At 70.8% G+C, this 57,305-nt stretch carries 50 protein-coding genes and 1 tRNA gene (2 of these 51 only partly in view); 31 read left to right on the top strand and 20 right to left on the bottom strand.

All coding sequences use genetic code 11. The annotated features are described in order from the left end of the window. Together ABD331_RS33640 and ABD331_RS33635 are read right to left on the bottom strand one after the other, a co-directional pair. Positions 1-261 carry the 5' portion of a hypothetical protein gene (locus tag ABD331_RS33640; RefSeq protein WP_344483716.1) on the bottom strand. 954 nt of this gene lie to the left of the window's left edge, so 261 of the gene's 1,215 nt are visible here — the first part of the coding sequence; the start codon lies at positions 259-261; its stop codon lies beyond the left edge, outside the window. Positions 262-373: 112 nt separating this feature from the next. Then, on the bottom strand, positions 374-2,008 hold the full coding sequence (locus ABD331_RS33635) for a dolichyl-phosphate-mannose--protein mannosyltransferase (RefSeq protein ID WP_344483713.1): 1,635 nt from the start codon (positions 2,006-2,008) through the stop codon (positions 374-376). Between the two features lie 57 nt (positions 2,009-2,065). Here ABD331_RS33635 and rsmI point away from each other — a divergent pair, with 57 nt between their 5' ends. Then, complete coding sequence (rsmI, locus tag ABD331_RS33630; protein WP_425566094.1) at positions 2,066-2,935, top strand: 16S rRNA (cytidine(1402)-2'-O)-methyltransferase; 870 nt, start codon at positions 2,066-2,068, stop codon at positions 2,933-2,935. A gap of 10 nt (positions 2,936-2,945) precedes the next feature. Beyond that, positions 2,946-4,532, top strand: a complete 1,587-nt coding sequence (locus ABD331_RS33625; protein ID WP_344483707.1) for a dolichyl-phosphate-mannose--protein mannosyltransferase — start codon at positions 2,946-2,948, stop codon at positions 4,530-4,532. Here the strand turns inward: ABD331_RS33625 and ABD331_RS33620 are convergent. Next, positions 4,468-6,015: a hypothetical protein gene (locus ABD331_RS33620; protein WP_344483704.1), complete on the bottom strand. Its 1,548-nt coding sequence runs from the start codon at positions 6,013-6,015 to the stop codon at positions 4,468-4,470. The two genes, ABD331_RS33625 and ABD331_RS33620, sit on opposite strands and share 65 nt — an antisense overlap. 99 nt (positions 6,016-6,114) lie before the next feature. On the opposite strand from ABD331_RS33620, the gene ABD331_RS33615 reads away from it, so the two are divergent. The 4 genes from ABD331_RS33615 to ABD331_RS33600 all read left to right on the top strand — a co-directional run bounded on the left by ABD331_RS33615 (position 6,115) and on the right by ABD331_RS33600 (position 11,163). Beyond that, positions 6,115-7,335 carry a glycosyltransferase family 2 protein gene (locus tag ABD331_RS33615; protein WP_148437178.1) on the top strand — a complete coding sequence of 407 codons (1,221 nt, stop codon included), beginning with the start codon at positions 6,115-6,117 and terminating at the stop codon, positions 7,333-7,335. Positions 7,336-7,427: 92 nt separating this feature from the next. After that, positions 7,428-9,212: a methionine--tRNA ligase gene (metG, locus tag ABD331_RS33610; RefSeq protein WP_344483701.1), complete on the top strand. Its 1,785-nt coding sequence runs from the start codon at positions 7,428-7,430 to the stop codon at positions 9,210-9,212. 91 nt (positions 9,213-9,303) lie between these two features. Further along, on the top strand, positions 9,304-10,161 hold the full coding sequence (locus ABD331_RS33605) for a TatD family hydrolase (protein ID WP_344483698.1): 858 nt from the start codon (positions 9,304-9,306) through the stop codon (positions 10,159-10,161). 150 nt (positions 10,162-10,311) lie between these two features. Then, positions 10,312-11,163 (top strand): resuscitation-promoting factor, encoded by an 852-nt coding sequence (locus ABD331_RS33600; RefSeq protein WP_344483695.1) that lies wholly within the window; start codon positions 10,312-10,314, stop codon positions 11,161-11,163. 32 nt (positions 11,164-11,195) lie between these two features. Here ABD331_RS33600 and ABD331_RS33595 read toward each other — a convergent pair whose 3' ends face one another. Both ABD331_RS33595 and ABD331_RS33590 read right to left on the bottom strand, forming a co-directional pair. Beyond that, a complete protein-coding gene (locus tag ABD331_RS33595; protein WP_344483692.1) occupies positions 11,196-12,413 on the bottom strand; it encodes a hypothetical protein in 1,218 nt (405 codons plus the stop codon). Beyond that, positions 12,413-14,788, bottom strand: a complete 2,376-nt coding sequence (locus ABD331_RS33590) for a serine/threonine protein kinase (protein WP_425566093.1) — start codon at positions 14,786-14,788, stop codon at positions 12,413-12,415. Before ABD331_RS33590 ends, ABD331_RS33595 begins: the two co-directional genes overlap by 1 nt. 46 nt (positions 14,789-14,834) lie before the next feature. Here ABD331_RS33590 and rsmA point away from each other — a divergent pair, with 46 nt between their 5' ends. Continuing rightward, positions 14,835-15,695, top strand: coding sequence for a 16S rRNA (adenine(1518)-N(6)/adenine(1519)-N(6))-dimethyltransferase RsmA (gene rsmA / locus ABD331_RS33585; RefSeq protein WP_344483689.1), 861 nt, complete (start codon positions 14,835-14,837; stop codon positions 15,693-15,695). 95 nt (positions 15,696-15,790) lie between these two features. Here rsmA and ABD331_RS33580 read toward each other — a convergent pair whose 3' ends face one another. Continuing rightward, on the bottom strand, positions 15,791-16,531 hold the full coding sequence (locus tag ABD331_RS33580; RefSeq protein ID WP_344483686.1) for an SDR family NAD(P)-dependent oxidoreductase: 741 nt from the start codon (positions 16,529-16,531) through the stop codon (positions 15,791-15,793). A gap of 88 nt (positions 16,532-16,619) precedes the next feature. Here ABD331_RS33580 and ABD331_RS33575 point away from each other — a divergent pair, with 88 nt between their 5' ends. The 3 genes from ABD331_RS33575 (at position 16,620) to ABD331_RS33565 (ending at position 20,455) form a co-directional block, all read left to right on the top strand. Further along, positions 16,620-17,270: a TetR/AcrR family transcriptional regulator gene (locus ABD331_RS33575; RefSeq protein ID WP_344483683.1), complete on the top strand. Its 651-nt coding sequence runs from the start codon at positions 16,620-16,622 to the stop codon at positions 17,268-17,270. Positions 17,271-17,425: 155 nt separating this feature from the next. Next, positions 17,426-18,328, top strand: a complete 903-nt coding sequence (locus ABD331_RS33570) for a 4-(cytidine 5'-diphospho)-2-C-methyl-D-erythritol kinase (RefSeq protein ID WP_344483680.1) — start codon at positions 17,426-17,428, stop codon at positions 18,326-18,328. Positions 18,329-18,646: 318 nt separating this feature from the next. Continuing rightward, positions 18,647-20,455 carry an ABC-F family ATP-binding cassette domain-containing protein gene (locus ABD331_RS33565; protein ID WP_344483677.1) on the top strand — a complete coding sequence of 603 codons (1,809 nt, stop codon included), beginning with the start codon at positions 18,647-18,649 and terminating at the stop codon, positions 20,453-20,455. Positions 20,456-20,471: 16 nt separating this feature from the next. On the opposite strand, the gene ABD331_RS33560 is transcribed toward ABD331_RS33565, so the two are convergent. Further along, positions 20,472-20,978 carry a MarR family winged helix-turn-helix transcriptional regulator gene (locus ABD331_RS33560; RefSeq protein WP_344483674.1) on the bottom strand — a complete coding sequence of 169 codons (507 nt, stop codon included), beginning with the start codon at positions 20,976-20,978 and terminating at the stop codon, positions 20,472-20,474. Between the two features lie 57 nt (positions 20,979-21,035). On the opposite strand from ABD331_RS33560, the gene ABD331_RS33555 reads away from it, so the two are divergent. Genes ABD331_RS33555 through ABD331_RS33540 form a run of 4 tightly spaced genes read left to right on the top strand, consistent with a single transcriptional unit; the run spans position 21,036 to position 24,856 of the window. Then, positions 21,036-21,806, top strand: coding sequence for a trans-aconitate 2-methyltransferase (locus tag ABD331_RS33555; protein WP_344483671.1), 771 nt, complete (start codon positions 21,036-21,038; stop codon positions 21,804-21,806). Continuing rightward, positions 21,803-22,153, top strand: coding sequence for a VOC family protein (locus ABD331_RS33550; RefSeq protein ID WP_344483668.1), 351 nt, complete (start codon positions 21,803-21,805; stop codon positions 22,151-22,153). The genes ABD331_RS33555 and ABD331_RS33550 overlap by 4 nt, the downstream gene beginning before the upstream one ends. Positions 22,154-22,205: 52 nt before the next feature. Next, positions 22,206-23,684, top strand: coding sequence for a CYTH and CHAD domain-containing protein (locus tag ABD331_RS33545; protein ID WP_344483665.1), 1,479 nt, complete (start codon positions 22,206-22,208; stop codon positions 23,682-23,684). Then, on the top strand, positions 23,681-24,856 hold the full coding sequence (locus ABD331_RS33540) for a cytochrome P450 (RefSeq protein WP_344483663.1): 1,176 nt from the start codon (positions 23,681-23,683) through the stop codon (positions 24,854-24,856). The genes ABD331_RS33545 and ABD331_RS33540 overlap by 4 nt, the downstream gene beginning before the upstream one ends. Positions 24,857-24,862: 6 nt before the next feature. Here ABD331_RS33540 and ABD331_RS33535 read toward each other — a convergent pair whose 3' ends face one another. The 4 genes from ABD331_RS33535 to ABD331_RS33520 form a co-directional block, all read right to left on the bottom strand. Further along, complete coding sequence (locus ABD331_RS33535; RefSeq protein WP_344483660.1) at positions 24,863-25,705, bottom strand: NUDIX hydrolase; 843 nt, start codon at positions 25,703-25,705, stop codon at positions 24,863-24,865. Beyond that, positions 25,698-27,758, bottom strand: coding sequence for an RNA degradosome polyphosphate kinase (locus ABD331_RS33530; protein ID WP_344483658.1), 2,061 nt, complete (start codon positions 27,756-27,758; stop codon positions 25,698-25,700). The genes ABD331_RS33535 and ABD331_RS33530 overlap by 8 nt, the downstream gene beginning before the upstream one ends. A 118-nt stretch (positions 27,759-27,876) precedes the next feature. Beyond that, on the bottom strand, positions 27,877-28,791 hold the full coding sequence (locus ABD331_RS33525) for a TetR/AcrR family transcriptional regulator (RefSeq protein WP_425566092.1): 915 nt from the start codon (positions 28,789-28,791) through the stop codon (positions 27,877-27,879). 106 nt (positions 28,792-28,897) lie between these two features. Beyond that, entirely contained in the window at positions 28,898-29,836 is a 939-nt protein-coding gene (locus ABD331_RS33520; protein ID WP_344483655.1) for an acyl-CoA desaturase, read from the bottom strand. A gap of 267 nt (positions 29,837-30,103) precedes the next feature. On the opposite strand from ABD331_RS33520, the gene ABD331_RS33515 reads away from it, so the two are divergent. The 12 genes from ABD331_RS33515 to ABD331_RS33460 all read left to right on the top strand — a co-directional run bounded on the left by ABD331_RS33515 (position 30,104) and on the right by ABD331_RS33460 (position 41,690). Next, positions 30,104-30,178, top strand: a tRNA-Gln gene (locus ABD331_RS33515). A gap of 145 nt (positions 30,179-30,323) precedes the next feature. Then, positions 30,324-31,772, top strand: coding sequence for a bifunctional UDP-N-acetylglucosamine diphosphorylase/glucosamine-1-phosphate N-acetyltransferase GlmU (glmU, locus tag ABD331_RS33510; protein ID WP_344483652.1), 1,449 nt, complete (start codon positions 30,324-30,326; stop codon positions 31,770-31,772). Continuing rightward, positions 31,769-32,746: a ribose-phosphate diphosphokinase gene (locus ABD331_RS33505; protein WP_344483649.1), complete on the top strand. Its 978-nt coding sequence runs from the start codon at positions 31,769-31,771 to the stop codon at positions 32,744-32,746. Before glmU ends, ABD331_RS33505 begins: the two co-directional genes overlap by 4 nt. A gap of 97 nt (positions 32,747-32,843) precedes the next feature. Continuing rightward, the gene (locus ABD331_RS33500) at positions 32,844-33,476 is read left to right on the top strand and encodes a 50S ribosomal protein L25/general stress protein Ctc (protein ID WP_344483647.1); all 633 of its coding nucleotides are present in this window, start codon (positions 32,844-32,846) and stop codon (positions 33,474-33,476) included. 108 nt (positions 33,477-33,584) lie between these two features. Next, positions 33,585-34,169: an aminoacyl-tRNA hydrolase gene (pth, locus tag ABD331_RS33495; RefSeq protein ID WP_148437160.1), complete on the top strand. Its 585-nt coding sequence runs from the start codon at positions 33,585-33,587 to the stop codon at positions 34,167-34,169. Between the two features lie 198 nt (positions 34,170-34,367). After that, entirely contained in the window at positions 34,368-35,720 is a 1,353-nt protein-coding gene (locus ABD331_RS33490) for a sugar transferase (protein WP_344483644.1), read from the top strand. Further along, positions 35,720-36,484: a 3'(2'),5'-bisphosphate nucleotidase CysQ gene (locus tag ABD331_RS33485; protein WP_344483642.1), complete on the top strand. Its 765-nt coding sequence runs from the start codon at positions 35,720-35,722 to the stop codon at positions 36,482-36,484. Before ABD331_RS33490 ends, ABD331_RS33485 begins: the two co-directional genes overlap by 1 nt. 19 nt (positions 36,485-36,503) lie before the next feature. Further along, positions 36,504-37,418: a sulfate adenylyltransferase subunit CysD gene (gene cysD, locus ABD331_RS33480; RefSeq protein WP_344483640.1), complete on the top strand. Its 915-nt coding sequence runs from the start codon at positions 36,504-36,506 to the stop codon at positions 37,416-37,418. A gap of 2 nt (positions 37,419-37,420) precedes the next feature. Further along, on the top strand, positions 37,421-38,683 hold the full coding sequence (gene cysN / locus ABD331_RS33475) for a sulfate adenylyltransferase subunit CysN (RefSeq protein ID WP_148437156.1): 1,263 nt from the start codon (positions 37,421-37,423) through the stop codon (positions 38,681-38,683). An 86-nt stretch (positions 38,684-38,769) separates the two neighbouring features. Beyond that, positions 38,770-39,666, top strand: coding sequence for a sulfotransferase (locus ABD331_RS33470; RefSeq protein ID WP_344483635.1), 897 nt, complete (start codon positions 38,770-38,772; stop codon positions 39,664-39,666). Between the two features lie 43 nt (positions 39,667-39,709). Continuing rightward, the gene (locus ABD331_RS33465) at positions 39,710-40,588 is read left to right on the top strand and encodes a glycosyltransferase family 2 protein (RefSeq protein WP_344483632.1); all 879 of its coding nucleotides are present in this window, start codon (positions 39,710-39,712) and stop codon (positions 40,586-40,588) included. Between the two features lie 232 nt (positions 40,589-40,820). Next, positions 40,821-41,690, top strand: coding sequence for a WecB/TagA/CpsF family glycosyltransferase (locus ABD331_RS33460; protein ID WP_344483629.1), 870 nt, complete (start codon positions 40,821-40,823; stop codon positions 41,688-41,690). Here ABD331_RS33460 and ABD331_RS33455 read toward each other — a convergent pair. From ABD331_RS33455 to ABD331_RS33430, 6 genes are all read right to left on the bottom strand, one after another. After that, complete coding sequence (locus ABD331_RS33455) at positions 41,644-42,585, bottom strand: sulfotransferase (RefSeq protein ID WP_344483626.1); 942 nt, start codon at positions 42,583-42,585, stop codon at positions 41,644-41,646. The genes ABD331_RS33460 and ABD331_RS33455 overlap by 47 nt on opposite strands. After that, on the bottom strand, positions 42,582-43,829 hold the full coding sequence (locus ABD331_RS33450; protein WP_344483623.1) for a lipopolysaccharide biosynthesis protein: 1,248 nt from the start codon (positions 43,827-43,829) through the stop codon (positions 42,582-42,584). Before ABD331_RS33450 ends, ABD331_RS33455 begins: the two co-directional genes overlap by 4 nt. Next, positions 43,817-44,662 (bottom strand): sulfotransferase domain-containing protein, encoded by an 846-nt coding sequence (locus ABD331_RS33445; RefSeq protein WP_344483620.1) that lies wholly within the window; start codon positions 44,660-44,662, stop codon positions 43,817-43,819. The genes ABD331_RS33450 and ABD331_RS33445 overlap by 13 nt, the downstream gene beginning before the upstream one ends. A gap of 5 nt (positions 44,663-44,667) precedes the next feature. After that, positions 44,668-45,576 (bottom strand): hypothetical protein, encoded by a 909-nt coding sequence (locus ABD331_RS33440; RefSeq protein ID WP_344483617.1) that lies wholly within the window; start codon positions 45,574-45,576, stop codon positions 44,668-44,670. Next, on the bottom strand, positions 45,573-46,850 hold the full coding sequence (locus tag ABD331_RS33435; RefSeq protein ID WP_344483615.1) for a hypothetical protein: 1,278 nt from the start codon (positions 46,848-46,850) through the stop codon (positions 45,573-45,575). Before ABD331_RS33435 ends, ABD331_RS33440 begins: the two co-directional genes overlap by 4 nt. 175 nt (positions 46,851-47,025) lie before the next feature. Continuing rightward, positions 47,026-48,321: a Wzz/FepE/Etk N-terminal domain-containing protein gene (locus ABD331_RS33430; protein ID WP_344483612.1), complete on the bottom strand. Its 1,296-nt coding sequence runs from the start codon at positions 48,319-48,321 to the stop codon at positions 47,026-47,028. A gap of 280 nt (positions 48,322-48,601) precedes the next feature. Between ABD331_RS33430 and ABD331_RS33425 the strand changes: the two genes are divergently transcribed. Further along, a complete protein-coding gene (locus ABD331_RS33425; RefSeq protein ID WP_344483609.1) occupies positions 48,602-49,630 on the top strand; it encodes a glycoside hydrolase family 26 protein in 1,029 nt (342 codons plus the stop codon). Here the strand turns inward: ABD331_RS33425 and ABD331_RS33420 are convergent. The 3 genes from ABD331_RS33420 to ABD331_RS33410 all read right to left on the bottom strand — a co-directional run bounded on the left by ABD331_RS33420 (position 49,575) and on the right by ABD331_RS33410 (position 52,495). After that, a complete protein-coding gene (locus ABD331_RS33420) occupies positions 49,575-50,465 on the bottom strand; it encodes a sulfite exporter TauE/SafE family protein (protein ID WP_344483606.1) in 891 nt (296 codons plus the stop codon). The genes ABD331_RS33425 and ABD331_RS33420 overlap by 56 nt on opposite strands. After that, entirely contained in the window at positions 50,453-51,667 is a 1,215-nt protein-coding gene (gene cysC, locus ABD331_RS33415) for an adenylyl-sulfate kinase (RefSeq protein ID WP_344483603.1), read from the bottom strand. Before cysC ends, ABD331_RS33420 begins: the two co-directional genes overlap by 13 nt. 108 nt (positions 51,668-51,775) lie before the next feature. Then, on the bottom strand, positions 51,776-52,495 hold the full coding sequence (locus ABD331_RS33410; protein ID WP_344483600.1) for a methyltransferase domain-containing protein: 720 nt from the start codon (positions 52,493-52,495) through the stop codon (positions 51,776-51,778). A 62-nt stretch (positions 52,496-52,557) separates the two neighbouring features. On the opposite strand from ABD331_RS33410, the gene ABD331_RS33405 reads away from it, so the two are divergent. From ABD331_RS33405 to ABD331_RS33390, 4 genes are all read left to right on the top strand, one after another. Beyond that, positions 52,558-52,920: a cupin domain-containing protein gene (locus tag ABD331_RS33405; RefSeq protein ID WP_148437146.1), complete on the top strand. Its 363-nt coding sequence runs from the start codon at positions 52,558-52,560 to the stop codon at positions 52,918-52,920. 92 nt (positions 52,921-53,012) lie between these two features. Beyond that, complete coding sequence (gene mfd / locus ABD331_RS33400; protein WP_344483596.1) at positions 53,013-56,501, top strand: transcription-repair coupling factor; 3,489 nt, start codon at positions 53,013-53,015, stop codon at positions 56,499-56,501. Between the two features lie 30 nt (positions 56,502-56,531). Continuing rightward, complete coding sequence (locus ABD331_RS33395; RefSeq protein ID WP_344483593.1) at positions 56,532-57,143, top strand: SurA N-terminal domain-containing protein; 612 nt, start codon at positions 56,532-56,534, stop codon at positions 57,141-57,143. 3 nt (positions 57,144-57,146) lie between these two features. Then, on the top strand, positions 57,147-57,305 hold the start of the coding sequence (locus ABD331_RS33390; RefSeq protein WP_344483590.1) for a nucleoside triphosphate pyrophosphohydrolase. The gene runs 777 nt beyond the window's last position; only the first 159 of its 936 coding nucleotides appear in the window; it begins with the start codon at positions 57,147-57,149; the stop codon falls past the right edge of the window.

Below are 57,305 nucleotides of genomic sequence, written 5' to 3'. Positions count from 1 at the left end.
CATGCCGCCGAGCTGGAGCAGCCGCCCCAGGGAACGAGCCAGCCGCTCCATGTCGCCGCTGCCCTTGGGCTGTCCGGCGTTGGGCGGCGCGACCTTGAGCGGCAACGTGTACCAGAGGAACTCGCAGACGTCGAGCTGGGTCACCGTCTCCAGCGGCTCCCCACCCGTCAACCATTCGACGGCGGTCCTGGCCTCCTCGGCCAGATCCGGGTGAGATCGCTCCAACTCGGCGAGAAGGGCGGTGACATCCGGTGCACTCATGCCTCGAAGTTTGCCGTATCGACCCCGGGCCTGACGATGACCGAATCCGGTGCGTATTGGGTCTTGCACAGCGACTACCTAAAAAACCCCTATTGAGCCGACTGTAACGTGATCATATCCACCGTTTCTCAAACAACATGCGGGCCTTCCAGTCCACGTACGGGATCAGCTCGGCGGAGAGAATGGGGTGCAGCCACCAGAAGTTGATGAGCGCGAGCAGGGCGAACGCCCCGACGACGGCGGCGCCGAGGGTACGCCGCATCGGCATGGCCCCCTTCACCGACGACGCGGACGGACCGATCAGCAACCCGGCGCACAACGTGATGGCCAGCACCATGAACGGCACCATCGGAATGGCGTAGAACAAGAACATCGTGCGGTTGTCGGCGATGGCGAAGTAGAACCACGGCAGCCAGCCCATCGCGTACGCCAGCAGCACCGCCCCGGCCCGCCAGTCGCGCGTCGAGAAGTACCACGCCACCAGCGCCACGAGCGCGGCCACCGCGCCGAACCAGATCACCGGCGTGCCCACGCCGAGCACGGCCTGAGAGCAGTCCTTGACGCCGCACGTGTTCTGCTTGCCCTCGTAGAAGAAGGCGACGGGGCGCAGCAGCAGCGGCCAGGACCACGGCTCCGACATGTACGGGTGCGAGGTCTCCAGGCCGCTGTGGAAGGTGAAGACCTGCCACTGGTACTGCACCCACGACCGCATCGAGTCGAAGACGAAGAAGATCGGGTTGCCCGGCTCCGTCGCCCGGTCCCAGTTGCGGCCGTAGCCGCCCGCGCTGAGGAACCAGCCCGCCCAGGTGGCCATGTACGCCACGAACGGCACGACGCCGAACGCCAGGACGCCCTGCGGCACGTCCTTGTTGAACGCCCCCAGGTAGGGCCGGCGCAGCCCCACGGCGCGGCGGGCGCCGAAGTCCCACAGCAGCGACATGATCGCGAACCCGACGGCGAACGCCAGGCCCGACCACTTGACCGACATCGAGAAGGCCAGGCACACCCCGGCCGCGATCCGCCACCACCTGATGCCCAGCGACGGGCCCTGCGGTGACAGGGGCGAGGTCTCGTACCAGGTGACGAGCTTCTCGCGGGCCTGGTCACGGTCGACCACCAGGCAGGCGAACGCGGCCAGGACCCAGAACATCAGGAAGATGTCCAGCAGGGCCGTCCGGGAGAGCACGTAGTGCAGGCCGTCGAGCGCCAGCAGCAGGCCCGCGAAGCAGCCGAGCAGCGTCGAGCGGGTCATCCGGCGGGCCACCCTGGCCAGGATGAGGATGGACAGCGTGCCGACGACCGCGGCGGCGAAGCGCCAGCCGAACGGGTTGAGCCCGAAGATCCACTCGCCGAGGCCGATCATCCACTTGCCCAGCGGCGGGTGCACCACGTAGGAGGCGCACTTGTCGAGGTCGGCGGCCGTGCACGACTGCCAGATGTCGGTGTTCCCCGCGATGATCGCCTTGTCGGCGTCCTTGATCGTGACCTTCTCGACCCAGTGGGTGATCAGCGAGAAGGCGTCCTTCATGTAGTACGTCTCGTCGAACACCACGGACCTGGGATGACCGAGGTCGAGGAAGCGGAGTATCCCGCCGAACAGGGTGACGAGCAGTGGCCCCACCCATCCCCACAACACGCTGCCGCGCATGGGGGGCACGACCCGGTCACGTACGGACCGTGTCCTGGGATGGCTCTCGCCGACCTCCGAGCTCTCGTAGGCCTGGTACGGGGAATCGGTCACCGCCATTCGGACATCGTACGGGCCCCAGAGCGGTGGTTACCAAGGAAACACGGTGTATTTGGGATGCCCTGCAACAATGGTCAGGTGACTGGGAACGGCAGGTTGGTGCTGGCAGGAGCCCCTATTGGCCAGGTCGGAGACGTCTCCCCGCGGCTGCGCGAGCTGCTCGGCGAGGCGGACGTGGTGGCCGCCGAGGACACCAGGCGGCTGCGCAGGCTCGCGGCCGACCTCGGCGTCGAGCTCACCGGCAGGGTGGTGTCCTACTACGACCAGAACGAGGTGGCCCGCGCCCAGGAGCTGGTCGAGACGCTGAAACAGGGCCGCACGGTCGTGGTGATCACGGACGCGGGCATGCCGGGCGTGTCCGACCCCGGCTACCGCCTGACGCAGCTCGCGGTCGAGGCGGGCATCACCGTCACCGCGCTGCCCGGCCCGAGCGCCGTCACCACCGCGCTGGCCGTGTCGGGTCTGGCCAGCGACCGGTTCTGCTTCGAGGGCTTCCCGCCGCGCAAGGGCGGCGACCGGGGCCGCCGCCTGGGCGCGCTGGCCGCCGAGGAGCGCACGATGGTCTTCTTCGAGTCGCCGCACCGGCTGGCGGAGTCGCTGCGGGCGATGGCCGAGGCGTTCGGCGCCGAGCGGCGGGCCGCCGTGTGCAGGGAGCTGACCAAGACCTACGAGGAGGTGCGCAGGGGCGGGCTCGCCGAGCTGGCCGAGTGGGCGGCGCCGGGCGTCAAGGGCGAGATCACGATCGTCGTCGCCGGCCACGCGCCGGGCGACGACGAGCCCGACCTCGACGCGCTGGCGGCCGAGGTCGACCGCAGGGTCGCGGCGGGGGAGCGGCGCAGCCTGGCCGTGGCCGAGGTGGCCAAGGGTGCCGGCGTGCCCAGGCGAGAGCTGTATGACCTGGTTCACAGGAGAACCGCCACGCCATAGGGTGCGCATCGTGAGGAACTGGGGGGCGCCGGCACGACGGCTCATTCCGCCGATGCAGGAAGGCGCCCTTCTGGGCTGGCTGGCGCCGCTGGCGGTGGCGCTGTTCGGCGGTGTCCTGCGCTTCGCCCGGCTGGGCGAGCCCAAGGCCGTCGTCTTCGACGAGACGTTCTACATCAAGGACGCCTACTCGCTGCTGATGCACGGCGTCGAGATGGCCACGCTCGGCGACGCCAAGAACCCCATCGCCGACCGCCGCCTCATCGCCGGGAACCTGGACATCTTCAAGCAGTGCGGCCAGCCGTCCGAGTGCGCCTCCTTCGTGGCCCACCCGCCGCTCGGCAAGTGGATGATCGGCCTCGGCGAGTGGCTGTTCGGGATGGACCCGTTCGGCTGGCGCTTCGCCGCCGCGCTGGCCGGCACGCTGTCCATCCTGGTCCTGGCCAGGGTGGCGCGCAGGATGACCCGCTCGACGCTGCTCGGCTGCCTGGCCGGGCTGCTGCTGGCGCTCGACGGGCTGCACCTGGTGCTGTCCCGCACGGCGCTGCTCGACATCTTCCTGATGTTCTGGGTGCTGTGCGGGTTCGCCTGCCTGGTGGCCGACCGCGATCGGGTCCGCGAGAAACTCGTCGCCTGGTACGAGAGCGCGCCCGTCACCGAGCTGGGCCCCCGGCTCGGGCTGCGGCCCTGGCGGCTGGCGGCGGGCGCCTGCCTGGGCGCCGCGTGCGCGGTCAAGTGGTCGGGGATCTTCTTCCTCATCGGGTTCGCCGTGCTGTCGATCGTCTGGGACCTGGGGGCGCGGCGCGCGCTCGGCCTGCGCGAGCCGTACCGGGGGGCGCTGACGTACGACCTGCCCGGCGCGTCCGGCGCCATGGCGCTGGCGCCCGCGCTGGTCTTCACCGCGTCGTGGGCCGGCTGGTTCGCCTCCGCCGACGGCTGGGGACGCAACTGGGACCGCGCCACCTCCGCCGGGCCCGGGTTCTTCGTGCTCGACTCGGTGCGGTCGTGGGTGCAGTACCAGACGCAGGTGCTCGGCTTCCACAGCGGCCTGGAGGACTACCACCCCTACATGTCGGAGCCCTGGCAGTGGCCGCTGCTGTTACGGCCCGTCTCCTTCCACTACCCCACCGGCCTGCCGCCGTCCGCCTGCGGCGCCGACGAGTGCTCACAGGCCGTGCTCGGGGTCGGCACCCCCGCACTCTGGTACGCCGCCGCGCTCGCCCTGCTCGGCCTCGTCGCCTGGTACGTCTCCTCCCGCGACTGGCGGGCCGGGGCGACGCTGCTCGGCTTCGCGGTGGGCTGGCTGCCGTGGTTCTACTACGCCATCGCCGACAACCGCACGATGTACCTGTTCTACATGATCCCCGTCGTGCCGTTCATGGTGCTGGCGCTCGTGCTCATGGCCGGGCTCATCCTCGGCAGGCAGGACGCCCCCGCCGTCCGGAGGGCGACGGGGGCCGCGGTCGTGGGCGCGTTCACACTCGTCGTGCTGATCAACTTCTGGTGGCTCCAGCCGGTGCTGACCGCCGAGACGATCACGCACGCACAGTGGTGGGCTCGGATGCTGATGAGCTCCTGGGTGACCGCCGCGCCCAAGTGACACCGCGGCGCAGCGTGATCGCCGCCGCGATGCAGGCCAGCGGGACGGCGGGGAGCACGTACCGGTAGTCGAACTCCGCCGTCGCCGCCGGGGCCAGCAGCAGCCCGACCGCGCCCAGCCACGGCAGCACCACCGCCCCGCCGAACTTGCGCCAGCGCACGAAGACGCCGTACAGGCCGATCAGCAGGATGCCGCCGAGCATGATGCCGCGCAGGTAGAAGACCTTCTGGTAGTTGCTCATGATGGTCGCCCACGGCTGCACGATCCGGGTCTCCGGCGGGCCCTGCTCGTAGCTGAAGGCGTCGGTGTCGGTGCGGCCTCCCGCGTACGACGACCACTTCGGCAGCCGCTTGGGCTGGCCGGTGTCGTCCAGCTCCACGTACGGCTTGAACTGGTACATGTTGTAGGTCGACTCGTCGGGGAAGCGTGGACGTGCCCAGTGGAAGGAGCGGAAGAAATCGCGCGCCACGACCTGCAGATAGTCACCGGGCTGCGACAGGATCGCCCGGGTGGCGAACTTGCTGGCCGCGTCGTTGGTGATCTCGCTCCACTTCTTGTTGATGCCCCACCGGTGCAGCACCTCGCCGGTGCCGGTGCCGTCGCCGTTGCCCTGGCCCCACAGGTACCACTGCGCGTAGTCCTTGCGCTGGCTCACCGGGTCGTTGATGCACAGCAGCAGGAGCTGCACCTCTTTGTACTTGTCGATGTCCATCTTGTTGCAGTCGGCGAAGATGGCGGTGCGCATGTAGAGGATGAGCCCGTCGCTGTTGGTCATCGCGAACTTGCCGTACGCCGAGGCGAACCACCCCATGTACGCCATCACCGGGATCGCGCAGGCCGTGAGCACCGCCACGATCGGCCGCCAGCCGGTGCGCTTGACCAGCAGGTAGAGCACCACCAGCGCCAGGATCGGCAGCCCGATCGAGCGGGTCAGCCAGGTCAGCGCCAGCAGCAGGCCGATGACCGCGCCCGCCTTCCAGGTCAGCCGCCGCTTCCACAGCACCAGCGTGATCACGCCCACCACGAGCAGCAGGAACAGGGTGTCGGACATCACCAGTTGCTCGAGCTGGATCTGGTACGCGTCGAACAGCACCGGCGCCGCGGCCAGCGTGGCCCCCCACTTCGGCAGCCGGAACTTGATCCGTAGCAACGCGTAGATCAGGCAGGCCGTGGCCAGGCCCATCAGGTGCTGGGTGAAGGTCACCAGGGTGAAGCTGTGGAACGGCTGGAGCAGCATCAGCCAGAAGCTGTAGCCGTCGGGCCTGATCGGGTGCGGCCGCGGGTGCAGCGCCACCGAGACGTACTCGTAGGAGTCGTTGAACCACATGGCCGGGCCGTAGCCGAGCATGGCGATGAGCCGCAGCACGGCGCCTGCGCCGAAGGCTGCGGCGAACACCCGGTGCCTGCGCACCATGGCCAGCAAACGGGCCGTCCTGCCAGGGGCGGAGGGGTCCACAGGGGTAATCTCCGCGACGCTCACCATGCTGTAAAGAATGCCAGTCGTTTTCGGGTCTGTGCCCGAGCACGGGCGCGTTCAGGGCATGATGGTTCACTGGAAGAGCCTTAACTGAAGGGTAGACACGTGGAACTGACGGTGGTCATGCCCTGCCTCAACGAGGCGGAGACCGTGGAAGTCTGTGTACGCAAAGCCTTGGCGTGCATGGAGGAGCACGGCATCGAGGGCGAAGTGCTGATCGCCGACAACGGCAGCACCGACGGCTCGCAACAGCTCGCCCGAGACGCCGGGGCCCGCGTGGTCCATGTGGACGAGAAGGGATACGGAAACGCCCTCATGGGCGGCATCAGGGCGGCGCGCGGCAAGTACGTCATCATGGGCGACGCCGACGACTCCTACGACTTCACCGCGCTGCTGCCGTTCGTCGAGCAGCTCCGCGAAGGCGCCGACCTGGTGATGGGCAACCGCTTCAGGGGCGGCATCTCGCCGGGCGCCATGCCGCCGCTGCACCGCTACCTGGGCAACCCGGTGCTGTCGTTCATCGGGCGGCTGTTCTTCCCCTCCGCGATCAAGGACTTCCACTGCGGCCTGCGTGGCTTCCGTCGCGACTCGATCCTGCGCCTGCAGCTCCAGACGGGCGGCATGGAGTTCGCCTCCGAGATGGTGGTCCGCTCCACCCTGGCCGGCCTCGACGTGCGCGAGGTGCCGACCACGCTCTCGCCCGACGGCCGCTCCCGCCCGCCGCACCTGCGCTCCTGGCGCGACGGCTGGCGTCACCTGCGCTTCCTGCTCCTCTACAGCCCGAAGTGGCTGTTCTTCTACCCCGGCGTGCTGATGATGATCATCGGGCTCGTCGCGGGCACCGCGCTGGTGTTCGGCCCCGTCGAGATCGGTGAGCTGGCCTTCGACGTCGACACCCTGGTCGGCTCCGCGGCCCTGGTGGTGATCGGCTTCCAGGCGGCGCTGTTCGCCGTCTTCACCAAGGTGTACGCGGCCGAGGAGGGCTTCCTGCCCGAGTCGCCGCGCATCCGGCGGCTGATCGACATCGTGAGCCTGGAGAAGGGGCTCGTCGTCGGCGGGCTGCTGGCCCTGGCCGGCCTCGTCGGCCTGGTCATGTCGCTGGTGCACTGGCAGGTGCGCGACTTCGGCGAGCTGGACCCGCGCGAGTCGCTGCGCATCGTGGTGCCGTCCGCGACCGCGCTCATCATGAGCTTCCAGACGATCTTCGCGGCGCTGTTCATCAGCATCCTCGGCATCCGCCGCACCCGCGAGACGCCGATCGACAACGCCGCCGCCGCGGCCGAGGAAGCCGCCGCCGCCATCACCCTCGAAGACTCCAAGCACTGACGTCCCGTACGCGCCGCCGCAGCCCCGTAAGGCCCGTGGGGACGGCGGCGGCGCGTAACAGATGAATCTCAGCAACCCGTAGGCTGGGACGCATGACCCAGCACATTCTCACCGCCGTGGCGTGGCCGTATGCGAACGGGCCTCGTCATATCGGGCACGTCTCGGGCTTCGGCGTGCCGTCCGACGTCTTCAGTCGTTACCAGCGCATGGCGGGCAACAATGTGCTGATGGTCTCCGGCACCGACGAGCACGGCACCCCCATCCAGGTGCAGGCCGACAAGGAGGGCGTGAGCGCCAGAGACCTGGCCGACCGCTACAACCGCGTCATCGCGGAAGACCTCACCGGCCTCGGCCTGTCCTACGACCTGTTCACCAGGACCACCACCAAGAACCACTACGCCGTCACGCAGCAGATCTTCAAGGGCCTCTACGACAACGGCTACATCTTCCCCAAGACCACGATGGGCGCCATCTCGCCCTCCACCGGCCGCACCCTGCCCGACCGCTACATCGAGGGCACCTGCCCCATCTGCGGCTACGACGGCGCGCGCGGCGACCAGTGCGACAACTGCGGCAACCAGCTCGACCCGATCCAGCTCCTCAACCCCAAGAGCCGCATCAACGGCGAGACGCCCGTCTTCGTCGAGACCGAGCACTTCATGCTCGACCTGCCCGCCTTCGCCGAGGTGCTCGGCACCTACCTGCAGTCCAAGCAGGGCGAGTGGCGGCCCAACGTGCTCAAGTTCGCCCTCAACCTGCTCGGCGACCTGCAGCCGCGCGCGATCAGCCGCGACCTCGACTGGGGCGTGCCCATCCCGCTCGACGGCTGGCGCGACCAGCCCAACAAGCGGCTGTACGTGTGGTTCGACGCCGTCATCGGCTACCTGTCGGCCTCCATCGAATGGGCCAGGCGCTCCGGCGACCCCGACGCGTGGCGCCAGTGGTGGCAGAACCCCGACGCCCGCGGCTACTACTTCATGGGCAAGGACAACATCGTCTTCCACGCCGAGATCTGGCCCGCCATGCTGTTCGGCTACAGCGGCATCGGCGCGCGCGGCGGCACCCCCGGCGCGCTGGGCGCGCTCGACGTGCCGTCCGAGGTGGTCTCCAGCGAGTTCCTGACCATGGAGGGCAAGAAGTTCTCCTCCTCGCGGCAGGTCGTCATCTACGTGCGCGACTTCCTGGCCCGCTACGACGCCGACGCGCTGCGCTACTACATCGCCGTGGCCGGCCCCGAGAACCAGGACACCGACTTCACCTGGCAGGAGTTCGTCAACCGCAACAACGGCGAGCTGGTCGCCGCCTGGGGCAACCTGGTCAACCGCTCGATCTCGATGGCGGCCAAGAACTTCGGCGCCGTGCCCGAGCCGGGCGACCTCACCGACGCCGACAGGGCCCTGCTGCAGCGCTCGCGCGACGCCTTCGCACCCGTGGGGGCGGAGCTGGGGCGCTCGCGCTTCAAGAACGCCATCACCGAGGCGTTCGACGTGGTCCGCGAGGCCAACAAGTACCTCGCCGACCAGGAGCCGTGGAAGCTCAAGGACGACCCCGAGCGGCAGAAGTCCATCCTGCACGTCGCGCTGCAGGTCGTCGATGACGCCAAGACGATGCTCACGCCGTTCCTGCCCGGCTCCTCCAACAAGGTCTTCGCCATGCTGGGCGGGGAGGGGGTGTGGTCGGGCATGCCGGAGATCCGCGAGGTCGACGAGGACGGCGGCGCGCCGTACCCGGTGATCACCGGCGACTACGCCGAGGGGGCCGCTCGGTGGGAGCACCGGCCGATCCGGCCGGGCACGCCGCTGGCGCCGCCCGTGCCGCTGTTCAAGAAGCTCGACCCCAAGGTCATCGACGAGGAGCTGGCCCGGCTGGGCGAGTGACGGCCCCGGCCCCGGGCACGGCGGGCTGGCTTTTTGGCGGAGGCTCCCGTACGGCGGGCCGGCTCCCGGGCGGCGGCTAGGCTTTGATGGCGTGACCACCAAGCTTCCCGCCGCGCCGGAGGCGCTCGCCGCGCCCGTGTTCGACAGCCACTGCCACCTCGACATCATGGTCGGCAACAGGCAGGCGTCGTCGGGCGACCCGGTGGCGCAGGCCGCCCAGGCGGCCTCGGCGACCGTACGCGGCATCCTCGACGACGCCAGGGCCGTGAACGTCACCAGGCTCGTCACGATTGGCTACGACCTGACGTCCTCCCGCTGGAACGCCGACATGGCGGCCCAGCAGGAGGGCGTGTACGCAGGCGTGGCCATCCACCCGAACGAGGCGCACGAGGCCACCCCGGAGGTCCTGGCGGAGATCGAGGAGCTGGCCGGCCGTCCGGAGGTGCGGGCGGTGGGGGAGACGGGCCTCGACTACTACCGCGACTGGGCGAGCAAGGACGACCAGCACGCCAGCTTCCGGGCGCACATCGAGATCGCCAAGCGCACCGGCAAGGCGCTGGTCATCCACGACCGCGAGGCGCACGACGACGTGCTGAAGGTGCTGGCCGCCGAGGGCGCCCCGGACAAGGTGGTCTTCCACAGCTTCTCCGGCGACGCCGAAATGGCCAAGAAGTGCACCGACGCCGGATATTTCATGTCATTCTCCGGGCCGGTGACGTACAAGAACGCCGGCTACCTGCGAGAGGCCGCCGAGGTCGCCCCCGCCGAGCTCATGCTGGTCGAGACCGACGCCCCCTACCTGCCGCCCGTCCCGCACCGCGGCAAGCCGAACGCCCCGTACCTCATCCCTCTCACTCTTCGTTGCCTGGCCGAGGTCAAGAACGTCCACCCGGATGAGCTGTGCGAGGCGATCAGCGCCAACGGAGTCACAGTTTTCGGCGAGTGGTGACCAACTTTTGGTGAACCTGTGGATACGGGAACAGAACCAGCGTAACGTTCGGGCCGTCCTGCCCCACACCGGAGGTGGCCCGTGCGAGGAAAGAGGCGTGCGCCGCGCCCGCCCATACCCTGGCGTTCCCCGTGGACGCCGGTGGTGTGCGTGGCCGGGGCGGTGGCCGTCGGCGCGCTCGTGGTGGTCTCGTTCCTCGTCAAAGAGGTCATCGTGGTGGTCGACGGCGAGCGCACGCACGTCCGCGCGTTCGGTGGAACGGTCCAGGAGGTGCTCGCCGACGCGGAGGTCTCCGTGGGGTACGGCGACGTCGTCCGTCCGTCCACGCAGAACGTGGTCGAGGACGGCGCCACCATCGAGGTGCGGCGCGCCCGCCCCCTCACCCTGACCCTCGACGGCCACACCAGCACCCACCTCGTCACCGCCACGAACGTCCACGACGCCCTCACCGAACTCGACATCGCCCCTGCCGCCAGCAAGCTCTCCGCCCCGCCCGGCCACAGAGTCCCGCTGGAGGGCATGGAACTGACCGTCTACACCCGGCGCAAGGTCTACGTGGTGGCCGGCACCACCCGGGTCACCTCCCGCACGACGGCCCGGACGGTGCGCGAGGTGCTCAAGCAGAAGCGCATCGCCCTGCGGCGCGGCTACCTGGTCAACCCGCCGCTCGGCAGCTTCCCCAAGGACGGCACCGTCATCACGGTCACCCCGCCCCGCACCGTCCAGATCCAGCCCGAGATCCTTCAGCTCGACTGGGAGGCCCTGGCGGAGTGCGAGTCGCGGGGCAACCCCGAGGCTTTCAACGCGAACGGGCCCTACTACGGGCTCTACCAGTTCAGCCTGCCGATGTGGCAGGCGGTGGGGGGCATGGACACACCGACATCCTGGCCGGAGGAGGAGCAGACCTACCGGGCCCAGCTCCTCTACCAGCAGGTGGGCGGACGCTGGCAGGGCCAATGGCCCCACTGCGGCGACCGCCTGTTCACCATGACCACCCACTGACCCACCGCGCCGCCTGCCGGGCGGTTGGGTGGTCAGCCGGCCAGGGAGACCCCGAAGTCGGCACCCTGAGGGGGCTGCAGCGGCTGCTGTGCCGTTTCGTCGTTGCGGGCGGCCACCGCGACCTTCCCGGACGGCGCCGCATCCGGCTGCCCGACGTACAGCTTGTTCCCGCTGAAGGTCAGCGACCATCCGAACAGCCCTTCGGCGGTGGACAGCTTCCGCTCCTCGTCCGTGCTCTTCCACGAGACGATCCGGACACCACCCCCGTAAGGAGCGCCGATCGCCAGCCGCCCATCCGTCGAGACGGCCATCGAGAAGCCGAACGCCTGCTTGCCTCCCTGCGTCACCCTCCTCAGAGGTTTGCGCGCGGGATCGAGAAGCTGCACGTAACCAGGCCCAGGCGAGCCGACGGCGTACCCGGACCCCTCGGCATAGGCGACCGCGTACCCGAACCGGTCGCCGGAGGCGTTCGTCGGCGAGTCCAGCTTGAACGAGGTGATCCGCGGCGCCAGCACGTCGTCGATGAACACGACCGAGCCGGAGTCGATCTTGCCCGCCTCGACCTGACGGCCCGCCCCGTCGTCGTTCTCGTACGGGACGCCGACGACCAGCCCGTTCTTCGGCCCGAACGCCATCGACCAGCCGAACTGGTCGCCCACCTCGCTGTTGCCGCGCACGTCCACGGTCTCCTGGCTGATCCTGCGCAGCTCGCCCGCGCCCTGGCGCACGTAGACGGCGCCCACGTCGAGAAGCTGGGCCTCGTCCTCGTACGGCGCGCCGATCGCCACCAGGTCGCCGCGCGCGGCGATCGACCAGCCGAAGTGCGCGAACCGCTGGGGCTGCGGCGCGGTCAGGCGCTGCGGGGGCGCCGCGTTGCCGCCGTAGACGACGTACGCGGCGCCGGCGTCCTCGGTGCCGTCCACATCCGTGTACGGGGCGCCGATCACCAGGTCGGCGCAGGCGTCGCCGTTCACCTTCGCGAGCCGGACGGACCAGCCGAGACCGTCGCCCCTGGCCGGCCCTGGAACGCTGACCGGCACCACCTTGCCGGCGGACAGCACGTGCACCGCGCCCTTCTGGTCGTCCGCGAACGGGTCGCCCACCGCGACGTCGTCCACCCCGTCACCGTCGAAGTCGGCGGCCCCACCGCAGGCCGCAACGCTACTGGAAGCCCCGGCGATCGCTGAGGCTGCGGTGGCTGTGATCGTTCCCGCCACGAGGGCGAGGGTCGTGAGGGCCGCTCTGATCATCACAGCGCCACCTCGATCAGCTTGCCGTTCTCCAGCAGGGTCGCCGTCATCTTCATGGGTTTGCGGTACATGGCCAGGTCGAACACGAAGGCGCTGTCCACCCGCCCGCCGGGCAGGATCGCCGGGGGCAGCGTGACGGGGGACGGATCGTGCTCGCCGCCCCGATCGTCCACCATGGTCACCACCGGCTGGACCAGCACTCTGCGCTCGCCGCCCGGGTTGAGCATCGTCCAGCGGATCACGCAGAGCTGGCCCTTGGCGGACGTGATGCCCTCGTACTCCTTCAGCCCGCACTCCGGCGTTCCCGTCACGATCGCGACGGGGTCGTCGAAGTTCGCGCCGAGGGTGAAGCGGCGGCCCACGTCGTTCGGGCTGGGGCGGCCCGTGGCCTGGGTCGGGGTGTTCTGGGTCGCGATGGTGGTCGTGTCGCGGGCCGAGGTGGCGATCAGCACGGCCACGGTCACCACGATGGCCAGCACGGCGGCACCGGCGGCGATGAGCCATCGGGTGCCGGTTGTGCGGGTGCCGCCGATGGTGTCGGAGTCGGCGTCGCGTTCGGCGGGGGAGCCGATCGTGCCGGGATGCGTGTCGGCGCCTAAGCCGCCCCGCTGCGGCCCCGGCCCCGAGCCGCCCAGTTGCGGTACGGGCCCTGCGCCGCCTCGCTGAGGCACCGGCCCCGAGCCGCCGCCCTGAGGCCGCGACCCGCCGCCCAGAGGTGCCGACCCGCCGCCCTGAGGTCCCGGGCCGCTGGTCAGAGATCCCGAGCCGCCGCCCAGAGTCCCTGTGCCGCCTCCTTTGGTCGCGGGTCCCGAGCTGCTCTCCTGCGGCGTCCGCCCCGAGCCGGCGCCCGGCCCGGTGTCCTGCCGTGACTGCGCACTCTCCGTCCGCGAGGGCCCAGGCGCCTGCTTCGAGGCCTTGCCCCCGAACAGCCCGAACCTCCGCTTCGGCGCCTCCACCTGCCCAGGCACCTGCCAGCGGGCCAGCTCCTCCTTGGCGGCCTCCTCCTCCCAGCGAGCCCGCTCCTCCAGGGACGGCGCCCCGCTACCGGCTCCGGCAGAGCCAGGCGCGCTCGCCGGCCCGGCCGCACCGGTGAAGCCCGGCGCGCTCGCACCCCCGGCGGTACGAGCAGCGCCGAAGGAGCCGGCGGCCCCGACCGTGCCAGCGGCCCCGACCGTGCCAGCAGTCCCGGAAGGGCCCGCAGCCCCAGAGGTGCCCGCAACCCCGGAGGTGCCCGCAACGCCAGGCGGGCTCGCGACCCCGGACGTGCCCGCAGCCCCCGCAGTACCGGGCGCGGTCGCGGAGCCGGGAGCCCCGGAAGCACCCGGCGCACCGGTCGGAGCGCCAGGGTTCGAAGCACCGGAGGGCGACGCGGTGACAACACCCCTCCGCCCGGTGGCGTCACTGGGCGGCGGAGTCGTGAAGGTGGCAGTGATGTCCGGCTCGTCCACCACGTTCTGCGGCGGCTGCCAGTCACTGAGCATCTCGGTGGCCACCAGCGTGGGCGGATCGGCCAACGCCGGCATCGGCGCGCTCCCCCCGACCAGCGCGATCAGCAGATCCTGCGCGGTCGGCCGCAGCGCCGGGTCCATGGACGTGGCCCGCCGCACCAGCTCGTTCAACGGTGCGGGCAGTGCCCCAAGGTCGGGCGGCGTGTTGAGGACGCGGGAGGCCATCGTGATGGGGTCGCCACGCCCGAACGGATGCCGCCCGTTCCCCGCGTAGGCGATCAGGCAGCCCCAGGCGAAGATGTCGACCGCAGGGCTGATCAGCTCGCCCCGCACCTGCTCGGGCGCCCACCAGCCGGGGCTGCCCAGCAGCTCGCCGGAGAGCGTGAAGCCGGTCTCGCGGTCGAGCGCCCTGGCGATCCCGAAGTCGATCACGCGGGGCCCGGACAGCGACAGGATCACGTTCGCCGGTTTGAGGTCGCGGTGCACCAGCTCCGCGACGTGGATGGCGGCCAGTGCCGCCGCGACGCCGAGCGCGACGCCGTGCAGCGGGCCCGGCTCCAGCGCGCCGTACTTCGAGATCTGGTCCGACAGGGGAGTGCCGGCGATGTACTCGGTCACCATGTAGGGGCGGCCGTCGCCGGTGTTGCCGTTGTCCAGCACCTGGGCCGTGCAGAACGACGCCACGCGGCGCGCGTTCTCGACCTCCACGTGGAAGCGCGCGGCGAACCCCTCCTGATTGGCGAACTCCGCCTTGACCACTTTGAGCGCGACGAACCGTCCCGTCGGCGCCCGCGCGAGGAACACGGTCCCCATGCCGCCCTCGCCCAATCGGCCCAGCAGCCGGTACGGCCCGATCGCGCGCAGGTCGGTCGGCCGGAGCGGCGCGGCGCCCGTTGGTTCCATGAGCGACGTCCCTTCCTGTTCCACGCCATCCTCTCCTTTGGTCTCCCCATCCGCCATCGCACGTTCTTCGATGCGGGAGACTGGTTGGATGATGAGGCTGTTGGGCCCTGCAGAAATACGTATTTTGGCGGACAAGCTAGATCTGCGTCCGACAAAAAAATTGGGCCAGAACTTCGTGATCGACGCGGGGACCGTCCGGCGCATCGTCCGCGTGGCCGACCTCTCGCCCGATGACGTGGTCATCGAGGTGGGCCCCGGCCTCGGCTCGCTGACCCTCGCGCTGCTGGAGCCGGCCGCGCACGTGGTGGCCGTCGAGATCGACCCGGTGCTGGCCCGGCAGCTTCCGATCACGGTGGCCGAGCGCGAGGCGGCCGACAAGCTCACGGTCGTCAACGCCGACGCCATGAAGATCACTCTCGACGACCTGTCCGGTCACACCCCCACGGCTCTGGTGGCGAACCTGCCGTACAACGTGGCCGTCCCGGTGGTGCTGCACGTCCTGGAGGTCCTGCCCTCGCTGCGCAAGGGCCTGGTCATGGTGCAGTCGGAGGTGGCCGACCGGCTGGCGGCGGGTCCTGGCTCGAAGGTGTACGGGGTGCCGTCGGTCAAGGCCGCCTGGTACGCCGACGTGCGCAGGGCGGGGCCCGTGGGCCGTACCGTCTTCTGGCCCGCCCCCAACGTGGACTCCGGCCTCGTCTCGATGGTCCGCCGTGACCCGCCGGTCACGTCGGCGTCCCGCCAGGAGGTTTTCGAGGTGGTGGACGCGGCCTTCGCGCAACGCCGCAAGACGCTGCGGGCGGCGCTCGCGTCCTGGGCGGGGACGGCCGCCGACGCCGAGCGCACGCTGCGCGCGGCCGGGGTGGACCCGTCGGCGCGAGGCGAGCAACTCGACGTGACGGCCTTCGCGCGCATCGCCGAACTCAGGCCCTGACCACCGCAGGGCTGTAGCGAGGCGATCAGCGGGGCGCTCGAAGGCTGGAGCCCCAAGCGGTCAGCGCGGGGCGCTCAAAGGCCGGCGCCAGGCGATCAGGCGGGTAGCTCGAAGGCGCTGAACGTCGCCTCAGGCCGGTCGCGCTTGGTAAACAGCTCCCAGGCGCCATCGGCGATCGCGTCCGGGTCGAGGGTGCTGCCGCCCACGTCACCGAACCGTTCCGGCTGCGAGACGACGTGCGTGTGGATGTCACCCCGTTCGATCAGCCCCCCGATGATCAGGTTCCCGGCGTAGACCCCCTGCCCCGCCAGCGCCGCGTGCAGCGTCAGCCCGTAGTTGCGCAGCGCGGCCGAGGCGATGGCCAGCCCGCCGAGGGCGGGCATCGGCATGACGGCGCTGAGCCCGCCGGCGAACAGCAGCCCGCCCTCACCTCTGGCGATCATGCCGGGCAGCACCTGCCCGACCAGGTCCACCGCCGGATACACGATCTCCATCGCCTCCCGGGCGTCCGCCGAGCCGATGTCGGTGATGGACGCGGGCGCGGCGTCCAGGTCGGCGGCCCCCGGCCCGTAGTAGAGCACGTCGATCGTGCCGAACCGCTCCCTGATCTGGTCGAGGGCGGCCTCGGCGCGGTCGCGGTCGTGCACGTCCACGGTGAACGCCGCCGCCTCCACCCCCGCCCCTGCCAGGGACGCGACGTAACCGGCGTGGCGGTGGGCGCTGCGGGAGACGAGCGCCACGGCGTACCCCTCGCGCCCGAACCGGTGCGCGACGGACATGCCCAGCCCCGGCCCTGCCCCGATGACGACGGCGGTCTTGCGTGTTGCTGCGGACATGACGGTGCCTGCCTTCCTGGAGTAAATCGAGGGAGTCCTCAAGTTAACACAAAACTTGAGGGCGTCCTCAACTTCGTATGATGGAGAGATGGCAGCCGGAACCAAGCCGCTGCGGTCGGATGCCGCACGCAACCGCGACAAACTGCTGGTCGCGGCCACCCAGCTCTTCGCCGAACGCGGCCTGGACGTGCCCCTGGAGCACGTCGCCCGCCGCGCCGGGGTCAGCATCGGCACCCTCTACAACCACTTCCCCACCCGCGAGGCGCTCCTCGGAGCGGTCATGCCGCAGCGGCTGGCGGCCCTGGAGCGGATCACCGCGCAGGCGCTGGCCGACCCCGACCCTTGGGACGGGTTCGCCGGGTTCCTCGACGGGCTGTTCGCGCTGCAGGCCGAGGATCACGGCCTCAACGACGCGCTGACGCAGGGCTTCACGCTGGCGACCGACGTGAGCCAGGCGTGTCACCAGGGCTTTCTGGACGCCGAGCGGATCATCGAGCGCGCCAAGGCGGGCGGCCGGTTGCGCGCCGACTTCGGCTCCCAGGACCTGGTGACGCTGATCTGGGCGATGTCGCAGGTCATCCGCGAGTCCATGGGCACCGCACCGGACGCCTGGCGCCGCTGCCTGGCGTTCTTCCTGGACGGCCTGCGCGCCGAGGCGGCCCACCCCTTGCCCGCCGAGACGACCCGGCCCGTGCCGGGCGAGGCGACCCAGCCTGTGCCTGCCCAACCCCCTGCGTGAGGGCCGCCCGGCAAATGCCCACCAACTTGACTCTCTGTGTCGGCCGACTGTCAAGCACTGCGGTTCATATTTCCAGAACTGCATGTCAGGCCAGCGAGCCCGGATAACATCGAGTGTCCTTGACCCCGGCAAGCGATGAGAGTGGCAGAAGATCGATGAGTTCGGTGACCGTACGTGTGCCCGCGAAGGTCAACGTGCAGCTTTCTGTCGGCCCGCTCAGGGAAGATGGCTACCACGACCTGGTCAACGTCTTCCACGCGGTATCGATCTTCGATGAGGTGGTGGCGAAGGAGTCCGAGTCCATCACCGTCCAGATCGACGGCAAGTGGTCCGACCAGGTGCCCGTCGACGACAGCAACCTCGCCATCCGGGCCGCCCGCGCTCTGGCCAAGCACGCGGGCCGCAGCTACGGCGCCGACCTCGTCATCCAGAAGGACATCCCCGTCGCCGGCGGCATGGCGGGAGGCAGCGCCGACGCGGCCGGCGCGCTGGTGGCCTGCAACGAGCTGTGGGGTCTCGGGCTGCCGTTCGAGGACCTGATGGAGATCGCCGGCGACCTGGGCAGCGACGTCCCGTTCTCACTGCTGGGCGGCACGGCGGTCGGCACCGGCCGCGGCGAGCAGCTCAGCGAGCTGCCCACCGGAGGCACGTTCCACTGGGTGTTCGCCCTGGCGAACGGCGGGCTCTCCACGGCCAGCGTGTACGCCGAATGCGACCGCCTCAGGCAGGCCGCGGCGGCCGAGGTGTCGTGGCCCCAGCTCAACGACTCGCTGATGGAGGCACTCGGCACCGGCGACGCGTACGCCCTCGGCTCGAACCTCAGCAACGACCTCCAGGCCGCCGCCCTGAACCTGCGCCCGGAGCTGGCGCCGACCCTCGACGCGGGCCGCCAGCACGGCGCGCTCGGCGCGATCGTCTCGGGCTCCGGCCCCACCTGCGCGTTCCTCGCCATCGACGCCACCCACGCCCGCGACCTGGCGCAGAGCCTGACCGCGACGGGCGCCGCCCACACCGCGGTGGCCGCCCATGGGCCCGTTCAGGGCGCCGTTCTTATCTAGAGCGCCCTCTGGACGTGCTCGGCCAGGCGCGCTGGGTCAGGCGGGACTGTGGCGGGCGTGCTGTGCGGGGCGGCGTGCGCGGCGAGGCGGCGTGCTGTGCGAGGCGGGGCGAGGCGGTGTGCGCGGCGAGGCGGTGTGCGGGGCGAGGCGGGTGTGCGCGGCGAGGCCGACGCACTGTGCGGGGCGGCGTGCTGTGCGAGGCGGGCGTGCGGCGCGAGGCGGACTGAGGCGGGCGCGCTCCTCTGATCGGGCGCTCCAATCGGCGGCGTGTGATCGGACGGCCGGGGGCCGGTGGGGAGCCGATACCCTGGGTAGGCCATGAATCTGGTCAATCTTGAGTCCGTCTCCCACGCCTACGGCCCCAAACCGCTGCTCAGCGACGTCTCCCTAGGGGTTGAGGCGGGCGAACGCATCGGTGTCGTCGGCCGCAACGGGGGCGGCAAGACGACGTTGCTGTCCGTGCTGGCAGGCACCGTGACGCCCGACAGCGGTCGCGTCACGCACAACCGCGGCCTGCGCGTCGGCATCCTGTCGCAGCAGGACGACCTCGACCCCGCCGCCACCATCAGCGAGATCGTCCTCGGTGAATTGGCCGAGCACGAGTGGGCGGGTGACCAGCGCGTACGTGAGATCTTCACGAACCTGATCGGCGACCTCGACCTGGGCTCCAAGGCGGGCGCTCTGTCGGGTGGCGAGCGCAGGCGTACGGCGCTGGCGAAGCTGCTGATCGACGACCACGACCTGATCATGCTCGACGAGCCCACGAACCACCTCGACATCGAGGCCATCGCGTGGCTGGCGGGCCATCTGGCGGGCAGGAAGAGCGCGGTCGTGGTGGTGACCCACGACCGGTGGTTCCTCGACGCCGTCTCCACCCGCACCTGGGAGGTCGTGGACGGCCGGGTCGAGCGTTACGAGGGCGGTTACGCGGCGTACGTGCTGGCCAAGGCGGAGCGGGCGCGCATCGCGCAGGCCGCCGAGGAGCGCAGGCAGAACCTGATGCGCAAGGAGATCGCGTGGCTGCGGCGTGGCCCGCCCGCGCGGACGTCCAAGCCGAAGTTCCGGATCGAGGCCGCGCAGGCGCTGATCGCGAACGAGCCGCCGGCGCGCGAGACCGTCGAGCTGATGAAGTTCGCCGCCGCGCGTCTCGGCAAGACCGTCTACGACCTTGAGGACGTCACGCTGCACGCGGGCGGCCCCGGCACGGGCCCGCTGGTGCTCGACCACCTGACGTGGCAGTTCGGGCCCGGCGACCGGATCGGCCTGATCGGCGTGAACGGGTCGGGCAAGTCGTCGGTGCTGCGGCTGCTGGCCGACACGATCAAGCCGGACTCGGGCCGGGTGGTGAGGGGCCGCACGGTGCGCCTGGCGCACCTGTCGCAGGAGCTCGGCGAGCTCGACCCCTCGCGGCGGGTGCTGGAGTCGGTGGAGGAGGTGCGCAAGTACCTCCAGCTCGGCAAGCGCGAGTGGACGGCCTCGCAGCTCCTCGAACGCCTGGGCTTCCGCGGCGACGCGCAGTGGAAGGTGATCGGCGACCTGTCGGGCGGCGAGCGGCGGCGGCTGCAGTTGCTGCGGCTGCTCATGGACGACCCCAACGTCCTGCTGCTCGACGAGCCGACCAACGACCTCGACATCGAGACGTTGAACGAGCTGGAGGACCTGCTCGACGGCTGGCCGGGCACGCTGATCCTGGTCAGCCACGACCGCTACTTCCTGGAGCGGGTCACCGACCGGTGTGTGGCGCTGCTGGGCGACGGCAGGCTGTCGATGCTGCCTGGCGGGGTGGACGAGTACCTCGAACGGCGTGCGGCGGGCACGGCGGTGACCGCCCGTCTCGGCGCGGGCACCCCGCCGCCCCCTGCCGAGGCGGCTCCCGCGAGTGCGGCGCCGGAGCAGGCCGGGCTGTCCGCCAAGGAGGAGCGCGAGCTGCGCAAGGAGCTGAACCGCCTGGAGCGGCAGCTCGACAAGCTGAGCGACCAGGAGTCCAAGCTGCACGCCGCCATGGCCGACGCGGCCAGCGACTACGGCAAGCTCGGCTCGCTGGACGCGCAGCTCCGTGAGATCACCGCTCAGAAGGACACGATCGAGGCCGAGTGGCTGGAGGTCGCCGACCGCCTGGGCGACTGAGGAAAGGCCGGAGAACTCAGAGCGGGGAGTCGAAGGGTGTGAGGAGCATGCGGAGCAGCGACGCCAGGGTGCGCTGATCCGCCGTCTCCAGCCCCGACAGCAGCTCCCGCTCCCGCCGCAGCAGGTCGTCGAAGGCGGCGTCCACCCGGGCCAGCCCAGGATCGGTGAGCGAGACCAGCACGCCACGCCGGTCCTCCGGGTCGGGCCGCCGCCGCACCAGCCCGGCCTGGGCGAGCCGGTCGATGCGGTTGGTCATCGTGCCGGAGGTCACCAAAGTGGCCCGCAGCAGGGCTCCGGGGCTGAGCTCGTAGGGCTTGCCGGCCCGCCGCAGGGCGGTGAGCACGTCGAACTCCCACGGCTCCAGATCGTGTTCGGCGAACGCCGCTCGCCGCGCACGGTCGAGATGCTTGGCGAGTCGTGACACTCTAGAGAGCACCTGGAGCGGCTCGACGTCAAGGTCGGGGCGCTCCGCCCGCCAAGCCGCGACGAGGCGATCGACCTCGTCTCTAGCATCCTCCGTCATGACACAAGAGTGTACTGTCTTGACATCGAGATATCTCTCTCGATATCAATTATCTCTATGTCAAGAGATATTTGGGACCCTGTCACGTACGCGGTCTACGCCGACGAGCGGTCGCGGCCGTTCATCGAGCTGATCTCCAGGGTGGGCGCCGTCGAGCCCGACTACGTCGTGGACGCCGGCTGCGGCAGCGGCGAGCTGACGGTGGAGCTGGCCGCCCGCTGGCCGAACGCCACCATCGAGGGCTTCGACTCCTCCCCTGCGATGATCACCAAGGCCCGCAAGCTGGAGACGCAGGTCAGGTTCGCGGTGGCCGACGTCGCCATGTGGCGACCGGACCGGCCGGTGGACGTGATCGTCTCCAACGCCGTCCTGCAGTGGGTGCCCGAGCACCGCGCCGTGCTGGAGCACTGGGTGGAGGACCTGGCCCCGGGCGGCTGGCTGGCCTTCCAGGTGCCGGGCAACTTCGACGCCCCCAGCCACGTCGCGATCCGCGAGCTGTGCTCCTCGCGCGCCTGGTCGGACCGGCTCGGCGACTTCACCAGGGGCAACCCGGTCGCGGAGCCGCTGGAGTACCTCGACCTGCTCAACCACGGCGGCTCGCAGGTGGACGCGTGGGAGACCACGTACGTGCACGTCCTGCACGGCGAGAACCCGGTGCTCGACTGGGTCTCCGGCACTGCCCTGCGGCCCATACTCGACCGCCTCGACCCCGATGAGCAGCGGCGTTTCAAGCAGGACCTCGCCAAGCCGCTCGCCGAGGCGTACCCGGCCAGGAGCTACGGCACGCCCTTCCCGTTCAGGAGGGTCTTCGTGGTGGTGCAGAAGTGACGATCAAGGCCCTGCACCACGTGCAGCTCGCCGCGCCCGTGGGCAGCGAGCCGTACTTACGTGAGTTCTACGCCGGCGTGCTCGGCCTGCGCGAGGTGCCCAAACCGCCCGAGCTGGCCAGGCGCGGCGGCGTCTGGTTCAGGGGCGAGGGGGTGGAGATCCACCTCGGCGTCGAGGAGGGCTTCCGGCCCGCGCGCAAGGCCCATCCCGCCTTCCTGGTGGACGATCTGGACGCGTACGCGGACCGGTTTCCCGGCGCGCGGCCTGATCATCTGTTTCCCGGGTACCGCCGGATCTACGTCTCCGACCCGGTAGGCAACAGAATCGAACTCCTGCAACCCGTGTGATGTTCACCTTGCGGTGGCATCATGGTCCGAAATCGGACACTTGTGAGGTGTAGTGGGCATCGAGATCGAGGACAAGTTCGACGTCCCCCCCGAGTACGAGATTCCGGACCTCACCGGTCTGGCGGACGTCGTCGGCCCGAAGAGCCACCAGCTCGTGGCTCTCTACTTCGACACGCCTGACCTGCGGCTGGCCGCGCGCGGCGTCACGCTCAGGCGAAGACGGGGCGGCTCCGATCCCGGCTGGCACCTGAAACTGCCCAAGGCCAAGGGCGTGCGCCAGGAGATCACGCATCCGCTCACCCGAAGCACCAAGGTCGTCCCCCTCGAACTCGCCGAGCTCGTGCGCGCCTACACCCGCGGCGCCGAGCTGAAGGTCGTCGCCGAGCTGGAGACCCGCAGGAACGTCACGTTGCTCAAGGACGGCGAGACCGGGCTGGTCGAGATCGCCGACGACCGGGTCAAGGGCACCGTGTACGGCGACGTCCCCACGATCGTGCGCTGGCGCGAGGTCGAGGCCGAGCTGCTCGACGGCGGCACAGAACGTTTCCTCGCCAAGGTGGGCAAACGGCTCAGGAAGGCCGGCGCGACCCCTTCCGAGTCCAGCAGCAAGCTCGCCAGACTCCTCCAGCCCGCCCCCCTCCCCACGGCCCCCACGCAGCAGGGCAGCGCCGGTGAGATCGTCGTCGGCTACCTGTCCGGCCAGGTCAAGGCGCTGCTTTCGCAGGATCCACGGGTGCGCAGGGCCGAGGAGGACGCCGTCCACCAGATGCGCGTGGCGGCCAGGCGGCTGCGCAGCGCGCTCAAGGCGTTCAAGACCGTCGTGTCGGACACCGGCGAGGTGCAGGAGGAGCTGCGCTGGCTGGGCAACGTGCTCGGCGAGGCCCGCGACCTGGAGGTGATCAGGGCCAGGTTCGCCAGGACGCTGGCGGGGCTGGCGCCGGAGCTGGTCACGGGCCCCATCCAGGCGCGCCTCGGCTCCGACCTGCACAAGCGCGAGGAAGAGGCGTACGGGCGGATCAAGGAGGCGCTCAGCGGCGACCGCTACTACCTGCTGCTAGACGCCCTCGACCGGCTCGTCGCCAGGCCGTCGCTGGGCAAGGCGGCCGCCAAGCCCGCGCAGGAGCAGTTGCACACCGTCGCCGCCTCGAACTGGGGCCGGGTGACCAAGGCCTACGACCGCGCCCAGGCCATCGACGACCTGGAACGCCGCGAGATCGCCATGCACGACGTGCGCAAGGCGGCCAAGCGCGCCCGCTACACGGCCGAGGCGCTGGAGCCGAGCCTGGGCTTCGACATGGGCAAGCTCGCCAAGCTGGCCGAGAACGTCCAGGAGGTGCTGGGAGCACACCAGGACGGCGTGGTCGCGCAGGAGACGCTCGCCAAGGAGGCCGAGAGCGCCCGCCAGGCGGGCGAGGACACCTTCACCTACGGGCTGCTGATCGGGATCGAGCGCAACACCGCCGAGCGGGCCCACGCCGAATTCCCCCGAGTCTGGAAGGAGACCGTCAAAGCGGTTAGTAAGGTTCTATGAGGAGCCTTCCTACCATCCCCTTCGAACGCAGCAGTCTGCTCGAGGTGCCCGAGGCGTACCGGGAACTGCGGGCGGAGAAGGGCATCGCGAAGGTACGCACTCCGGCGGGCGACGAGGTCTGGCTGGTCAGCGGGTACGAGGACGCCCGCACGCTGTTCAACGACGGCCGGCTCGGACGCTCTCACCCCGACCCGGACAACGCGCCACGCGTGTCGGGATCGCCGCTGCTCGGCGGCCCCCGAGGCGAGATCGAGACGGAGAAGGCCGAGCACGACCGCATGCGCCGGTTGTTCACGCCGGCCTTCTCCGCACGGCGCATGAAGCGGCTCAGCGGGCACGTCGGCTCGCTGGTGGAGGAGCGGCTGGAGCACCTGGCCAAGCTCACGCCGCCCGCGGACCTGCACGCCGAGCTGTCCTTCCCGCTCCCCGTGCTGGTCATCTGCCAGCTCCTGGGCGTCCCGTACGAGGACAGGGAGTACTTCAGCGGCCTGTCGTCCCGCATGGGCGGCATCGGCGACCGTGACCGGGCGCAGGCCGCCATGGACGAGATGACCGCCTACACGGCGGGCCTGATCGCCGCCAAGCGGCACGAACCGGCCGAGGACGTCCTGTCGGACCTGGCCAAGGAGCTGGACGACGACGGCATGATCGCCGAGCTGGCCGGCTCGCTGCTGTTCGCCGGGCACGAGACCACCGTCAACCGCATCGACTTCGGCGTGCTGCTCCTGCTGGCCAACCCCGGCCAGCTCGACCAGCTCAAGGCCGATCCAGGGCTGGCGCCGGCGGCGGTCGAGGAGATCCTGCGCCTGGCCTCGCCCAGCCTGCACGGCCTGGTCAGGTACGCGCACGACGACATCGAGATCGGCGGCCTGACGATCCGCAGGGGAGAGGCCGTGGTGATCACCCCGGGGGCGGCCAACAGGGACGAGCGCGTCTACCCGGAGCCGGACGCGTTCGACCTGCGCCGCCCGCTCACCGACCCGCACCTCAGCTTCGGCTACGGCCCGCGCTTCTGCGTCGGCGCCAGCCTGGCCAGGGTCGAGCTGGAGGCGGTGTTCAGCCGGCTGTTCCAGCGCCTGCCCACGTTGCGGCTGGCCGTCCCCGAGGCCGAGCTGCCGAGAACAGAGGGGAGGATCGCCGACGGGTTCGCGAAGCTGCCCGTCACCTGGTGAGCGTGCTCAGGTCGGATAGCGCTCGACGCTGACGACCTGCCCGCCGGCCCTGTGCAGCACCCCGAACGAGCCCTTGCGCAGGTGCACGTCCTTGCCGCTGAGTGCCGCGATCAGGCCGGGCAGCACCTTGCCGTGGCTGCACACTGCGGCGGGCCCCGGCAGCTTCCCGACCAGGGCGGGGGTCTTCTGCGGGTCCTGGCTCTCCTCGCTGAGCAGCGGCTCCATCTTGATCTCCGCCCCTGTCAGCGCCGCGTACGGCTCCAGCGTCTGCACGCAGCGGGCGCTGGGCGAGCTGATCAGCGACTCGGGCCGGTAGGCGGGCAGCGCGGTGGCCAGCGTCTGCGCCTGCGACACCCCGTCGGTGTCGAGGGGACGCGCGGCGTCGTCGCCCTCCCACTCGCTCCTGGAGCCGGCCGAGCCGTGCCGCACCAGCACCAGGGGCACCGTGTCGAGCGGGGCCGCGCCGAGCGCCCGCAGCAGCCCGGCGTCCCACTCGTACGTCAGCAGCCGCCTGGCCTGCTCCACGGGCAGCCAGCGCAGCTCGTCCACCTCCTCGCCAGGCTCGAAGCCGTCGTCGCCGGCGGCCCGCGCCACCCAGTAGTCGACCCGCTTGAGCCGGCCGGCGCTGAGGTAGTGCACGGGCGGCAGCGCGCGGCCGAGCAGCACGGTCAGGCCGGTCTCCTCGCGGACCTCGCGCAGGCCGGCGGCGATCACGTGTTCGCCGGACTTCAGCTTGCCCTTGGGGAAGGTCCAGTCGTCGTAGTGCGGGCGGTGGATGACGGCCACCTCCGGGCTGCTCTCCGCGCCCCTCCAGACCACGGCTCCGGCGGCGCGGAGCAGGTCAGTCATCAACGGTCCTCCATCGACGCGTACCGATGAGACGGCTCTGCAGGTCCTCGCCCTGGTGACGCACCCACGTGCCGTCGGAGTTGAGCCACCACGTGCTCGTGGTCTCGGCCATGGCCAGGTCCATGAGCTCGATCAGGTAGGCCTTGTGCTGCTGGGACGTCACCTTGACCAGCGCTTCGACGCGACGGTCCAGGTTCCTGCGCATCAGGTCGGCGCTGCCGATCCACACCTCGGGCCGCCGGCCCAGGCCGAACTCGTACACCCTGGAGTGCTCCAGGAACCGCCCGAGAACCGAACGCACCCGGATGTTCTCCGACAGGTCGGGAATGCCGGGGCGCAGGATGCAGATCCCGCGCACCCACAGGTCGACGGGGACGCCCGCCCTGGACGCCCGGTAGAGCGCGTCGATGATCGGCTCGTCCACCAGGGAGTTGGTCTTGATCCTGATCCGCGCGGGCCGCCCGGCCTGCTGGTGGGCGATCTCCCGCTCGATCCTGGCCACCAGGCCGCTGCGCATCGAGTGCGGGGCGACCAGCAGCCGCCGGTAGGCGGAGTGGTGGGAGTAGCCGGTCAGGTGGATGAACAGGTCCGTGACGTCCTCGCCGACCAGCGGGTCGGCCGTGAGCAGGCCGAAGTCCTCGTACTGGCGGGCGGTCTTGGGGTTGTAGTTGCCGGTGCCGATGTGGCAGTAGCGGCGCAGCTCGCCCGAGGGCTCCTGGCGGACGACGAGGGCGAGCTTGCAGTGCGTCTTCAGGCCGACCACGCCGTAGACGACGTGGCAGCCGGCCCGCTCCAGCTTGCGGGCCCAGGAGATGTTGGCGTGCTCGTCGAAGCGGGCCTTGATCTCCACGACCACCACGACCTGCTTGCCCGCCTCGGCCGCGTCGATGAGCGCGTCCACGATGGGGGAGTCGCCGCTGGTGCGGTAGAGGGTCTGCTTGATCGCCAGCACGCGGGGGTCGTTCGCGGCGACCTCGATGAAGCGCTGCACGCTGGTGGCGAACGAGTCGTACGGGTGATGCAGCAGCACGTCGCGCTCGCGCAGCGTGGAGAAGACGTCGTCCTCGGCGTTGATCACCTCGGCGGGCACGAACGGCCGGTAGCTCAGCTCGCCCCTGTCGAGGTCGGCGATGGCGTGCAGGCCGGTCAGGTCGAGCGGCCCTGGCAGCCGGTAGATCTCGTGCGGGGCCAGCTCCAGCTCCTCCACCAGCGGCGCCAGCACCTCGGGCGTGATCGTCTCCTCGACCTCCAGCCGCACGGGCGGCCCGAAGCGCCGCTTGAGCAGCTCCTTCTCCAGGGCCTGCATGAGGTTCTCCGTGACGTCCTCGTCCACGTCGAGGTCCTCGTTCCTGGTGACGCGGAAGACGTGGTGCTGGAGGATCTCCATGCCCTTGAAAAGCTGCCCCAGGTGGGCGGCGATGACATCCTCAAGGGGGACGAAGCGGTCCTTGGACGCCTGCACGAACCGGGGGAGCTGCGAGGGCACCTTGACCCTGGCGAACACCGTGTGGTCGGTCGCCGGGTTGCGCACCAGCACCGCCAGGTTGAGGCTGAGCCCCGAGATGTACGGGAACGGGTGGGCGGGGTCGACGGCCAGTGGCGTCAGGACGGGCCTTATCCGCTCCCTGAACAGCTTGCGCAGCTCCGTGCGCTCCTCGCGGCCCAGGTCGTCCCACCGGACGATCTCGATGCCGTTGGTGGCGAGCTGCGGGCAGATCTGCCGGTGGAAGACCGCGGCGTGCCGCCTGGCCAGCTCGTCGGCGATGGCCGCGATCCGGATCAGCTCCTCGCGCGGCTTGAGCCCGCTCTTGGTGCGCAGGAGCAGGCCGGTGGCCATCCGGCGCTTGAGCCCCGCGACCCTGACGCGGAAGAACTCGTCGAGGTTGCTGGCGAAGATGGCCAGGAAGCGCACGCGTTCGAGGAGCGGCAGCGAGGGGTCCTCGGCCAGTTCGAGCACGCGTAGGTTGAACTGGAGCCAGCTCTCCTCGCGGTTGAGAAAGCGCTCCTGTGGCAGGGGCAGGTCATTGGCTGGCTCGAACGGTTCCGCGGACATATGGCGTATATTGCCCCGTTTGGTTGAACAGAACGTTAACGTTGCCGCAACGGCTCACCCGTAATGGTCAGCCCAGCTCAACCTAATCGTCACTCCAAGTGCCCGTTCCGGACAAGGGTCACTCCTGATGATCTACCTGTTCGAGACGGGCGGCCCGCTCGGCCAGCCTCGCCTCCCGCTGGCGGATCTTCTCCTCGCGCTCGCGGGCCTTCTCCGCCTCCTTCAGCAGCCGCTCCCGCTCCTTCAGCTCCCGTACGCGCGCCTTCTCGGCCTCCTTGAGCTCCCGCTGGCGGACCTTCTCCGCCTCCTTGAGCTCCTTCTCGCGGGCCTTCTCCAGCTCGCGCAGCTCCTTCTCGCTGGAGGTGCGCGGCTGCGGCGGCTTGGCCGCGGCCGTGTGCGCCCGGCTGGTGGCCGTGATCGTCGGGTTCGGGTTGAGCCCGGTCAGGCCGTTCCAGGCCAGGTTGACCAGGTGGGCGGCGACCTCCTCGCGGCCCGGCTTGCGCACGTCCAGCCACCACTGGCCGGTCAGTGCGACCATGCCGACCAGCATCTGGGCGTACATCGGGGCCAGCTTGGGGTCGTAGCCGCGGGCCGCGAACTCGTCGGCCAGCACGTCCTCCACCTGACTCGCGATCTCGCTGATCAGGCTGGCGAACGTGCCGGTGCCGGACGCGGCGTGGGAGTCGCGCACCAGGATGCGGAAGCCCTCGCTGCTCTCCTCGATGTAGCGGAGCAGGGCCAGCGCGGCCCGCTCCAGCTTGACCAGGGAATGGGAGGCGGCGAGGGCCTCGGTGATCATGCCGAGCAGCTTCTGCATCTCGCGGTCGACGACGACCGCGTAGACGCCCTCCTTGCCGCCGAAGTGCTCGTACACCACGGGCTTCGACACCTGCGCGGTAGCTGCGATCTCCTCGATAGAGGTCCCGTCGAACCCCTTCTCCGCGAAGAGGGTGCGGCTGATCTGGATCAGCTGCTCTCTTCGCTCGCTACCGGACATGCGCCTGCGAGATCGGGGTTCGGTCACGGTTTCCATAATGACCGCCATGCTTCCACGACCGCTCACCGACGTGTAGGCGTCCGACGGCGCGCTGGGCGGCGATGCGCTCGGCAGGGCGCTGGGCGATGTGCTGGGCGGTGCGCTAGGCAATGCGCTTGGCCGCCAGCCGCTCCGGCGTCGGCCAGCGCACGTCGTACACCCAGCCCAGCCGCTCGAAGATCCTGATCAGGCCGGCGCTCAGGTCGATCTGGCCCTTGAGCGCGCCGTGCCTGGCGCAGGTGGGGTCGGAGTGGTGCAGGTTGTGCCACGACTCGCCGAAGGACGGGATGGCCAGCCACCACACGTTGCGGGACTTGTCGCGGACCTGGAAGTCCTCCTCGCCGAACACGTGGCAGATCGAGTTGATCGACCAGGTCACGTGGTGCAGCAGGCCGATGCGCACCAGCGAGCCCCAGAACAACGCGGTCAGGCCGCCCTGCCAGGACCAGGTGAACAGCAGGCCCAGCACGCCGGGCAGCAGGATCGAGGTCAGCGCGAGCGCGCCGAACCACTTGTGCAGCTTGAGCACGTCCTCGTCCTTGCACAGGTCGGGGGCGTACTTCTCCCTGTTGGTGCGCTCGCTCTCGAACAGCCAGCCCATGTGCGCGTAGAGCAGGCCCTTGGCCATGTTCCTGAAGCCAGGGCCGAAGCGCCACGGCGAGTGCGGGTCGCCCTCCTTGTCGGAGAACTTGTGGTGCTTGCGGTGGGTGGCCACCCAGTCGAGCACGGACATCTCCAGGGAGAGGCTGCCCGCGATGCCCAGCGCGATCTTCATCGGCCGCTTGGCCTTGAACGAGCCGTGCGTGAAGTAGCGGTGCAGGCCGACGGTGACGCCGAGGCCGGAGACCACGTAGAAGACGAAGGCGATGGCGAGGTCCGTCCAGCCGAGCCCCCAACCCCACGCGAACGGCACCGCGGCCGCGATCGCGACCAGCGGCAGCCCGACGACCAGGCCGAAGATGATGAGTTCGGATTTCGCTTTCGGTTCGGCTTCGAAGTCGGGCTTCGGGGCAGGGGTGGAGCGCTCGGTGAGAACGGTCATGGGCGACCTCCAACGACATGTATGCGATTGAATGTCCGGGCTACGCAACCGTAACCTACGCCAGCGTAAGTAAGGAAGACCTAAGGGCGGAATGTGGAGAAGGTGACGCGAGGCGGGCCGAGCTGAGTGGGTTTCGTATCTTGCGGCTTTACTGGTGGTCTGTTACGCGTGCGACGCGCGGTGCGCGCGGGAGGGGTAATACGGGCGCGCGTGCCTGTGCGGGGTCGGTATCGTAGGAGAGGTGTCGGACATCACCTGTCCGATCTGTCCCGGATCGTCTAATCGGCAGGACAAGTGGTTTTGGTCCACTTTGTAGGGGTTCGAGTCCTCTTCCGGGAGCCATGAAGCACCGCCCCCAGAGAATGTTCTGGGGGAGGCCAGGTATCCTCACGGTGTCGGGAGGGTAGCGGTGCGGTTGACGTACCGAAGACCCTGAGTAGTTGACGAACCGAAGCCCGATCCGTCCAGTCACAGGGAGCCTCAGCCCGTGAGTGTGCCGCGCCCGGCAGCCGTGATCGTCCTCGCCGCCGGCGAGGGCACCCGGATGAAGAGCCAGACCCCGAAAGTCCTGCATGAGGTGTGCGGCCGAGCGCTGGTCGACCACATGCTCGCCGCCGCTCGCGATCTCGATCCCGAGCAGCTCATCGTCGTCATCGGCCACGCCCTGGAGCGGGTCGGCGGGCATCTGGCCGCCACCAGCCCCGACGCGCGCGCCGTCGTGCAGCGCGAGCAGCGCGGCACCGGCCACGCCGTGCGCACCGTGCTCGAAGAGGTCGGCACGATCTCCGGCACCGTCCTCGTCACCTACGGCGACGTGCCGCTCCTGCGCACCCAGACCCTCACCGGCCTGCTCGAACGGCACGCCACCGAGGGCAACGCGGTCACCGTGCTGACGGCCGAGGTGCCCGACCCGACCGGATACGGGCGGATCATCCGCGACGAGGCCGGCGCCGTGCTGGAGATCGTCGAGGAGAAGGACGCCAGCCCCGAGCAGCGCGCCATCCAGGAGATGAACTCCGGCATCTACGCCTTCGACGGCCTGCTCCTCGCCGACGCCGTCAAGCGCGTGTCCACCGACAACGCCCAGGGCGAGGAGTACCTCACCGACGTCCTGGCCATCCTGCGCCGCGACGGCCACCGCGTCGGCGCCTGCGTCGCGGGCGACTACGTCGAGGTCGAGGGCGTCAACGACCGCGTCCAGCTCGCCGCCGCCCGCAAGGTGCTCAACCTGCGCCTGCTGGAGCGGCACATGCGCGCCGGCGTCACGATCATCGACCCGGCCAGCACCTGGATCGACGTCGGCGTCCGCATCGGCGCCGACGCCGTCATCCACCCCGGCACCCAGCTCCACGGCGCCACCGTCATCGAGCAGGGCGCCCAGGTCGGCCCCGCCACCACGCTGACCGACACCCTCGTCGGCGAGGGCGCGGTGGTCCGCAACGCCGTCGCCGACCACGCCGAGATCGGCCCCGAGGCCAGCGTCGGCCCCTACGCCTACCTGCGCCCCGGCACCGTGCTGGGCCGCAAGTCCAAGGCCGGCACGTTCGTCGAGATGAAGAACGCCAAGGTCGGCGACCGCTCCAAGGTGCCGCACCTGACCTACGCCGGCGACGCCACGCTCGGCGAGGACGTCAACATCGGCGCATCCACCGTCTTCGTCAACTACGACGGGGTCAACAAGCACCACACCACCGTGCGCGACGGCGCCTTCGTGGGCTGCGACACCATGCTCGTCGCCCCCCTGACGGTCGGCGAAGGCGCCTACACGGCGGCGGGCTCGACCATCACCGACGAGGTGCCTCCGGGCGCGATGGGCGTGGCACGGGCGCGACAGCGCAACATCGAGAAATGGGTTCTGCGCAGGCGCGCGGGCACGAAGTCGGCCGCGCACGCAGAGCGGGCGCTGGCCGCGCAAGAGCAGGAGAAGAAGCAGTGACCAGCATCAAGCAGCCCGGAGAGAAGAACCTCATGCTCTTCTCCGGGCGAGCCCACCCGGAGCTGGCCGCGGAGGTTGCCGAGCACGTCGGCGTCTCCCTCACCCCCACCAAGCTCATCGACTTCGCCAACGGTGAGATCTACGCCCGCTACCTGGAGTCCGTACGCGGCTGCGACGCCTTCGTCATCCAGAGCCACACCGGGCCCATCAACAAGTGGATCATGGAACAGCTCATCATGGTCGACGCGCTGAAGCGGGCCTCCGCCAAGCGCATCACCGTGGTCATGCCGTTCTACGGCTACGCCCGCCAGGACAAGAAGGGCCGCGGCCGCGAGCCCATCACCGCCAGGCTCATCGCCGACATGTTCAAGACCGCGGGCGCCGACCGGCTGATGTCGATCGACCTGCACACCTCGCAGATCCAGGGCTTCTTCGACGGCCCTGTCGACCACCTGTTCGCCATGCCCGTCCTGGAGAGCTACCTCAAGAACAAGCTCGACCTGGAGAACACCACCGTCGTCTCGCCCGACACAGGCCGCGTGCGGCTGTCGGAGCGCTGGGCCGACACGCTCGGCACGCCGCTGGCGTTCATCCACAAGCGCCGCGACCTCGACGTGGCCAACTCGGTGAAGGTCAGCGAGGTCGTCGGCAAGGTGCGGGGCCGCACCTGCGTGCTGATCGACGACATGATCGACACCGCCGGCACGATCTGCAAGGCCTCCGACGCCCTCTACGAGCAGGGCGCCACCAACGTCATCGTGGCCGCCACCCACGCGGTCTTCTCCGACCCCGCCGTCGATCGCCTCAAGAACTCCCGGATCTCCGAGGTGATCGTCACCAACACGCTGCCGCTGCCCGAGAGCGCCCGGTTCGACAAGCTCACCGTGCTGTCGATCGCGCCGCTCATCGCCCGCGCCATCACCGAGATCTTCCAGGACGGCTCGGTCACGAGCTTGTTCGAGGGAGACACCTGAGCCATTAGACTAAGAGGGTTGCGCTCGTAACGCCTTCCGCTAGGGCGGGTGAGGGTGAGCGCGCGAACCTCCGTCTACCGCATCCCTAGGAGATGTCGTGTCCGAAGTACGTATCGCCGCCGAGCCCCGCACCACGTTCGGCAAGGGCGCCGCTCGCAAGATCCGCCGCTCCGACAAGGTGCCCGCCGTCCTCTACGGCCACGGCATCGACCCCAAGCACCTGACCCTGCCGGGCCACGAGGTGCTGCTCGCGCTGCGCACCCCGAACGTGCTGATCCACCTCAAGGGTGACGGCGTCGACGAGCTCGCCCTGCCCAAGGGCGTGCAGCGCGACCCGATCAAGGGCTTCGTCGAGCACGTCGACCTGCTCCTGGTCAAGCGCGGCGAGAAGGTCACGGTCGAGATCCCGGTCACCACGGTCGGCGACGTCAACTCCGAGGGCCTGCTCGACCAGCAGCTCGTCTCCGTCGCCGTGGAGGCCGAGGCCACCCACATCCCGACGGGCGTCGAGGTGAACGTCGAGGGCCTGGAGATCGGCACCGTGATCACCGCGGCCGACCTCGACCTCCCGCAGGGCGCCACGCTGGTCGCCGACGCCGAGACCGTCATCCTCCAGGTCATCAACAAGCCGGTCGAGGAGGCCGCCGAGGAGGAGGCCGCCGAGGCCGCCGAGGGCGAGACCGCCGAGGCCCCCGAGGGCGAGACCGCGGAGGCTCCCGCCGCCGAGTAAGCGCGACGGGTTCATTCGTGAACGGGGCGGCCGGACTCGAGCCGTCCCGTTCCGCTGTGCGGGGCCGGTTCATGGGGCCGCCGTATGAGGCTGTGGAAGGCTGTGAGCATGGATCGCTGGCTGATCGCCGGACTGGGCAACCCGGGCGCCGAATACGCGGGCAACCGGCACAACGCGGGCTTCATGGTGCTCGACGAGCTGGCCGCCAGGGCGAGCGGGCGGTTCAAGGCGCACAAGAGCAGGGCCGAGGTGTGCGAGACGAGCGCTGCCATCCTGGCCAAGCCGCTGACGTACATGAACCTGTCCGGCGGGCCCGTCAAGGCGCTCGCCGACTTCTACAAGATCGGCCCGGAGCGGCTGATCGTCGTGCACGACGAGCTGGACGTCCCCTACGGCGCGCTGCGCGCCAAGCTGGGCGGCGGCGACAACGGCCACAACGGCCTGAAGTCGATCACCAAGGTCCTCGGAACCCGCGACTACCTGCGGGTCCGCTTCGGCATCGGGCGCCCGCCCGGCCGCATGGACCCGGCCTCCTTCGTGCTGCGCGACTTCGCCACCATGGAGCGCAAGGACCTGCCCTTCCTGGTTGACCGGGCGGCCGACGTGGTGGAGTCGCTGATGAGCCGTGGCCTGGAGGTCACGCAGAACGAGTTTCACCGGGCTGATCTGCACATTTCCGGCCCTCCTCGCTGATCACCGCATAGGGCCGTTCGCCGGTTGACCGGCGCGCGCGCGGCTACGATCTGTGACTGTCCGTTCAGGAGCTGGTCACACCTGGAGGAGCGCGTGCGCGGTAACGAGCTCTTGACCGTTGTCTGGTCGGGTCAAGGGGTCACTTGGGGAAGCGGGCCGCGCACGCCCTCCTGGGTCCGCTCGTACCGGCTCAGAGCCGTGCTGGGCGACCTGTGCGGGGCCGGGCTCGGGGCCGGGGCGGCGTTCACGGTCAGGTTCGGCGGGCTCACGCCGTACGTGCTGCCGTACCTGCTGGTCAGCCTGGCGCTGCCGCTGGTGTGGTGTGGCGCGGTGGCGCTCAGCAGGGCGTACGAGCCGCGCATGCTCGGCGTCGGCTCCGAGGAGTTCCGCCGCATCGTCCAGGCCGGCGTGGCCCTGACGGCGGGCACGGCCATCGGCTCCTACGTCACCAAGACCGACGTCGCGCGCGGCTACGTCGTGCTGGCCCTGCCACTCGTCACGCTGCTCACCCTGATCTTCAGGCACGCCCTGCGCTGCTCCCTGTACCGCCGCAGGGCGGCGGGTGCCTGCATGCGCAAGGTCGTCGCCGTCGGCCACGCCGCCTCGATCGCCGAGCTGGTGCGCCTGTTCCGCGAGGAGCGCCACCACGGCATGGACGTCGTGGCCGCCTGCCTGCCCGGCGGGCACGCCGGCGAGCGGCTGGAGGCGGTGCCCGTCGCGGGCGACCTGAGCGACGTGCCGCTCGTCGTGGACCACTACGAGGCCGACACCGTGGCCGTGCTGGCCTGCCCCGAGATGGACGGCCAGGCGCTGCGGCGGCTGGCCTGGCGGCTGGAGCGCACCCAGACCGAGCTGGTCGTGGCCCCCGCCCTGATGGACGTGGCGGGCCCGCGCACCACGATCAGGCCCGTCGCCGGGATGCCGCTGCTGCACGTCGAGCACCCCGAGCTGGCCGGGGCCAGGCAGCTCATCAAGAACGTCTTCGACCGGCTGGTGGCCGCCGCCCTGCTGGTGCTGCTGTCCCCGCTGCTGGCGGGGCTGGCGATGGCCGTCCGCGCGACCAGCCCCGGGCCCGCGCTCTTCCGCCAGACCAGGGTGGGCAGAGACGGGCGGCTGTTCACCATGGTGAAGTTCCGCACGATGCGGCGCGGCTCGGAGGAGCAGAAGATCACGCTGGTCAGCGACAGGGAGGGCGTGCTGTTCAAGATCCGCAACGATCCGCGGGTCACGCCGCTCGGCACCCTCATGCGCCGCCACTCGCTGGACGAGCTGCCCCAGCTCATCAACGTCGTACGCGGCCACATGTCGCTTGTCGGCCCCCGGCCGCCGCTGCCGGAAGAGGTGGCACGCTACGGTGACGACGTGCGCAGACGACTCCTCGTACGCCCTGGGCTGACCGGGCTGTGGCAGGTCAGTGGTAGATCTGACCTATCTTGGGAGGAATCCGTGCGTCTCGACCTGCGTTACGTGGAGAACTGGTCCCTCACTCTGGACCTCCAGATCCTGTGGAAGACTTGGTCGGCCGTCGCCCGCGGGCAAGGAGCATATTGATGACGATTCGCGACGACCACGCTCTCGCCGCCGACCTGGCGACCGAGGCAGGTGAGAGACTGCTGCGCACCCGGGAGCGCACCGGCTTCGCCGACCCGGCCGCGCTGCGCGCCGAGGGCGACAGGTCCTCCCACCTCTACCTCATGGAGTCGCTGGCCCGGTTGCGGCCCAGCGACAGCGTGCTGTCGGAGGAGGCCACCCGGGAAGAGCGCCTCGACCCCAGAAGGCTGAAGGCCGAGCGGGTGTGGATCGTCGATCCGCTTGACGGCACCAGGGAGTTCGCCGAGGAGGGCAGGGCCGACTGGGCCGTGCACGTGGCGTTGTGGGAGCGCGGGGAACTGAGCGCCGGGGCCGTGGCACTGCCCGCCCAGGGGCGCACGCTGACGACCGCCGAGCCGCCGAAGCTGCCTTCGCATGAGAAGGGCCGCTTCCGCATCGCGGTGAGCCGCACCCGGCCGCCCGAGTTCGTGCAGAAGCTGGCCTACCTCGTCGGCGCCGACCTCGTGCCGATCGGCTCGGCCGGGGCGAAGATCTCCGCGGTGCTCACCGGCGAGGTGGAGGCCTACGTCCACGCCGGCGGCCAATACGAGTGGGACTCCGCCGCGCCGGTCGCCGTCGCGCTGGCCGCGGGGGCCCACGCCAGCCGCATCGACGGCGCCGAGCTGACCTACAACCAAGCCGACCCGTCACTACCCGATATCCTTGTTTCCCTACCGGAGCTGGCGACATCCCTGCTCGCCGGTATCCGGGACCTGCACCGCTGAACCCGCCGGAGGAAGCTCCATGCTGCAGCGCGACTACACGACGTCGCAGCTCGACGTGCTCGAAGCAGAGGCCATTCACATCATGCGCGAGGTGGCGGCCGAGTTCGAACGTCCCTGTCTGCTCTTCTCCGGAGGCAAGGACTCGATCGTCATGCTCCGCATCGCGGAGAAGGCGTTCTGGCCCGCCGCGATCCCGTTCCCGCTCATGCACGTCGACACGGGCCACAACTTCGACGAGGTCATCGAGTTCCGCGACCGCCGCTCCGCCGAGCTGGGCGCGCGCCTGATCGTCGCCAGCGTGCAGGACTCCATCGACCAGGGCCGCGTCGTGGAGGAGACCGGGCGGCGAGCCTCGCGCAACCGCTTGCAGACCACCACGCTGCTCGACGCGATCGAGGAGCACGAGTTCGACGCCGTCTTCGGCGGCGCCAGGCGCGACGAGGAGAAGGCCCGCGCCAAGGAGCGGGTGTTCTCCTTCCGCGACGACTTCGGGCAGTGGGACCCGAAGAACCAGCGCCCCGAGCTGTGGAGCCTGTACAACTCGCGCATCCGCAAGGGTGAGCACATCCGCGTCTTCCCGCTGTCCAACTGGACCGAGCTCGACGTCTGGGACTACATCAGGCGCGAGGGCATCGAGATCCCCTCCATCTACTTCGCCCACACCCGCAAGGTCTTCGAGCGTGACGGCATGCTGCTGCCCGACGGCGACGTCGTCCAGCGCGGCGACGACGAGCCGCTGTTCGAGGCCGTGGTGCGCTACCGCACCGTGGGCGACATGACCTGCACCGGCGCCGTGCAGTCCACGGCCGTGACGGTCGAGGAGATCATCGAGGAGATCGCCGCCACCCGGATCACCGAGCGCGGGGCCACCAGGGCCGACGACCGCTCGTCCGAGGCCGCGATGGAAGATCGCAAGCGAGAGGGCTACTTCTAACGATGGACATTCTGCGCTTTGCCACGGCGGGAAGCGTCGACGACGGCAAGTCCACCCTCATCGGACGGTTGCTCTTCGACTCCAAGGCGATCTTCGAGGACCAGCTCGAAGCCGTCGAGCGCACCTCGCGCGACCGCGGCACCGAGTACACCGACCTGTCGCTGCTGACCGACGGCCTGCGCGCCGAGCGGGAGCAGGGCATCACGATCGACGTGGCCTACCGCTACTTCGCCACCCCGCGCCGCAAGTTCATCATCGCCGACACGCCCGGGCACATCCAGTACACCAGGAACATGGTCACCGGCGCCTCCACCGCCGACCTGGCCATCGTGCTCATCGACGCCCGCAAGGGCGTGCTGGAGCAGTCGCGGCGGCACGCCTTCCTGACCTCGCTGCTGCGCGTCCCGCACCTGGTGCTGGCCGTCAACAAGATGGACCTGGTCGACTACTCCCAGGAGCGCTTCGAGGAGATCAAGGACGAGTTCACCGCGTTCGCGTCCAAGCTGAACATCGGCGACCTCACCTTCATCCCCATCTCCGCGCTCAACGGCGACAACGTGGTCTCGCGCAGCGAGAACATGCCGTGGTACCTCGGCACGTCCCTCCTGCACCACCTGGAGAACGTGCACATCGCCTCCGACCGCAACCTCACCGACGTGCGCTTCCCCGTGCAGTACGTCATCCGCCCGCAGCGGGCCACCGACCCGGCCTTCCACGACTACCGCGGCTACGCGGGACAGGTGGCCGGCGGCGTGCTCAAGCCCGGTGACGAGGTGGTGCACCTGCCGTCCGGGCTGACCACGCGCATCGCCTCCATCGACACCTTCGACGGGCCGATCGAGGAGGCGTTCCCGCCCATGTCGGTGACGCTGCGCTTCGAGGACGACATCGACGTCTCGCGCGGCGACATGATCGCCAGGCCCAACAACCAGCCCCAGGTCGCGCAGGAGCTGGAGGCGATGGTCTGCTGGATGGCCGACGGCGTCAAGCTGGGGCCGCGCTCCAAGCTGACGATCAAGCACACCACCCGTACGGCCCGCGCGCTCGTCCGCGACCTGCACTACCGGCTCGACGTCAACACCCTGCACCGCGACGAGGAGGCCACCTCGCTCGGCCTCAACGAGATCGGCCGGGTGTCGCTGCGCGTCACGCAGCCCCTGTTCGTCGACGACTACGCGCGCAACCGCTCCACCGGCGGCTTCATCCTCGTGGACGAGTCCACGAACGCCACGGTCGGCGCCGGCATGGTCATCGACGCCAGGTAGATCTTTTCGGGTTCGGTTGACCCGCTCTTTACTCTCCGCAGTAGAGTCGTCGCGTTCCGTTGCTACGACGCGAAGGCTCTCCTCCGTTGACTGATAGCGCGTCCGCCCGGGTGATCTACCTGGGCGGCCTTGGCCGAAGCGGCACCACGCTGCTCGAGAGGCTCCTCGGTGAGCTTCCTGGCGTGGCGCCGCTGGGCGAGGTGGTGCATCTGTGGGACCGGGGGGTTCTGGCGGAGGAGCTCTGCGGGTGTGGTTCCCCTTTCCCCGACTGCCCGTTCTGGCGGCAGGTGGGGGAGCGGGCGTTCGGCGGCTGGCGTCGCGAGTTGGCCGAGCGGATCGTCCTGCTGCGCGGCAGGATCGACCGCACCCGCAGGATCGCGCGGATCGCCCACCCCGACCTGGCCGAGTACGCGCGGGCCTACCGGCTGCTGTACGACGCGGCGGGCGCGCCCGTCGTCATCGACTCCAGCAAGCACGCGTCGCTGGCCTGCTGCCTGCTGGCGAGCGGCGTGGACGTGCGCGTCGTGCACGTCGTCAGAGACCCGCGCGCGGTCGCCCACTCCTGGGCCCGGACCGTACGCAGGCCCGAGGACGGCCGGCCGATGACCCGGTGGGGCCCCGCCCGCACCGCCCTGCACTGGTCGGCCCAGAACACCGCCCTGGAGCTGCTCCCCGGCCGCGGCGCCCGCGTGACCAGGATCCGCTACGAGGACCTCCTCGCCGCCCCCGGCGAGACGCTGCGCACCCTGGCGCGTCAACTCGGCCTGCCCGAGCCGGAGCTGCCGTTCCTCGAAGGCCGCACCGCCTGGCTGGGCCCCTCCCACACCGCCTCGGGCAACCCCATGCGCTTCCACGTCGGACGGGTCGAGCTGCGGCGCGACGACTCCTGGCGCGCAGGGCTGCCCCAGGCGCACCGGCGCGTCGTCAACGCCCTCACCTGGCCGCTCAGGGCCCGCTACGGCTACTGGGGGGTGGTGACGTGAGCCCTTCCGCAGGGGTCGTCATCCCCACTCGCGGGGTGGTGTCATGAGCCCATCCGTAGGGGTCGTCATCCCCACCCGCGGCGACCGCCCCGCCCTGCTCCGCCAGGCCGTCGACGCCGTGCTGCGCCAGGACTACCCGGGCGAGCTGCACGTGGTCGTCGTCGCCGACGGCCGCTCCCCGCACGACGTGACCGGCGTCCCGGTGCGCGTCCTGCCCAACACGCTCACCCCGGGGCTGCCAGGCGCCCGCAACACCGGCATCGCCGCCTGCGACACCGACCTCATCGCCTTCTGCGACGACGACGACCTGTGGCTGCCCGGCAAACTCGCCACCCAGGTACGCGCCCTCACCGAGGCGGGCGGCGAGTTCGCGAGCTGCGCCATCGAGGTCGAACACGGCCGCCGCCGCGTCACCCGCCTCGCCGGCACCACCTCCGTCACCGCCGCCGACCTGGTGCGCTCGCGGATGATGATGGTGCACTCATCGACGTTCCTGTTCTCGCGCGGGCTGCTCTGGCCCGACGAGAGCGCGCCCGGAGGGCAGAACGAGGACTGGGATCTGGCCCTGCGCGCCGCCAAGCGGAGGCCGCTCGTCCACGTCGACCAGCCGCTGGTGCTGGTGCGGTGGGCCGGATCCCACTATGCGGTCCGGTGGACGGACCGCATCGCCGGGCTCGAGTGGATGCTCGCCCGGCACCCCGAGCTGGCCGCGGACCCGCGTGGTGCGGCGCGGATCCGCGGCCAGCTCGCCTTCTGCCACGCGGCGCTGGGGGAGCGGCGGGCGGCCTTGCGGTGGGCTTTGCGGGCCCTGGGGGCTCGGGTTCTTGAGCCTCGGGTGCCGATCGCGCTCGCTGTGGCGGCTGGGGTTGTGACGGCGCCTACCGTGGTGGCCGCCTTGCAGCAGCGGGGGCACGGCATTTGAGCCTGCCTCCAGGGGCACGGACGCCCCTCCCGACTACCACCATGCCCGCCCCCGCCCCCGCCTCCGCCACCGCGCTCGCCGCCGTGCCCGCCACCCTGCCTGGCGCTGCGCTGGTCGTGCTGGCCAGCGCTGCGCCGGCTGTACTGCCCGCTGTTGTGCCCGTCTCGCGCGACGGCGCCCTGCCTTTGGTCCGTCCCCGGTTAGCGACGTGAGGGCGGCGGCGGGAGGTGGGGTGACGGCGGTGGGAGGCGAGGGAGCGGTGATCGGGCCCGTGTCGGGTGAGAGCGTGAGGACGGACGGCAGGGCTGCGCGCGTGCAAGTGGCCGGGGTCGGGGTGGACGCGCTGACCGGGAGCGAGGTCGTGCACAGGGTCGCCCAGGCCATGGAGGCAGGGAGAGGCGGCCGGATCGTCACGCCGAACGTGGACATCTGCCGCGCAGCCGCCGCCGACCCCGCGCTGCGCGACCTGATCACCTCCGCCGACCTCGTCGTCCCCGACGGCATGCCGCTGGTGTGGGCGGCGCGGCTGCTCGGCACCCCCGTTTCCGAGCGGGTGACGGGCGCTGACCTGATCTGGTCGCTCAGCGCGCTCGCCGCCCGCCGCGGCTGGCCGGTCTACCTGCTCGGCGGCGGCCCGCCCGTGGTGGCGCGCAGGGCGGCGGCCGAGCTGAGGAGCCGCCATCCCGAGCTGAAGGTCTGCGGGGTGCACACGCCGCCGTACGCGTTCGACGCCACCCCCGAGGGTGCGGCCAGGGTGCGCGCGATGGTGGTGGCGGCGCGGCCACGGCTGGTGTTCGTGGGGCTCGGGTTCCCCCGGCAGGACCGGCTCATCGCCAGGCTGCGGGAGGAGCTGCCGGGAGCCTGGTTCGTGGGGTGCGGGGCGGCCATCGCGTTCGCCGCCGGCACGGTCGCCAGGGCGCCCGCGTGGGCCGGGCGGGCGGGGCTGGAGTGGGCGTTCCGGCTGGCCGCCGAGCCGGGGCGGCTGGCGCGCCGCTACCTCATCGACGACCTGCCGTTCGCCTTGCGGCTGCTCGGGGGGTGCCTGGCCGCCCGGCTCAGGTTCCCGTCAGGGCACGGACGCGGGCTGCCTCCCGCTCGGTGAGCCCCCGCGGCCCGCGCGCGATCGCCTCACGCGAGTCCATCCGCCGGTACGCCGTCCGCGACCACCCCGACCACACGAAGCCCCTCGCCCCGCCACCCACCGTGCCGCTTGCCGCGCCAGGCGACGTGCCACCGGCCATGTCGGTTGAGGAGGCGCAGCAGGCTCGTACGATCCGCCGTTCGGCGTCCGGTGTCCACCGCAGCCCCGCGTACGCGTACAACCCCCGAAAACCGGTCACCGGGTCGGCGGCCAGCGACTCGTACGGCGTGACGAGGATCCCAGGCGTGCGCTCCAGCACAGCCCGGGTCACCCGCCACAACGCCGCCGCCGTCGCCAGACGATCGGGAGACGCGGCGAGCGCCCGCAGCTCCAGCACCTCGGGATGGTCCCTGACCAGCAGCGGCTGTTCCAGCAGCTCGCGCAGGTGCACCGTCCACCCCAGCCGCTGCCAGCTCGCCACGAACGACACCGGATCCCGGACGAGGGCGATCACCCGGCACCCCAGCCGCCGCGCGAACCATCCGGCGCTCAGCACGGCGAACGGGTCGTCCAGCAGCGCCCGCCGGCTCGTGAGGCGGCCGAGGGTGAAGGCGGTGCCGTAGCGGAGCATGCGGGCCAGGTCGTACGGGGAGCGGTTCGCGCGCAGTTCGGCCAGCCAGCGGTAGCGCAGGCGCACGGTGTCGCGGAAGGCGGGCAGCCAGTCGGCGGAGTTGTCGTCGCAGATGTACTGGAAGCGGTGGGTGACGCGGGCGTTGAGCACGCCGGGGCAGTGGCCGGGCGGGTGCTGGGGGTTGAGTGGCTCGTTGACGTAGACGAGGTCGCCTCCGGCGGTGAGCATCTTGCCGACCCAGCTCGTCCCGCTCCGGGGCAGCCCGGTGACGAGTACGGGGTTCATGCGACCGCCGTCCGCCGCAGCGCGGCGAGGGTGTGGCGGCCGAAGGGGTGCAGTCCGTAGCGGCGGTGGAGCTGCCAGAGGGGCAGCAGGTTCTTGACGATCACACCGCCCGACCACCCCGCGACGGCCCCGAGCGCCCCGTGCGCCGGGATGAGCGCCAGGTCGAGCAGCACGGTGCAGCCGACGGCGGCCAGCAGGTTGGCCAGGCTGACGCCGGTGTGCCCGGCGGCCGTCAGCACCATGTCGACCATGCCGCAGGCGGTCGCCACCATCATGGTTCCGGCGAGCACCAGCGCGACGGGGGCCGCCACCGCGTACGACGGCCCGAACAGCCGCAGCACCCACGGCGCCAGCACCGCGTACGCCAGCCAGACCGGCCACGTCAGCAACACCAGCCAGGCCGTCGCCGCCTGGTACAGCTCGCGGGCCCGCTCCCGTTCACCGTCGGCCAGCGCCCTGACGAGCCCGGCCTGCACCGACTGCGCGAGCCCCTGGTTGGCGAGCTGCCCGACGACCTTGAACCGGGTGGCCGCCGTGTAGACGGCCGCCTGCGCGGGGCCGGCGAGCGCGGCGACGATGACGATGTCCACGCGCTGGAACACGGCCTGGATGGCGCCGGCGAGCGACCGCGGCGCGGTGTAGCGCCACAGGTCCCGGCCGGTGCCCGGCAGGTACGGCGTGCGCGGCACCCGTCCGCGCAGCCCGGCCGCCGCCAGGACCACGACCGGCAGGTACGGCGCCGCCCACGCCATCGTCAGCCCCCACCCGGAGACCCCCGCCAGCGCCGCCGCGCCGACCAGCAGGACCTGGCCGACCGGCAGGGCCACCCCGTCGAGCAGCACGGTGGGTCGCATGAGGCCGAAGCCGCGGGTGGCGGCCAGCAGGACGTCCGCCACGACCATGACCGGCAGCAGGAGAACGGGCGGGCCGAGGCGGGGGTACAGCAGGATGGCCGCGCCCGCGGCGACGAGGGCGCAGGGCACCAGCGCTGCCCGGATATATCCGGAAATGCCGAGGTAGCTGTAGGTCTTGGCGCGGGCGATGAAGTAGATCAGCCCGTTGCCCGCGTCCAGTTTCGCGATGCCCGCCACCATGAGCACCAGCGCCGTCGCGGTGAAGAACGCCCCCGCCTCGGCCGCGGGGAACGCCCTGGTCACCACCACCACGAGGACGAACTGCGCCAGCGCCCCCAGCGCCGCCCCGCCCAGCCCGGCCAGCCCCTTGCGCCCGATCACCGCCGCCACGACGGCTCCTGGCCCAGCCAGCGCACCAGCCGCGCGTCGTACGCCTCGAAGTGGTCACGCAACGCCCGCCCGAGCACCTGGGGCACCCGGCGCGGCGGCACCCGCCCGTTGTGCCGTTCGAACGCCGGATAGCCCAGGTGCGGCAGCCCCAGGAAGTCCATCACCCGGTCGTAGGCGGACTCGGGCTCGGTGAAGAAGCGGTGGCTGTCGAGGACGAGGATGCGTTCGCGGCCGATCAGCGGCTCCAGCCGGTCGAGCTGGTCGGCGTAGCGGCCCCTGGCGAGGTAGGCGTGGTGGCGGTGCGAGTGGTGCAGCGCGAACGGCGACTCGCGCAGCAGCTCCTCGGCGCCGGCCAGGCGCTGGGCCTCCAGCTCCACGGCGTGCTCGAAGTGCGACTCCGTCTCGAAGCCGCGGGCCAGCTCGTGCGCGTGCGCGGAGACGGCCCGCTCGACCGGGTCGCGGACCAGCACGATCAGCTTGACCCCCGGCAGGTCGGCCGCGATGCGCTCCCCGGCCAGCGGATGGAACAGGTAGTAGGGGGAGGACTCGTAAGCCTGGGCGCGGGTGCCGTACCGGTGGTGCAGCAGCGCGGCACCCACCCGCAGCGGGAAGTGCGCCTGGTACCAGGCCGTCCCGCGCCAGTAGGCGACGTCGAAGTAGTGCACGCCCTTGTGCAGCACGGGTTTGAGCAGCAGCGGATGCTGGGCCAGCGCCCGGTACAGGGAGGTGGTGCCGCACCGCTGCGCGCCCGTGAGCAGGAACGACGGCAGCACGCGTGCCCCCGACGTGAACCGTCCGGTGGCCCGCGACAGTGACAGGACCGATCGCTTCATCGTCCTCAAATCAACAGCTCCTCGTGGTCGACGGCCGGGTTGAGCCAGGACTCCGGCGGGCCGAGCGGCGCGTGGCCGTCGGCGGCGTGCCGCTCGGCCAGCGCGATGAGGTAGCGCAGCGCGGTCTGCCTGGCCGCCGGCGACGACACTCCGAGTGGGGCCAGCAGCCGCGCGGCGCGCGCCACGCAGGCCCGCGCCGCGACCGGCGGCGCCGTCCTGCGCAGTGCCCGCTGGAAGAAGTGGTGAACGGCGTCGAAGCCGTAGGGCACGCCGACCTCGTATCGCTCCCAGTCCCACACCAGCAGCCGCCCGTCGCGGGAGCGGCACAGGTTCCAGGGCGCGAGGTCGCCGTGCCAGGCGGGCCGGGCGCCGCCGGTGAGGGCGATCTCCTTGACCGCGTCCAGCAGCAGCGGGCGCGGCACCCGGCCGCGCCGCAGCCGTCCGCGCACCGGCAGCGGCGACAGCGCCAGCACCGACAGGCCGCGCCACTCGCCGTGGTGCAGCACGGCGGGGGCGGCGACCGTGCGCAGGGACAGCCCGGCCAGCCTGCGCAGCGCCGCCGCCTCGGCGGTGATCAGGGCGCGGGCCCGCTCGCTGTCGCCGATCTTCACGAACGCCAGCCGCCGGCCGCCCGATCGGGCCTCCAGGATGGGCTTGCGGTTGGCCCGCAGCGCCGGCCGTACGTGCAGGACGGTCTCGACCGGACGGTGGAAGACGTCGCTGAGGTGCGCCGCGATCGACCCCTCGACCGGCACCTCGACCGTGGAGCCCAGATGCCACCAGCGGCGCGGAGCCAGCCTGCGCGGCACGGCGGCGTGCGGCAGCAGCGTGTACGCCCGGGGCGCGCCCGGCCCCGGATACAGCAGCCGCACGGTCTCCGCGAGATACCCGAGCCGGACGGCGGAATCCCTCATGCGCCCTCCCGCTGGTTGCGCCACAGGAGGGCGAAGGAGACGAGGTAGAGCGTGAGCGGCGTGACCAGGCCGTCGTAGACGAACATGTAGAGCAGCACGAGCCCCATCACGAGCACCCCGGCCAGCCCGACGGGGCTGCGGTCGCGCCGGTGGCGCAGGATCGCGCCCACGAAGAACGCCACGTAGAGCGCGGCCCCGGTGAACCCCTGCGTGATGATCAGCAGCCAGAGCTGCCCGTCGCTGCCCAGCGGCGGATGGCCGCAGGTGTCGCACCAGTCGGTCTTGCCGGTCGTGATCGTGCGGTGGTTGCCCGTGGCGTTGCGCGTGTTGCCGTACCCGATCACGGGGGAGTGTCCGGCGGCGGTGAGGGTGGCGCTGACGGTGAAGGCGCGGATGTCGTTGGAGTGCGGTTTGTCCAGGCGCTGGGCGACCAGCGGGGCCAGCGGGCTGAGCGCGAACGCCAGCGCCCCTGCCGCGAGCGCGCCGCACAGCGCGGCCCTGGTACGCCCGCGCACGCGGACGATCACGTACAGGACGGCCAGGCCGAGCCCGATCCACAGGCCGCGGTTGAGCGAGTACACGACGGGGATGGCGGCCAGGGCGAGCACCGCGGCCACGAGGAGCCTGTGCCGTGTCCCGCCGTACACCCACCAGCCCACCACGAACCAGACCAGCAGCACCGACGCGTTGCTGCCCCAGGCGTTGGCCCACTCGTACGGCGCCTCCGGCCTGGGGGAGGCGAAGCCGAGCACCTTCTGCGTCTGGGCGGCCGTGGGGTGGATGAGGTTCTGCACGAACGAGTTGCCGCTGATCCAGTCGGGCAGCAGCAGCTCGACGGGCGAGGTGAAGGCGAAGCCGGGGAAGAACACGCCGAGCAGGCCGCCCGCGACCGTGCTGACGAACAGCACGCCGAGCATGCGGACCAGGCGGAGCTGCGGCAGCTCCCGTTCTGTGAGGTTGCCCAGGTAGAGGACCATGATCAGGACGGAGCTGTAGAGCGCCAGGCGCATGCCGTAGCCGAGTATCCGGCCCGCGCCCAGCTCCCCGTACGTGCCGGGGGGCGACTCGGCCAGCATCAGGCCGCTGACCAGGTATCCGGCGAGCAGCAGCAGCCACAGGCCGAAACCGGGCGGCACCTTGAGCGGCCGTCGCCGCCACAGCAGCACCGCCATCGGGACGGCCAGCACGATCACCGACAGCCCGCCGAACCCCAGCGCCCACCAGACCGGATACCCGACCAGCAACGCCGCGATGGGCCACGCGGGCCCCGTCACCGCGGCCCCACCGGTCGCGGGCCACGCGGGTGCAGCGTTGTCGGGTGCGGGCCATGGGGGTGCGGGCCATGGGGGTGCGGGCCGTGCGGGTGCGGGCTGTGTGGATGTGGGCCGTGTGGACGGGGTGCTGCCGGTCGCGGGCCGTGCGGGCGCGGCGCTGTGGGGTGCGGGGCCGTCACGGCTGCTTGCCCGGCCGCCGCGGGTGGTGGTGGAGCGCCGGCATGGGGGTGGTTTCCGCGGACGTGCCCACCTCCAGTTCGCCCGTCGCGACGAGCTTGCCGAGCGAGGTGTGCGGCCGTGGCTCCAGCAGCGGCACGAACGACGGCACCGCGTCGGTGGCCGTGACCACGCCGATGATCGGCACGTCGTGCCTGGCGAGCTGCCGGGTGACGGCCGCGACCTCCTCGGAGGTGACCAGGCCCAGGCCGATCAGCAGGACGGCGGCGTCCGCCCTGGACAGGTCGCGCACGTCGGAGCCGTCGAGCACGACGAGCGGCGCGCTCACGGCGAGCGGCTCGGCCAGCGAGGAGGCGTACAGGTCGGCGGGCAGCGCCCTGATGAGCAGCCGCTTGCCGGGGCAGGCGGAGACGACGGCGCAGGCCAGGTCGTGCAGCACGCCGTGCTCGCGCGGGCTGGACAGGTCGCTGAGCACGGGCAGGCCGGTGAGCCGTTCGACGTCGGCGGGGGTGCGCAGGCGCCGGTCGAGGCGGTCGCGGGCGTAGGCGGCGGCCGAGCCGAGCAGCAGCCCCGCCATCAGCCCGGTGCCCAGGTAGAGGGGCAGGCTGGGGGAGCTGGGCGTGTCGGGCGGTGTGGCCTGGCTGATGACGGTGCCGGGGGTGATCGCGACCGTTCTGAGCGCGTCGTACTTCAGCGCCAGGCTGGCGGCCTGCCGGTTGAGCACGCCCTGCCGCTGGGCGGCGATCGCGTGCGCGGCGCCGCCCCGGGGCAGGGTGCCGAGCTGCTTGATGACCTGGTCGATGCCGGCGTTGACCTGCTTGAGCTTGCTGAGCACGGCCTCCTGCTGCTGGGCCATGGCGGTCAGCGCGCTCTCGCGGCGGTGCGCCAGGTACGCCTCGGCGTACGCGCCCGCCTGCGCGGACGCGGTGGCGGGGTCGGCGGCCGTGACCGAGATCCACAGTACGGCGGAGTTGGGCGGGACGGTGACCTGGGCCGCTTCTGCACGGTCGAGCCCGAGCGCCCTGGCGGCACGCGCGGCGACCACGGCCGACTGGGCGACCTGGGCCTCGGTGTCGAGGTTGAGCGACTCGCGCTGGCGGCTGGTCACCTGGTTGGCCTGCTCCTGCGGGCCGACCGGCATGACGAGCACCTGCGCGGTGGCGGTGTAGGCCGGCGGGGTCAGCCGCATCAGCGCCAGCCCCGCGGTGCCGCCGAACACGACGCAGCCCACGAGGAGCAGCCACCGCCTGCGCAGCAGCGAGAGATGCTCGTCCAGGTCGGTGCCGGAGCTCATGTGCGCCCACTATAGGAGGGACGGTCAGCACCCAGGTTGAATACTCAAGATTTTCTCCGGTAAGGCCATAAACAAGCAAACACAAAAAGCGAAATATCAGGAAATTGGGAACGTCACCTCACCGCTATGAACTGCAGAGACTTCCCTACTGGCTGAAGTTCCAGGAATGACATGGCAAGGTTCAGGTGTGACTAGCGGGGTCGTTCGACGAGGGGGTTGGAAGGCTTTGCGGCTACGGGGCATTTCCCATGAAACAACATTCACCGGTGCGATATTGGCCGTGGCCGTGCTGCTGGCCGCCTGCTCCACAGCCGAGGGCTCCGGCGTCCGCGCGGTGCCGGTCCAGGCCCCCGTGGCCAAGCAGGCGGGCGCGCCCGCGTGCACCGTCACCAGCAGGCTGATTCCGTCCTGCGGCGCGTGGTGGGGCATGGCGCCGGAGGTCTTCACCGGCGCCTCGGTGGAGCAGGCGCTGCACGGGGCGGAGTCGCGCATGGGCGCGCCGGCCGACGTGCTGCACGTCTACCACCGGGGCAGCGAGCTGTTCCCGACCGAGACGGAGATCAGGCTGGCCCGCGACCCGGCCAGGCCGCGGCTGCTCATGATCAACTGGAAGCCGTCGCTCGACCGCACGTGGGCGGAGATCGCCGAGGGAGCGCTCGACGCCAGGATCGACCGGCTGGCCGGCCATCTGAGACAGACCTTTCCCGAGCGGTTCTTCCTCACCCTGCACCACGAGCCGGAGAACGACGTCGACCCCGGCTCGGGCTCCGGCATGGCGGCCACCGACTACGCGGCCATGTTCCGGCACGTCGTGCTCAGGCTGCGGGAGAAGGGCGTCAGGAACGCGGTCGTGGTGATGACCTACATGGGCGCGCCCAACTGGGCGGCCAAGTCCTGGTTCGAGGAGCTGTACCCCGGCGACGACGTGGTCGACTGGGTCGCGATGGACCCGTACGCCGACGACCGGGTGGCCGACTTCGACGGGCTGGTGAACAAGACGCGCAAGGAGTATCCCGACTGGCCGGGCTTCTACCGGTGGATGCAGGCGCGCTTCCCCGGCAAGCCGGTCATGGTGGCCGAGTGGGGCGTGTTCGAGCGGCCGAAGGACCGGTCGTTCAAGCGGCGTTTCTTCGAGTCGGCGCTCAAGCAGATCAAGCGGTACCCGCAGATCAAGGCGCTGCTCTACTTCGACTCGCCGCAGGCGCCGCGCGGAGACACGAGCTTCGACTCCGATCCCGGCGCTGACCGGGCGTTCACCGAGCTGGCTCGAGATCCGTACTTCCGCTCGACGCCCGTGCCGCGGCCCTGACCCGCAGCCGCCAGCCGACGACGGTGACCGCGGTGGCGGCGAGCAGCGCCCAGACGGTGAGCGTGTTGCTCACGTCGAGCAGCTTGAGCGCGGAGGCCAGCAGGACGATCGCCAGCATGGCCCTGATCAGGCCGCCCGGAGCGCGCGAGGAGATCCTGGCGCCGAGGTAGACGCCCGGGATCGAGCCGATGAGCAGCGACAGCGTGAGGTCGAGCTGGAAGTCGCCGAACAGGAGGTGGCCGAGCGCCGCGGCGGCGACCAGGGGCACGGCCTGCACCAGGTCGGTGCCGACGAGCTGGTTGGCCTTGAGCGCCGGGTAGAGGACGAGCAGGGCCACGATGATCAGCGATCCCGAGCCGACGGAGGAGACGCCGACCACGAGGCCGCCGACCGTACCGACCAGTAGGGTAGGAATTGGGCGCACGACGATGTCGTTCGCGTCCGACGAGCCGCCCCGCCCGCCGAGCCAGCTCTTCAGCGCCATGCCCGCCACGGCCAGCAGCAGTGCGACGCCGAGCGCGTACTTGACCGCGTCGCTCACCGCGAACGCCCTGGCCAGGAAGACCCCGCAGAACGCCGCCGGCACCGAGCCCACGCACAACCAGCCGACCAGGCGCAGGTTGACGGTGCCGCGGCGCAGGTGCACGACGCTGCCGACCGGCTTCATCACGGCCGAGGCGACCAGGTCGCTGGAGACGGCGGCCAGCGGCGGGACGTTGAAGAACAACATCATCATCGGGGTCATGAGCGCGCCGCCGCCCATCCCGGTCAGCCCGACCACGATGGCGACGACGAAGGACCCGGCGATCAGCGCCCAGTCGATCAACGGATCCATCCTCCACTCTTCAGCGTGTCCAGCACCCGGGACACTGCCGCCTCGATAGAGAGGTGCGTGGTGTCGATGACCAGGTCGGCGTCGTCCGGCTCCTCGTAGGGGTCGGAGACGCCGGTGAACTCGGGGATCAGGCCGGCGCGCGCCTTGGCGTACAGGCCCTTGCGGTCGCGCCGCTCGCACTCCTCCAGCGGCGTGGCGACGTGCACGAGCAGGAAGTCGGCCCCGACGGACTCGACCATCTCGCGCACCTCCTCGCGGGTCGCCGCGTACGGCGCGATCGGCGCGCAGATCGCCAGGCCGCCGTGGCGGGCGGTCTCGGCGGCGACGAAGCCGATGCGGCGGATGTTCAGGTCGCGGTCCTGCTTGGAGAAGGTCAGGCCCTTGGACAGCAGGTGGCGCACCACGTCGCCGTCGAGGTAGGTCACCGTGCGGCTGCCCAGCTCCAGCAGCGCGTCACGCAGGCCGCGGGCGATCGTGGACTTGCCCGAGCCCGACAGGCCGGTGAAGAACACCACCAGGCCGCGGCGGTGCGGCGGGCCGGGGATGTGCACGGGCTCCGGGCCCGCCAGGTGCTCGGTGGCGCCGTAGGCGGTGGCGACGTGCTCGCGCAACTCCAGGTCGAGCTCGGGCTCCTCGCGCGGGGCGAGGGGCACGGGGACGACGAGCGTGCCCGGCGGGAGTTGCTCCTTGGCACGCAGCGCGGCGCGGACGACCGCCGGGCCCGCCTCGCCGTACGCGAGGGGCAGCAGCAGGATCGTCGCGTTCAGCTCCTTGGCGGTGGAGACGATCTCGCCGAGGTCGTCGAGCGGGCCGCGCAGGGTGACGGCGAGCGCGGCGCGCCCGCCGAGCTCCTCCTTGACCTGGGCGGGGGTACGCCGGAGCCGCGCGAACGGCCCGTGCTCCGGCGTGCTCAGCGCCTTCAGCGGCCCCGCCGTGAGGCCGTCGGGCTCGTGCGCGGACACGGTGAGGACGGCCAGCGGCAGGCCCTCGGGGTCGAGCAGCGTGACCTCGTCGCCGGGCTTCAGGTCGGCGCCGACGTGCAGGGTCACGGGCGCGGGCCACGGGGTGCCGTCGGCGAGCGTGCCGCGCTCGTGCACGGTGTGCAGGTCGTCGTGGGCGAGGAACCCCGTCAGCGGCTCGAACGCGCCGGACAGCAGCAGTTCGAGGTCGGCCAGCTCGCGCGGGTCGGGGGTCCACTCCACGTTGTCTGCATCCCAACTATTCCGATTGAATTGGTAGGAAAGGAGTCTACCGGCTGATACCAGTGTGTCGCCAGACCCCCTCCTGAGGCCACTGGGGCCCGGAGCGCGTCACAGCCGCCGCGCGAAGTGGTGCTGCGGCTTCCTGATCACCATGGTGATCTCGTCGTGCGAGGCGGGGAAGTACCCGCTGGTCAGCTTGGAGACCAGCGCCACGGCCGCGGCGCCGATCCGGCGCGAGCGGGCCGGCCCGCTCAGGTTCCGCTCGTCATCGGTGATCATCAGGCCGCGGCTCAGACAGAACGCGTGCAGCCCGTCGCTGGAGGCCAGCGGCTCGTACACGGCGGGCAGCGGCCCGGGGATGCCGGGACGCACCAGGCCGCGCCACAGCAGGCGGCGCAGCCACCCCGGCGTGAGCCGGTCGAGCAGCCCGTACGCCGACCGCCTGTCACGCACCCGCAGCAGCACCAGCCCGCCAGGCCGCAGCGACTGCAGCAGCCGGTCGAAGACCAGCTCGGCGTGGCGCACCCGCTCCAGCAGGAACGACAACTGAATGATGTCGAAGCCGCGCGGCGGCAGCGGCACCGAGCGCAGGTCGCCCAGCGACCACGTGGCGAGGTCCGCCCTTTCCTCCAGCACCCGCCGGATCGCCGGATGGTCCTCGTCCGCCCCCATGGCCCTGGTCTCGACGTGTTCGAGCACCAGCGGCTCGTCGTGGGCGCACCCGGCGACCAGCACGTCCAGCCGCCTCATCGGTTGCCCGGCAACGTGCTCGCGGACCCGCTGACCGAAGAGGTCGCCTCGCTGGGCGACCGATCGCACCTCAGACATATGACCTACAGTAGTCACCTGCTCCCCTTCCGTAATGCATTTCCCTGCTAGCGTCCTGCCCCGTGAACGATCGGATCTACGTGGGGAACGCGGGCGTGGACGCCGCGGGCGATCGGGGCTGGCTGCTCGGGCATTTCAAACCCCCCGGCGATCCAAGACACAGTGAAGACGTCGAGATCAAGTGGGGTGTGCACCCGCCAGGTGACGAGCGGCTGGAGTGGGTGAAGGGCGAGGCGCGCACGGCGCTGCTCGTGCTGATCAGCGGCCGGTTCCGGGTGGAGCTGCCGGGGCGCAGCGTGTTGCTGTCCGTCCCCGGCGACTACGTGGTGTGGGGCAAGGGTGTCGACCATTCCTGGCGGGCGGAGGAGGCTTCGACGGTGCTGACCGTGCGCTGGCCTTCCGTGCCTGGTTATCGAGTTGGCTGAGCCGCCGCGGCGAGTAGGCTGGGAAGAGACCCCCGCGACCTGACACGGCCGGGGGTAATCGTGTTGCCGTCGTGGGGCTGTGGGCGTATCTGATGAGTCTTTCCGGGCTACTTGACCTTGTTCGCGCCGACCCGAAACTGTCCGCCGCTCTGGAAGAGGGCGGCGACGTCTCGCTGATCGCGCCGTCCGCGCTGCGCCCGTTCGGCGTGGCCGCGCTGACCGCGCATGACCAGCGCACCGTGCTCGCCGTCACCGCCACGGGCCGCGAGGCGGAAGACCTCGCCGCCGCGCTGACGAGCCTGATCGAGCCCAACTCCGTGGCCGTGTTCCCGGCCTGGGAGACGCTGCCGCACGAGCGGCTCTCGCCGCGCAGCGACACCGTCGGCCAGCGGCTGGCGGTGCTGCGCAGGCTGGCGCACCCGGTCAAGGGCGACACCGCCGCCGGGCCGCTCAGCGTGATCGTGGCCCCCGTGCGCGCCCTGCTCCAGCCGGTCGTCAAGGGGCTGGGCGATCTGGAGCCGATCCGGCTGCGCGCAGGCGACGACGCCGACCTCGACGTCGTCGTGGACAACCTGGTGAACAACGGCTATCACCGCGTGGACATGGTGGAGAAGCGCGGCGAGGTGGCCGTCAGGGGCGGGCTGCTCGACGTGTTCCCGCCCACCGAGGAGCACCCGCTGCGGCTGGAGTTCTGGGGCGACACGGTCGAGGAGATCCGCTGGTTCAAGGTGGCCGACCAGCGCTCGCTGGAGGCGGCCGAGGACGGGCTGTTCGCGCCGCCGTGCCGGGAGCTGCTGCTGACCGGCGAGGTGCGACAGCGGGCCAGGGAACTGGCCGAGGAGCATCCGGCGCTGGCCGAGGTGCTCGACCAGCTCGCCGAGGGCGTGCCGGTCGAGGGCATGGAGGCGTTCGCGCCCGTGCTGGCGGGCGAGATGGACCTGCTGCTCGACCACCTGCCGATCAGGTCCGCGGTGTTCGTGTGCGACCCCGAGCGGATCAGGGGCAGGGCCGAGGAGCTCGTACGCACCTCGCAGGAGTTCCTCGAAGCCTCCTGGATCAACGCGGCGGCCGGCGGCGAGGCGCCGATCGACCTCGGCGCGGCCGCGTTCCGCACGCTGGAGGAGATCCGCGAGCACGCCGACGCGCTGGGCCAGCCCTGGTGGACGATGGCGCCGTTCGGCGGCGGCGTCGAGCTGGACGCCCAGGACTCCGAGGCCTACCGCGGCGACACCGCCAAGGCGCTGGCCGACATCAAGGGCTGGCTGGCCGACGACAAGGCCGTCGTGCTGCTCAGCGAGGGCCACGGCCCGGCCGAGCGCATGGTCGAGCTGCTCAAGGGCGTCGACGTGCCGGCCAGGCTCCAGCAGTACCTGGACAAGGCGCCCGAGCCGAAGGTCGTGCACGTCACGACCGGCCTGATCGAGCACGGCTTCATCACGCCCAGCCTGGCCGTGCTCACCCACCTCGACCTGGTCGGCCAGAAGGCCTCCACCAAGGACATGCGGCGCCTGCCCTCCCGCCGCCGCAACATGGTCGACCCGCTGCAGCTCAAGGTCGGCGACCACGTGGTGCACGAGCAGCACGGCGTCGGCCGCTACATCGAGATGGTGCAGCGCACCGTGCAGGGCGCCACCCGCGAGTACCTGGTCATCGAGTACGCCAAGGGCGACCGCCTCTACGTGCCCACCGACCAGCTCGACGAGGTCACCCGCTACGTCGGCGGCGAGGCGCCCACCCTCAACCGCATGGGCGGCGCCGACTGGGCCAAGGCCAAGTCGCGGGCCAAGAAGGCCGTCAAGGAGATCGCCGGCGAGCTGATCAGGCTCTACTCCGCCCGCATGGCCTCGCCGGGCCACGCCTTCGGCGCCGACACGCCGTGGCAGCGGGAGATGGAGGACGCCTTCCCCTACGCCGAGACCGGCGACCAGCTCGAAGCCATCGACGAGGTCAAGCGCGACATGGAGCGCGGCGTCCCGATGGACCGGCTGATCTGCGGCGACGTCGGCTACGGCAAGACCGAGATCGCGGTGCGGGCGGCGTTCAAGGCGGTGCAGGACGGCAAGCAGGTCGCGGTGCTGGTGCCCACGACGCTGCTGGTGCAGCAGCACATGTCCACCTTCGCCGAGCGCTTCTCCAGCTTCCCCGTCGAGATCAAGCCGGTCTCCCGGTTCCAGACCGACGGCGAGGTCAAGGGCACCCTCGAAGGGCTGCGCTCCGGCGCGGTGGACGTCGTGATCGGCACCCACCGGCTGCTCAGCCCCGAGGTCAGGTTCAAGGATCTGGGGCTGATCATCATCGACGAGGAGCAGCGCTTCGGCGTCGAGCACAAGGAGGCCATGAAGCACCTGCGCACGCAGGTGGACGTGCTGGCCATGTCGGCCACGCCGATCCCGCGCACCCTGGAGATGGGGCTCACCGGCATCCGCGAGATGTCCACGATCCTCACGCCGCCGGAGGAACGGCATCCGATCCTCACGTTCGTCGGGCCGTACGAGGAGAAGCAGATCGGGGCGGCGATCAGGCGCGAGCTGATGCGTGACGGGCAGATCTTCTTCGTGCACAACCGGGTGGCCTCGATCAACCGGGTCGCCGCGCGGCTGCGCGAGCTGGTGCCCGAGGCGCGCATCGCGGTGGCGCACGGGCAGATGAACGAGCACCAGCTCGAAAAGATCATGGTGGGGTTCTGGGAGCGGGAGTACGACCTGCTCGTCTCCACCACGATCGTCGAGTCGGGCCTCGACGTGCCCAACGCCAACACGCTCATCGTCGACCGGGCCGACAACTACGGCCTGTCGCAGCTCCACCAGCTCCGCGGCCGGGTCGGGCGAGGCAGGGAGCGCGGGTACGCGTACTTCCTCTACCCGCCGGAGAAGCCGCTGACCGAGACCGCGCACGAGCGGCTCGCCACCATCTCGCAGCACACCGAGATGGGCGCCGGCATGTACGTCGCGATGAAGGACCTGGAGATCCGCGGCGCGGGCAACGTGCTGGGCGCCGAGCAGTCCGGCTTCATCGCGGGCGTCGGCTTCGACCTGTACGTCCGGCTCATGGCCGAGGCCGTCCAGGAGCAGAAGGCCAAGCTGTCGGGCGCCGAGGTGCAGGAGGAGCAGCAGGACGTCAAGGTCGAGCTGCCGATCAACGCGCACATCCCGCACGACTACGTGACCTCCGAGCGGCTGCGGCTGGAGGCGTACAAGCGGATCGCCGCCATCGCCTCCGAGACGCACATCGAGGAGGTGCGCGAGGAGCTGACCGACCGCTACGGCAAGCCGCCGAGGGAGGTCGACAACCTCCTGGAGGTCGCCAGGTTCCGGATCAGGGCCCGCGCCGCCGGGCTCACCGACGTCACCCTGCAAGGTCAGAACATCAAGTTCGGCCCGGCCAGGCTCAGGGAGTCGCAGCAGGTACGCCTCGACCGCCTGTACAAGAAGGCGATCTACAAGCAGGCCGCGGAGACCCTGCTGGTGCCGATCCCCAAGACCAAGCCCCTCGGCGGGCAGCCGCTGCGCGACCTCGACCTGCTCAAATGGTGCGGGGACCTGGTCGAGGCGATGTTCCTTGAGCCCGCACGGGTAAGCTAGCGGCGGTTTTCTGGTCGGAAAGGGACGTACGTGAAATCGATACGAGTGGCCGTGGCCGCCGCTGCGGTGGTCGCGGCGCTGACCGCCTGCTCCTCTCCCATGCAGGCCGGGGCCGCGGCCGTGGTCGGGAACGAGCGCATCTCGATGAGCAAGCTGAACGCTGACACGCAGGCCTACCTGGCGGCGCTGAAGAAGGCTCAGCTCGACGAGTCGGCGCTCGGCGTGCCGGCCAACCAGGCCGTGCTGCAGCGCCTGGTCAACGTGAGCGTGTCCAAGCAGCTCATGGACCGCCACAAGGTGCAGGTGAGCGAGACCGAGGTCGACACCGCGCTCAAGGACCCCGGCCAGTTCCAGTCGGCCGAGATCAACCTGCTGGCCAACGGCGTCGCGCCGGGCGACGCCCGCGACTACGCGCGCGCCATGGTCGGCCTGACCAAGCTGCAGCAGCAGTTCGGCGGCCAGGCCGGGCAGGAGAAGCTGATCCAGGAGTTCACCTCCATCAAGCCGGTCTTCAACCCGCGCTTCGGCACACTCAACGCGCAGCGGTCCGAGCAGAACCCGGCCCTGTTCGTCGACACCGGCAGGTTCGGCAAGCTCACGCAGCAGCCCCAGCAGCAGGCGCAGCAGCCGGCCCAGGGCTGACCCGTGCCGCTGATCGTCGTCACCACCTCGCCCAGGGTCGCGCCGGGCCTGCTGAGCCACCAGGCCTGGCAGGCGCTGCGCTCCGGCCCCGTACTGACCGGCTCGGGCTCGCACCCGCAGCTTCCCTACCTGGCCGAGGCCGGGATCGAGGTCGAGGTCGTC

Source organism: Nonomuraea monospora (genome assembly GCF_039531895.1).
Taxonomy (GTDB): Bacteria; Actinomycetota; Actinomycetes; order Streptosporangiales; family Streptosporangiaceae; genus Nonomuraea; species Nonomuraea monospora.
This window is presented reverse-complemented; position numbering and strand designations above follow the sequence as displayed.

Excerpts from the sequence above, each read along its gene's own strand:
- cysD (WP_344483640.1), top strand. The coding sequence starts at position 36,504 with ATGCTGCAGCGCGACTACACGACGTCGCAGCTCGACGTGCTCGAAGCA.
- ABD331_RS33455 (WP_344483626.1), bottom strand. The coding sequence starts at position 42,585 with ATGAACCCCGTACTCGTCACCGGGCTGCCCCGGAGCGGGACGAGCTGG.
- pth (WP_148437160.1), top strand. The coding sequence starts at position 33,585 with ATGGATCGCTGGCTGATCGCCGGACTGGGCAACCCGGGCGCCGAATAC.
- ABD331_RS33430 (WP_344483612.1), bottom strand. The coding sequence starts at position 48,321 with ATGAGCTCCGGCACCGACCTGGACGAGCATCTCTCGCTGCTGCGCAGG.
- ABD331_RS33465 (WP_344483632.1), top strand. The coding sequence starts at position 39,710 with ATGAGCCCATCCGTAGGGGTCGTCATCCCCACCCGCGGCGACCGCCCC.
- ABD331_RS33445 (WP_344483620.1), bottom strand. The coding sequence starts at position 44,662 with ATGAAGCGATCGGTCCTGTCACTGTCGCGGGCCACCGGACGGTTCACG.
- ABD331_RS33485 (WP_344483642.1), top strand. The coding sequence starts at position 35,720 with ATGACGATTCGCGACGACCACGCTCTCGCCGCCGACCTGGCGACCGAG.
- ABD331_RS33635 (WP_344483713.1), bottom strand. The coding sequence starts at position 2,008 with ATGGCGGTGACCGATTCCCCGTACCAGGCCTACGAGAGCTCGGAGGTC.
- ABD331_RS33520 (WP_344483655.1), bottom strand. The coding sequence starts at position 29,836 with ATGACCGTTCTCACCGAGCGCTCCACCCCTGCCCCGAAGCCCGACTTC.
- ABD331_RS33535 (WP_344483660.1), bottom strand. The coding sequence starts at position 25,705 with ATGACTGACCTGCTCCGCGCCGCCGGAGCCGTGGTCTGGAGGGGCGCG.
- ABD331_RS33580 (WP_344483686.1), bottom strand. The coding sequence starts at position 16,531 with ATGTCCGCAGCAACACGCAAGACCGCCGTCGTCATCGGGGCAGGGCCG.
- ABD331_RS33555 (WP_344483671.1), top strand. The coding sequence starts at position 21,036 with ATGTCAAGAGATATTTGGGACCCTGTCACGTACGCGGTCTACGCCGAC.
- ABD331_RS33575 (WP_344483683.1), top strand. The coding sequence starts at position 16,620 with ATGGCAGCCGGAACCAAGCCGCTGCGGTCGGATGCCGCACGCAACCGC.
- ABD331_RS33570 (WP_344483680.1), top strand. The coding sequence starts at position 17,426 with ATGAGTTCGGTGACCGTACGTGTGCCCGCGAAGGTCAACGTGCAGCTT.
- ABD331_RS33560 (WP_344483674.1), bottom strand. The coding sequence starts at position 20,978 with ATGACGGAGGATGCTAGAGACGAGGTCGATCGCCTCGTCGCGGCTTGG.
- ABD331_RS33565 (WP_344483677.1), top strand. The coding sequence starts at position 18,647 with ATGAATCTGGTCAATCTTGAGTCCGTCTCCCACGCCTACGGCCCCAAA.
- rsmI (WP_425566094.1), top strand. The coding sequence starts at position 2,066 with ATGCCCTGCAACAATGGTCAGGTGACTGGGAACGGCAGGTTGGTGCTG.
- ABD331_RS33595 (WP_344483692.1), bottom strand. The coding sequence starts at position 12,413 with ATGATCAGAGCGGCCCTCACGACCCTCGCCCTCGTGGCGGGAACGATC.
- ABD331_RS33410 (WP_344483600.1), bottom strand. The coding sequence starts at position 52,495 with ATGTCTGAGGTGCGATCGGTCGCCCAGCGAGGCGACCTCTTCGGTCAG.
- mfd (WP_344483596.1), top strand. The coding sequence starts at position 53,013 with ATGAGTCTTTCCGGGCTACTTGACCTTGTTCGCGCCGACCCGAAACTG.
- metG (WP_344483701.1), top strand. The coding sequence starts at position 7,428 with ATGACCCAGCACATTCTCACCGCCGTGGCGTGGCCGTATGCGAACGGG.
- ABD331_RS33530 (WP_344483658.1), bottom strand. The coding sequence starts at position 27,758 with ATGTCCGCGGAACCGTTCGAGCCAGCCAATGACCTGCCCCTGCCACAG.
- cysN (WP_148437156.1), top strand. The coding sequence starts at position 37,421 with ATGGACATTCTGCGCTTTGCCACGGCGGGAAGCGTCGACGACGGCAAG.
- ABD331_RS33620 (WP_344483704.1), bottom strand. The coding sequence starts at position 6,015 with ATGGTGAGCGTCGCGGAGATTACCCCTGTGGACCCCTCCGCCCCTGGC.
- ABD331_RS33540 (WP_344483663.1), top strand. The coding sequence starts at position 23,681 with ATGAGGAGCCTTCCTACCATCCCCTTCGAACGCAGCAGTCTGCTCGAG.
- ABD331_RS33525 (WP_425566092.1), bottom strand. The coding sequence starts at position 28,791 with ATGGAAACCGTGACCGAACCCCGATCTCGCAGGCGCATGTCCGGTAGC.
- rsmA (WP_344483689.1), top strand. The coding sequence starts at position 14,835 with ATGCGGGAGACTGGTTGGATGATGAGGCTGTTGGGCCCTGCAGAAATA.
- ABD331_RS33420 (WP_344483606.1), bottom strand. The coding sequence starts at position 50,465 with ATGGATCCGTTGATCGACTGGGCGCTGATCGCCGGGTCCTTCGTCGTC.
- ABD331_RS33440 (WP_344483617.1), bottom strand. The coding sequence starts at position 45,576 with ATGAGGGATTCCGCCGTCCGGCTCGGGTATCTCGCGGAGACCGTGCGG.